This window comes from Ruegeria sp. CDSA077, assembly GCF_059612265.1.
This window is the reverse complement of record NZ_JBXWQG010000020.1, coordinates 1-53,061: the sequence shown is the minus strand read 5'-3', so window position 1 is coordinate 53,061 and position 53,061 is coordinate 1. Positions and strand designations below refer to the sequence as shown.

The following is a 53,061-nucleotide window of genomic DNA, read 5'->3' as shown; positions in this document are numbered from 1 at the left end:
TTATCAAGCGTCGTGTACGGCATATGTGTGGGTTCAAATCGTTCAGATCCGCATCAGCCACTTTGGACGGCATCGAAATCGCCAATATGATCCGGAAGCGGCAATTCTCAAGTGATACGACTTCCGGCTTTCAGCTATTCGCCGAGATCGCAGGATAGGTGTATCCAGTAAGTCGCTGACTTTGACCGTTCCAAATGTTTGCGACACATCCATGTTTCCGAAAGAGCTTCGGGCTGTATATTTTGATTTTATTAATGCCGTGAGGACGGTAATTTGGTCTAAGTCAAGTAAGAAACCACGTAACCGTGAACAATCAAAGGGTTTCGCGTTCAATTGTAATCAGTGATTTTTGTAACAAATTAGTAAAAAATGCGATCGATATTTAAGTAATGTCAAATTTACCTTTTAGGATTGTGTGGGTGTTTTTCGCAAATCGGATAAGCGTGCCGGTCTTCGCGCTATTTTGCCAAAAACTAGAATTCATTCTGCTTCGCATCCCGGATAACGGTCCTCCAAGCGAATCATTTATACTTAAGGTTAAGGGATAAGTTTTATTCGCGTTGGTGTTCGTGCCCGTGAGACGAGTTTAGGAGTAACCAGTATCGACATGGATAGAGAGTTACAACGAATACTAGGAGTTGGCTTCGCCGTTCGGCCAAAGCTGCCTGCCAAACACACCACCACCAGTTAACCAAAGATGCGCCCCCGGCATATCCCAGCGTTGCACCGAATTGTGGCTACGGCCCGACCCCCTCCATTCGGTGCAACGCCAACCAAAGGAGACAATTTGAACCCCACGAATATCGACCGTCGCCAAGGGATGGATTTGGCAAGTGTCGAGATGCCGGCACATTCCAACAACTTACCGCCACCACTCACTCACTTTTGCCACTCACCTACTTGAACCTAATAGGGACGAACATCCGGCGCACGGCAATGGTAGCCGCATTCGTATTTGCCGCAGGCTCATCCGGATGCGGCCCGGCCTTTCTTGAGACCGCCCCTGTCGAACTGGAAGCACCACAGGTAACTGTAATTTGTTAGCTATACACCGCCAGCTAACGATCTGGGGTCGGGCTGTTTGGGCTCCTGAAGGCGTGTCAATTCCTGCAGCTGACCAACTCTGCGTTAATGAGGGACTACGCAAAAAAATGGAATCTAACAATTGCAGGCAATTTCGAGCGTTAGGCCAAAAAGCACAAACAAGCGCGGTTACGTCCGATGGCGCCAGTGAACTCGGCATTTGCAGGAACTGCAGAATTTACCTGACCTCCAGAGAGGACCGTTCCTGTTGGAAATGCGGGGCACAATACCCCAATGAAACCCACGCAAATCGACAATTACCCGCTCTCCAACTTCTTCTCAAAGCGACGCTTGGAAGCGCAGTTCTGACATATCTCCTATCGACCAAGGAGCCGTTCACCGACCGGCTTTTTTCTTTGAATATCCCGCTATGTGCCAAGGTCGCGACCAAAACGAACCAGAAACTCGAAAGACAATAGGATAACCCGATGCCTATAAACTTATTCGGAGCCTTTCGTACTGACACGACAATGACCGACGCCGCTGCTGGCTTCGCTACTTTCGGTTCAACATTCGAGATCAGCGCCTATAGCCAGATTACCATCACGGACGGCTCGGATGGAACCGTCGTCGATGGTGACAACGTCATAAACGAGACTCCAAATGACCCGACCCAGACATATCTGGGCAACGCCATTTTTTGGGATTACACAATTCAAGTCAACGATGGCACTAACACATACCAGATTGGTATCGCTGACTACGATATCAACGGTGACGGGACGAGCAACGGTGTCAATGCCGAGGATGGCTTCTTCATTGCTTTCATTGGCGGATCGATCCCACCACTCAACACAACGCTCACATTTGGGCCCATCCTAGATAACGGCTCTTCCGTCGACGTTGATACACTTGTCCCGTGTTTTTCAGCGGGCACGACACTTGAGACGATCAACGGCCCCCGCCCTATTGAAACTCTCTGTGTCGGTGACGAAGTTGTGACGTTGGACAATGGTCTTCAGCCCATTCGCTGGATTGGGTCCCGGAGTTTGAATTCTGAAGACCTCGCGTTGAAACCGAAGTTGCTACCAATTCGGATTAACGCGGATGCGCTGGGTGACGGGTTGCCCAGTCGCGACCTGCTTGTTTCTCCGCAACATCGAATGCTTGTCCGGTCACCGATTGCGAAGCGGATGTTCGGTGATGAGGAGGTACTAATCCCTGCGCATAAGCTTGTTGCCTTGCCGGGTATTTTCGTTGATGACAGCGCTCAATCGGTCACCTATTTACATGTGTTGTTTGACCATCACGAAATCGTCTTTGCGGAAGGCGCACCGTCGGAAAGCTTGTTTACAGGGCCGATGGCGTTGACGAGTTTCGGTGTGGAGGCATATGAAGAAGTTCTCTTTCTTTTTCCGGAGATTTCCTCCCCAGACTACGCACCTTCTTTAGCGCGTCTCGTTCCACCTAAAGGCAAGCAGGTTCGCAATTTGGTAAGACGCCATGCGCAAAACCAAAAAGCAATGGTGGCCCAGCTGTGATATTGCGTACTCCAATGCATCGGGACCCGATCGGAAACGCGACAGCGCCGCCGCAACTTTTACTTTGTGACCGCTTGCTAAACATTGCAACGTCGTTCTGATTTTTGGTTCAACAATAATGAGGTAGATCAAATGGCAGGGAAGTTTGAAGTCTTCGAAGACAAGGCTGGGGAGTATCGGTTTAGGCTGAAGGCCGGGAATGGCGAAATCATACTGGCCAGTGAGGGCTATGTTCAAAAAAACAGTGCGGAAAACGGTATCACATCTGTGAAGACAAACGCGCCGAATGATGACAGGTACGAACGCAAGGAAACCAAATCCGGTGGGTATATGTTCAACCTTAAAGCCAGCAACGGACAGGTTATCGGGACAAGCGAAAGCTATACCAGCGCATCCGCTCGGGACAACGGTATTGTATCCGTTAAGCGCAATGCTCCTGAAGCACGCGTCGAAGATCTGACCTGAAGAGGGCAGCAGGCGTGGCCTGTGTACGTCAACCATTCGCCACTTGCTGGCCGCCTCGAAATCCGCTTCGTAGTAATCGATACGATATATGGGTGAGGCTATCTACCATGTCTAATTCGGTGATGTTGGAGGCAACAATCCTCTGGTCACCATACCATTCGCTACGCTGCGATGTTTCGATATCGTTGAAAATATTGTCCTGAATACCGTTGTCATTGCGAACGGTTACTTAGCCGCCATATTGGAAACCGTTGGTACCACCAATATTGGTGAGCCGATAGATTCCAAAATCAAAGTCAGGCATTTACCGAGGCTCCAATCTTTCAGTGTTAATTCAAAATGATTTGGTGCTATTTCCTCAGATAGCTGAGCGGAAAACCTCCGGCTTACGGTAAGCGTTGCTCCGATCACACCTGGGCGGAGTAATTCCACGGCAGCAGGGCGGGATCTGTTGCAAACTTTTTGCTGTTGACGAGGTCAGATGCTGCGGATGAATGACTTTCGGTAAAATCAGCCGAAAGTTAGTTCATGATTTCCTTCAAGGGCGCGCAATATCCGACGATGTGATCCTGTTCGCGGTGTTTTTCTATGTCCGATACGGCGTGTCAAACCGGGATCTGGAAGAAATCATAGCCGAGCGCGGTGTTTCAGTGGACCACACCACGTTGAACCGATGGGTAACACGGTATTCTGGTGCAATCGCTGAGGCAGCACGTCACCGCAAAGGGCCATGTTATCGTTCGTGGAGAATGGACGAAACTTACTCCAAAGTTAAAGGCGCGTGGGTTTACCTCTATCGAGCTGTCGAAAAGCACGGCAAAACCCTTGATTTCATGCTTTCACGACGTCGAAACAAGCCAGCCGCCACCAAGTTCTTCGCCAGGATGTTGGAGGTCAATGGATTGCCTAGGAAGATTGTGATCGACAAGAGCGGTGCCAACACCGCCGGCATCAAGGCCATCAACAAAATGCTCAAGGGCTTTGGCTGCCCGATCCAAATTGAGATGGTGAGGCGGAAATACTTGAACAATATTGTTGAACAGGACCACCGTTTCATCAAGAGACGCACTCGACCGATGCTAGGGTTCAAAGCCTTCGCTTCAGCGGCGGCAACGCTCGATGGAATCGAAGTGTCGCACATGATCCGCAAGGGACAACTCACGCCCGGACTCTGCCCATTTCAGCAGTTCGCTGAGCTCGTCACCTGACTCACAAGCGATTGCTGAAACAACTCAACGGGCTCAAATCTTTGCAACAAAACCTTTCCCAACTGTGGATACGTTATCCCCAATGATCATGCTGAACAACAGAACATGACACGGCCTAGTGTGGAAAGGTACCTGTCCGCCTAACGCTATTGAATGCTCCCCAATCTTTTTACCGCATCGTTAAAGCCATCAAGGGACAGGTTCGCCTGCAGTTTCTGACCGGTACGGCTCACCATGAGCACAACGAGTGTTTGTAAACTTCGCAAATCTGCCACTTCTTCGGCATTCAACTGTAGTTCTGCAACGCAACCGATGGAGGCAAGACAGGTCGTGAAGGAGGCGACCGGCAAGTCCGTCTCCCCCACTGACAGCCGGACCCCTTCCCTCAGCAGCAGGCCAAATGGCGTGATGAGGGTGATCTTGGAAGGATCCGTCGTAAACGCAGCCGAAATGATCCGGTTCCCGGTATCGGGCTGAATTAACTCCTGCGAAACCTGACAGAGTCGTCCGATACTCTCGGCCTCGGAAGCAACGTTCTTTTTGCACTGCACCGTCCAGCTGCCATATGTTTCAGTTAGAGAACTGGGTTCCTCCGCCAAGCTTGCTGTCACAACTACGCACAGCCCGACCGCTGCAAACAGAAGCCCGAACCGGTGAGAGTGTGATAGTATACAGCGCATCTGCTCAGAACTCCACCTTGAAACCGAAGCTGCCACTCAGCGTACTTCCCGAATTCCAACCAGACCCTAACTCAGAACCAGCTGTTACCTCACCAAATATCGACGAGCGTGCGCCACTTGCCCCGAGCCATTCGCGCGACGCACCGAGGCCGATGGTACCGCGCCAGGCGCGCGCTTCGTTGATCAAGGGCGAGCCAGCAGAGTTAACCACAGTTGTCGCGTCGAACTTGTGAAAAACATTGGCAGTTGCATAATATCGTTTGTTCACAGAGTCACCTGCACCGGGCCGATACTCCAACGTTCCACCCGCCCGAAGTTCCGATGTGGTGCCGTCTTCAAGATAGACTGCTTCCCCACCTGCGCCGGTAAAGCTGTCGAAGTCTACATCGTAGTACAGGTACTGCATTTCTGGTGTGATCGAAAAAGCACGGCCCAGTTCAAAGGTTTTGCCGATCTCAAGCGATGCCGCATAACCGGACCCTTTGTTGTCCGATACTTGGGAAACGCCGCCGGCGGATATGTTGCTTTTGAATTCAGCATATTGAAACTGCGCATCGGCGTAGATGCCTGAGTCCTCGTACCAGGTCAGGCTTGTACCAATACCAATGGCATCGCTGTCCACATTGCCATTTGCGACCGTTGAGGAACCGGACAGGGACGCAGATCCATAAAAGGCCCAGATACCGCCGACAAGCTTACCACGGTTGTACTCACCAAGGAGTTTGTCGAAGCCCAGTTCGAACCGCGTGGAGTGGAAATCGTAATTGATTTCGGAACCTCCAAAATCCATCTCGGTTGTAGAGAAATCCGGATCAAGATCAGACACGGAGCCGGTGAATTTCATCCAGAGTCCAGCATCTCCGCACAGTGGTTTACCGTGGGTCGACAATTGTCGTTCATCATTGCACAGTGGGTCGCCGCCAGCAAGCCAGGTACGGCCAAGAACCCGGCTATGGTAGCTGTCCAACTCGTTGAGGGCATGCAGGTTTTGCGGATAGACTTCATAGACAACGTTCGCAGGTAGCAATTGGAGTTGCAGGAACCACTGAGACCCAACCCGCTGCAATCCATACACCATGCCGCCGACATCCACAGCCCCGCCTACCAGTTGGAAATCGCCGTCGGATGTTGTGCCCTGAACATCGACAAGCATGATATCATTTCCACTCGCCGCACCGGATGAGATATCTGCGACAAAAATCGTTGTTCCACCCGAGACGACATCACCAGCGATCACCAGCGTGTCAGCGGTATCGCCAGAAAAATCGACATCCAGCTGCAATGCACCGCTGCCAGAATAGTTGCCACTCACCGCAATTGTGTCGCCGGTCACCCTGTCCTGAACATTTATGGCACCAGCATTGCGGATGTTTCCCACGATTTCGATCAGGGCAGCAGCACCGGACTGGTTTTGATAGGTACCACCCGCAAGTGTTTCCAGGTCACCGGTCAGGTTAAAATCACCTGAACTGCTGATGACGCCATTGGTTCCGGCAATCAATCCCATTCCCGATCCGCTGCCAACCGTGAAGTCAGATCCGAAGCCAACTGTGCCATCAAGAACGGTGACAGCTTCCCAGTTGACAACGCTTCCCGAATTCACGGTGACATTCAGGCCTTGCAATGTCAACGCGTCGATGAAGCCGTCCGCAGCATCGGTATCGTCACCGCCATCCAGTACCAGTGTTCCATCAAACTCGGCAGCGGTAACAACGGCCACATCCGAACCGTCTCCGCCCTGAAAACCGGCAACCGTGCCCGAAGACCAAAGAAAGCCGTCATCGCCGGTTCCGGCATCAATGTTGCCCGTTACCGTCCCACCATCCAGTGTAATCGCATCGTTCCCGCCGTCTCCGGAGACCACGCCAAGAGTCCCGGACAGCAATCCGATCGTATCCTCACCCAGACCTCCATGAACCGAGCCCACAGCGCCAGAGGTGTTGATCATGATTGTGTCGGCAGTATCAGCTGCAGCAGAAGCGTCCTGACCATTGCCATCGCCCCGGACAGCGCCGGTCACCGACGCATCACCAGACACGGTGATTGTATCCGAACCACCCGCCCCGTCGACATCGTTGGCGATCACCGTGGCGCCGGAGATCGCGATGCCATCGTCATCAATACAGCCATCCACATCGTTGGCCGCGCTGGCCCCATCCAGTGTCACCGACCCGCCACAGGCGGTAAGCTGCGACGTGACCAGGCTGTTGATCACAACGTCTGCCCCATTGGCAACACCTACGATCTCCCAATTGACGATCGTGGCGCCGTTGACGGTCCCGGTCACACCATCAAAGGTCAGTGCATCGATGAATCCGTCGGCAATATCTGCATCGTCGCCACCGTCCAGAATCTGCGATCCATCATATTCCACCGCCGTTACCGTCGCGATGTCGGACCCGTCGCCGCCTTTGAAACCGGCCAGTGTACCGGAAGACCAGATGAAGCCGTCATCGCCGGTTCCGGCATCAATGTTGCCGGTAACAGTTCCGCCAGCCAGCGTAACCGCATCGGCCCCAGAGCCACCTGTGACAGAACCAACAGTCCCGGAAAGCAGGCCGACGATATCATCGCCCGCCTCGCCTGCTACCGATCCTACTGTGCCGGTTGTATTGATCGTAATGGTATCACCGGCATCGCTGCCGCCACTTGAATCATGGCCCCCGCTGCCGCCGCTGACACTGCCGGTCACGCCCGCATCGCCCAGCACCGAAATCGTATCCGCTCCGCCACCACCCTGGATCGAATTTGAGACGGCCGTCGTGCCCGTGATCGTCAGAATCTCGCTGCCCGAAGATCCCAAGAGGTTTGACAGTACGCTGCCATTGCTCAGCGTAACATCACCGCGGGTGACCTCCAGATCCATTGCTGCATTGTTGTCACCGGGGGCGTCCACTCCGTTCAGCATCAACGTGTCGAAAACCACGACCGAGTCAATCGACTGGGCCCGTTCAAAACCGCGAATGGTTGCAGCCTGAACATTGGTATCGGCATTGATCACACGGAAGCTGTCCGTGCCGGTTCCACCATCGATCACAGTATCCACGTCTCTGGTCGTCAGGCTGATGGTCGCCGTATCGTTTCCGCTTCCGGCAAAGAACTGTCCCTGAAGAGTGCCATCGGTCCAAGTGAAGGTATCGTTTCCAGCTCCCGCGTCGATATCAGAGAGGACAGTTGAACCTGACAAAATGAATTGGTCGTTTCCGGCCAGTCCGTTAACCAAACCTGTTAAAGTGCCGCCATTCATGGTGATGAAGTCTCTGGTTTGCGCGCCGTTGACACTACCCTCAACCGTGCCGCCATTGATCGTAAAAGTGTTGTTCCGCACGTCAGATCCATTGGTGAGGCCCAGAAAGACATTTCCCATAATGAGAGCATCGTCGTTGATAGTAATGACGTCGTTCCCCCTCCCCCCGAAGATTGATCCGCCAACAATTGCGTTATCGCCAACCGTTATTCTCTCTGGGGCACCAGAGTTGCTGCCGCCACTAGAGATGTTTGATACGATCCTTGCGTCGCCCGAAATCATGATTGTATCGGAATCTGTAGCGGTATTGATGCTGCCGACACTCCCGCCGCTCACGGTGACGGAATCGAACCCGTGAGCAGTATAAATTGTTCCGGTGACGGTCCCGCCTGTCATGACAATGGTATCCGTGTGACGCATATGCCCAGGACTGACCCGGACGGTGCTGATTACGATGTCGCCGCTGATCTCCACCCGGTCGTGGCCAGGCCCAGGCAGAACTTGCGCGCCGCCCGGATCATTCGCATCATTGCAGACCATTACATCGTTTCCGTTGGTCCCGTTATTGCTCGACGTGGTGCCGTTGACGAGACACGCAGCATGGGCCGTGTCTGGGGTCGCCAAGAACAGAAGTGATCCCGCGCTGATACCTATCATCAAGGCGAGACGGCTGTTCAATGGGGAGGCATGGGACCAAACTGGCCAGGCACAACTTAAAAGCCAACCAGCAGACGTAGTCACAATGGATGATCGGCACTTGCTGGCGACGTGACAATTAACCATAAACAGTTACCCCTCCCTTCGCGCAGGCAATAATATATCAGATTTCGACCTAGTAGTGAAATATACTTGCCTATTTTTACTGTATTTTATTATATTATGACTAATGTGGCAATTTTTAGCCACATACGTGGCTTATGAACCCCGCCCCAATTTGTTTGGGTCTCAGTGACCGGTTTGAGGGAAAGCGCAAAACAGAAAACCGGGCTGCTCTCAATCTATGATTGCATGAGGATCGGCCTGGTAAGTGCTGAATGTCACTGGGAAATGCCAATGTCATGGTACAACTAGACAGGCATTCATCAGCAAAAGACTTATGCGATTTTGTCCATTGCTCTTGACCGCACACCCCTGGTTGCACTGAAAGAAGAAAGCTTGACGGGGTGGCATTTGGTGGACCCCCGAGCCACGCCATTGGGCTCCGGGCCGAGCGTTTTGAGAATCTCAGTGGAATTGGAGCCCTGCAAAAGGTACACTCGACAATTGTTCTGAAACCGTGTTGGATATTCAAACCCGCTGTCCCCGATAACTCTTGAGCTGTCATGCCCAAAAAACTCTACCTTAGTTTGGTGCTTTCCTTAACGTTCCGTCAATTCGAGTTTAAGAGGCTCGCAGGTTGAGCGTTATCCGAAATACGAAGATTAAAGAGGATGAAGTCTGCTAAGAAATTCCCAATACGGCCTTTCTTATCCCATTTGCGAAGATAAGCATCTGACCCATCGCAATGCTCGCCACGAAATCAAGAAGGGCGCCAACCTACTGAAAAGGCAGATACACAATTTGCGTCTTCTGTCAGAAGGCGACAAGTACGATCTCACGCGAGTGACGCCGATCCCGTTAACTTAGATCCACGAGAATGTGTTGCATGGATCAGGACTGACACGAATATGCCCTTTACCCCAAAACTTCAGACGGCGTGTTCATACGCCGCACGACCGAGAGATGTCATGCGTTTGAGCGCGTTTGATGCTATTTTCTCTTCGGCGATTTGATTGTGAAAATCACGCGCCTGAAGGGCTTTCGTTTTCCGCGAGAGGTCATCGCCTATGCCGTCTGGGTCTACCATCGCTTTGCGCTCAGCACCGCTGATGTTGAAGATCTGCTCGCGGAACGTGGCGTGACGGTCAGCCGGGAAACGATCCGGCAATGGGTCAACCGCTTTGGCGGCCATTTCGCGAATTGCATCAGGCGGGACCGGCCAAGGGCAACCGACAAATGGCATTTGGACGAAGTGGTCATCCCGATCAACGGTCAGAAATGCTGGCTCTGGCGGGCCGTGGATGCGAACGGGATGCCCTTGATATTCTCGTCCAACCACAGCGGAACGCCATGGCAGCCCGGCACTTTCTGAAGCGGCTGATTTCGCAATTCGGCGTGCCCCGTGTTGTGATCACTGATAAGTTGCGAAGCTATTTCAAGCCGATCCGCGATCTTGCGCCGGGTGCGGATCACCCGAGCACACAAAGGGTTGAACAATCGGATCGAAGGATCATACAGACCCACTCGAAAGCGTGAAAAGCTCATGGGACGCTTCAAGTCGCCAAAGCAAGCGCAAAGGTTCCTGGCCGCTCACGACCAGATCAACACCGTCTTTCGACCCCGCCGCTATCAACTCTCCACCGTCTCATACCGTCACGCCAGAACCGATGCTTTCGGCCTCTGGGACGGTTACGCTCTCGAAATGACCGCCTGACAGATGCAGACCAGACCGCCGTCAGCAGCGGGCAAACAAGTTGGCAATGCTGTTGAAGCAGTTCCGGCGGAGCTATTCCGAACCGAGGTCCGACGGGCAAAGGCACAGCCCGGTACCGTGCCTTGCAGGAAGTCTGTCAGGCTTGCCCGTCCAACGCCAAGTGCTGCCCAAACGCAGATGCCCGCAAGATCACCCGCGAAGAGCATAAGGACGCCAGCCAAGTCGCTCGTGATATTGCGAAGACCTCTTTGAGATCCTTGGCTTGGCCGGGGCTGCGCCATTGAAGTTGCAAAGGCTGGCTACAAGGTCTCGTTGATGTCCCCGGCCAATCGCTCAGTTGATCTGGCGGAAGTGCGCATTACTGGAGGCGTGAGATCGGTCGTTTGGGACATGATGTCAGGTTTGTACCCCTAGACTATGTGAAACCCGAACTTTTGTTGCGCAACAAAGCTCACCTCAAAAACGACAAAAAGGTTTAAGGCTTTTCGACCGAATATCCTGGTTTATTCTCAAGCGCTGGCGTGAATCAGATGGAAGTTCACCGAAAAACTTCCGATAATCGCTTGCGAGTCTGCCTAAATGCCAGATACCGAACTGCGCTGCTATATCGCCAATGGTAAGTCCGCGATTCTCGGGCTTTAGCAAGGCAGAGCGGAAGCCGTTGAGTTTGACAGCTTTGTTGTACTCCAACAGGCTCTGCTGGAAATATTCTCGGAATATTATCTCGAGAGATCTCCGAGAAATACCGAGACGATCTGCTACTTCCTGTGGTGCAAAGTCTAAGCCAAGGTTATCCCGGATCTCTCTTTGAACTATGCCAGCAAGACGCGCCCGATGGGTCTGTTTCCCGACCTCTAAAAGAGATGTGGCAACATGAGCATCTGATGCGATGCCAACCAAATGATCAACAAGCGCTCGTTTATAGCTCTCAAAGACACCTGGATAGGCAATCTGATACTCTTTTGTGGCGAATCGTACTAGAAACGCCACGGATTCACGAAGATGTTTGAGAACAACTGGATGCTCAAAGAATTGTGTGGACGTCGCAATCCGCTTGCAGACATCACTCCTTAAGAGAGTGCCCCTAAGAGTATCTTCAATGGCCGATTTGTCTACGCTTGCAACACAGAATCTGGCATTGGCTTGCGCCCTCCATTCGAATGATTTGCCGGGCGGAATGATAAGAATATGATTGCCGGTAAGGGTGATTCTGCCAAATGCAGCCTCCAAATTTCTGTGGGAAAGGAAGGCGAATCCGTAGCGGTCTGAGGGCGATTCTCCCCATTGGTCCATTTCTTGGTTAAAGGTCTCGAAATTTAGGTCGAACTCCGAATCGATGCTGACCGTTTCAAAACGTCCTTTATACAGCCCAGCACTCATTTGCTGACACTGCCGTTTATACCCCGTCAAACAGGCTGCTTGCTCGTCAATGTTGTAAAAGGTGTGCGCCCATCGCTGTGGCAGCTGTGTTTCGCCAATCGAATTTGCTTGCGGTTCCGGCTCGTTTTTCATTTTGTTCCTTCGCTGGATCACAACCTGAACAACTCAATGAAGGCGCCAAGAAGGGCAGATAAAGTGATGGCGAGACGGATGGCGTCTCGCGGGAAGTCCCGGGACTTTGGGCACCTACAGCATCTAGTTTCATAGCGGTCATCAATGCATCCGTTTGATCTTCTTCAGGGAGAAGGTATCAACTTCGGCTCCTGTTATCGTTGCTGAAGGAAACGTTAATGGGGAAAAGAAATGTGCTTTTCTCTTACATCTTTAGGGTATTGCGGTGTTGCTGCATGGATCGCCGAGCCGCGGCATCGCCAACGGTTACTCTGACGCGAGCGACGGTAGATGCCTTACAAATGGTTACATCGCAAATATTTGCTGACGTTTCAGGTAAGCCATTTGCTGGACAGATTCAGGCTCCGAGTTCGGCGAAAAGCTGAAAGGCGTCACGCCCCTCGTGAGAGATTTGGCCTTTCCTGATCAAGTGAGCTGTCTTAATGGCTCTGAAGATGTTGCACCGTTGGATCAGCTCAGTGCGTCGTCTACATTTGAAAGGCTCCCCTCGCGAAGCTCCATCATGCGGCGACCGATGTCGACCGCGAAGACAACGATGCACCCGGCAACCGGTCTTCAAAGTGCAAGAAAAACTTGATCCGAGCTGTGCGATTAGACAACACCTTCAGAGCCATCAAAGAAACGCCGTTGGTTTGTCACTGCAGGGATTCCAGATAGGCCAGCAGGTCTGAGATTTGCTCCGGTTTCTTTATTCCGGGGAAGGACATTTTCGTACCCGGCAGGTACTTCTTGGGAGACGCCAGGAACCCGGATAAGTGTTCTTCATCCCAAACAAATCCGGCCTCCCCCATCGCCGTTGAGTATTTGTAGCCCTCAACGGTGCCAGCTTCTCGGCCCCAAATGCCAAACATCGTTGGGCCTACCTTTTTCTTACCTTCGTTAACTGCATGACAAGCGGCACATTTTTTGAAAACTTTTTCGCCTTCCGCGGCGACGCTTTGAGCACCCGCCAGCACTATAGTAATGGCCACAAGAATACCTCTCATGAGATCGCTCCTTCCTTTTGATTACAGATGGTTGAGAGTTCAGGCTTGGACCGAAACTGTAGTCGGTCTTGTTTTTCGTAACAGGCTGCGCATTTCCCGAATGCCAGCCCAGAAAAGAAAACAGATCTTCAGAAATTCAGCCGCGACGTAGAGCAGATGCAATGAGCTGTCCTCGACTGTTTGACCCGTGATGATCAATAGCGTTCGCGCGTTCAGCAAAGGTAAGAGCCAAAGCCTTTGAAACCCGAACACGCAAAGCGCGGTAATTAATGGCAACGACGGTTTCCACCGGGACGACAGAAGAAGAACTACAATCAACAGCGCACAAAACGCTTCGAATACGCCAATCCACAGGAACTGCATCCGCCCAACATCTAAGGCGACCGGCAATGTCAATGACGGGGCTTGGAACTTGGCTGGAGCCGCTATCAAATTTCCGCTAATTGCAGCGCCCATCCAAACAGCGATAGTCGCAATGAGTGCAATGCGCGCAGCCCCAAAAAGAGGCTCGGCATTGGCCTGTCGGTCTTTGGAGACGGGGATATTGGCAAGTTGTATCACGCTCATGATCACGCCCTCACTAGACAGGATGCCTGGTTGACGCAGGCGTCGCGACACCCTTGACCGTGGGTTTGGACACCGCTCGCCAATAGCCGTAGCCCATGATCCCGGCACCGGCGAATGCGTTGCCCAAGGTGACATACGTCAAATTGTGGGCGGCTCCGGCCAGAGTGATGCTGTCGGGATGATCTGAGAGCAGCGCCAGTGAAAACACAGTCATGTTCGCAACACTGTGTTCAAACCCGGCGGCGATAAATGCATACAGGCACCAGAAGATGACGATGCATTTGGTAACATCGTCTTTCGCGCGCGCCGAACACCACAAGGCGAGACAAACCAGCCAATTGCACAGGATCGCTTTGGCGAACAGCTCCAACTCGGTGCCGTGCATCTTCTTGGCGGCTACCTTGTAAAGCAAAGCGTCTTCTCCTGCTCCCAGGATAGAACCGGGTGACCAAAGTCGCGATTTCATCCGCTGTGATGTCAAACATATGTGGCCGAATTGGCATGGTACGAGTCATCGGATCTACCTTAACGATACGCCTCACTATCTGCGTGCTATAATAGGCATTGTCAATACCTATTATAGCGTGATTAGCACGACCAGCAGTGATCAGCGGCCTGACAAATAGCTGGACCTTCTGGCCTCAGACTCTGCGTAAGCTGCACTGCGCAGAGGGAAAACCTCATCTTCCGGCGCCTCAATTCCGAGCGGCATATGGGCCGGGTCAAACACCCCTTTAGCGCTTTCTGCACGATCATCCGGCATTTCAATCTGAATTGTCCCAAGTTCAATCTCGGCATGGGCGCCGTCCCACGGGACAGTGGGATCAGAGACATTATCCGCGTTATTTGAGACCACCAGATTCAATGTCCAGCTGACCGGAGAATCCCCTAGCTTTTGCAGAAGCCGGTCGTACAGAAAATCATCAGGAAGCGTTTTTATTTCTTCTTCAGACAATCCAATCCGCCCACCCTTCGGCTTCAGCATGATCCGCGCGGCCATCGACCGATCACTGACCAAGATGCGGTACGCATGGCCCGAGTGATACTCTTCCTGGGAATAACACCTGCAGGGTGCGACTGATTTCAGGTACGCCTGATGGGGAATTGTGTTTGGGTTGGCATCATTAAACATTTGAACAAGTTCTGGGTTTGGTGCCCCGGTTGCCGGATCAGGAACGCGTGCGGCCAGAAAGGCCCGAAACTGTTCAGGTGAGTTTGCAAAGAATACAGGATTTGAAATCAGCGCCATCACCCAGGACTCGGCACCTTGCCCGACTTTCAACCCAATGCCGCGCACTGTCGGGCTTTTATCACTGATCCCAGGCTTTCCACCGCCAACAGAAAATCGCGCGACGACCGGTTGTTCGCTTAACAGCATCGGAATCTGCGCATCAGTTTTCTCGATTGAGGGAATAAAGCGCCCTCTCGCTGCAAACCCCTTGGCATGAGAGGCGCGATAGCCTTCATGACGGCCGAATGTACCGTTCAATGCGTCAATCAGTTTTGCCGCCGGTGTCATTGCTGTCTCCTTCTGGAACTATCATTCAGCAAGTGAAACCACCCAAGCAGACTTCCTTCCGCAGCGCTCTGGCGCACAAGGTGATTTATTTGGAAGTCTGCCAGGCGAGTGGGTTCACTCTGAACCGTTACTCTTTTTCGGAAAGTCGCTGACCAACACCGTGCGCATAGATCAGCGAACGCGCCTCCAGCATCGGATCATTGGAGGGAGCGAAACCTTCACTCAGGATCAGCGGATCGAAGTTGACCTCATCACATTGCCCCTCCGCCTCAGCCATCGCTGCCTCAGCAGTAAACCGGGCGGCAACGATTTCGGTGTGTTCCCCGGTCCATTGGGTAGAAGGGTCATCAACCACATCGTCAGGGTTCGCCAACGTGATCACCATGTCCCATGACACAGCACCGTTGGCGATATTGGCCTGCATGTTCTCTAGGAAGAAGTCGGGGTGAGGGCTCACCACGATCCCTACTTCACCGGATGGCCGAAAAGCGAACCGCATGGGAGTTTCTTCGCCTGCTTCATTTACAAGAACGAATGAGTTCACGCTGAAGTATTTGGTGCCTTCATAGGGGCGAAGCGTCTTATCCAATGCGCCATGGTATTCGCTATATCTTTTCAACGATGGATTGGCCGCCGCAAAGGCTTTTGTCGCATCACCACCCGCAGCTTTGGCACGCAGAAGTTCGATGAACGCTTCGCTAGTCGGAACGGGGAAGAAGTGTTCGGTGTTCATTGCAAACACGTGAAGATCATCGCCGGGCGTGGTAATCTGCATGGACAATCCAAGCAGGCCATACTTGTCATCCGCCGGATTTGCCTTGCCGCCCTTGTGAGATACCCGGGCAATCACAGACGATGTTTCGGTAAACAACGGACTGTTGGAATATTCTTTGATTGACGCATCTACAGGCGCAAGTGTGCCTTCAACACAGAACCCTTTGGTGTGGTTTCGACGCTTGCCCTCGGTCACACCAAAAAGCTGTTCGAAGGCCGCGAAACCGTCTTCAAAATCGAAACCATCTTCAGCAACCACTGGCAACGCCGCAACTGAGAAACATAAAGTCATAAGGCTGGATCTAATCATTGCCTTCTCCTCCGGTCATATTTACTACCTACCTAATATTTAGGTTCCTAATTATTTGCAAGTAAAACTTCGTATGCTAGTGAAGAGTTACCCTCCAAAGGAAGACGTGACGTTGGCCAAAACCAAAACTCCGAAGAACTCGCTGGATGTCCGACTGGACAATCAGCTGTGCTTTGCCGTTTATGCTGCTTCTCACAAGATTGAGCAGTATTACCAAACACTCCTGAACGCTCAGGGGCTTACATATACCCAATATCTTGTCCTGATGGCATTGTCTGAAGAAGACGGCGTTTCGATTTCACATCTAGCAAGGCGTCTGGACGTCTCAGGCGCGACAATGACGCCGATATTGAAGCGCCTGGAAAAAAAGGAGCTGCTGCGGCGGGAAGTGCAAGACGGGAATGAGCGCCAAAAGATTGTGACCTTGACCGAAACCGGGCGCAGCATCTGGATCAAGAGTTGTGGGATATCTTCTGAAGTCTTTTCCCAGATCGGATTAACAAAACGCGAAGCAGATGAGATTATTCGAATCTGCAAAAAGATAGCTGGTAAGTAGTCGCCGCAACACGCGCGAAAAACTGCTCGCTTACAAGCGCCTTAAGTTGCACAAGGGTAGGCTAGGCCAAAAATTCTGGCTTGGAGCTCTTACAGAGCGGCGTTTAAGTGGTTCTGCGGTGACAAACTGGAACGGCTAAAATCTTCCCTGTCAGGGGACCGGGTTCACGGGATAATCATAGCGTGCTAAATCCGGGCGAACAACTTGGCAATCCCGCGATGTGCCTGATGCAGCTACTGGCCGGCTCGCGACTGCCTGAATCGAACATTCTGAAAGTGTCTCGAATGGCAAACTGTAACCGAAGCATTTAGAGATGAGATTATGAAGCTGAGATATCAGTCACCACCGCAACGAGGCCTTAGTCACCAATGCTGGTGTGAATCATCCGAGACGTATCTATGATCGGATACTCACCCGATCTCGGACACAAAATCATGCGGATAGGCTGTTTCGACCAGACGTTTGCGGATGACTGGGTCAATGTCAGTGCCGGTTGCAGAGAATATCCCGGTCTGCTCGATACACCAACGCAGCGGTTTTCCTTCGGAAACCCGTTTCCAGATGATTGGCGTCGCATAAGGCATCAGACGCGGGCGCGTGGCGACGCCCATTGTTAGCCCCTGAATCAGATTGACCTGCTGGCGATGAGCCGGGAACATGATCGTGCTTGAGATGAAACTATCTTCGCTGTTTGCGCTTTCGATCAGGTAAATCCGATTTCCCTGATAGGCGACCAAACCCAGATGCCGCGTCCTTTGACGGACAGAACCATCCTTGCTGTAGGCGCGCTCAAACGTATGGCTGACGACCTTGCCTTTATCCTCTCGCAACCAGATCAGGGTGCGGATGATGTCTCCACCCCAAGTTGGAGTTTGAAAATGCCCATGATAGAATCCAAGATATCGACGCAGATCCCTGGCCTGGTCTTCGAATATGAAATCAAGTGAATAACGTGATCGGTGAATACTGCCTGGATTCAGAGTCTCCAATACGGCAGAAAACTTATCCTCTTCCAGCAACAATGACTCGACGTTTACTCTGAAGTACTGGGCAATTCGGCGCAGGTTGTGAGCGGAGGGCATGCCTCCGCCGTTGAGGTACCGGTTGAACTGTTGGCGGTTGAACCCGATTTCGCGGCAGACCTGAGCAATGCTGACGCGCTCGGAACAAAGGCGACGCAAGTTATTTGAAAAGAACTCTGACATCAGGCACCTAAAACTTCTCTACTTTACACTACAATGGTTACAGATGATTACAAGTACGTATATCCAAGAAATATGTATGTAAGCCGTTTTGTGATGAAAGTTCGCAAGGAACAATCCGCGGCGAACGGGGACAACAATGCTGAAACCACCATTTACTGATATCGTGATAAAAAAATCCCCGTCGGGATTTTATGAGAACTACAGCCTTCCGATCGCAATAGGCAGTAAATGCATTATGGTAGCGTTGGTCCTTTGGGCGCTGCTGTGGCCCAAATCTGCTAATAGCATATTGAACAGCTTCAAATGGCAACTGCTTGAAAGCTTTAATGCATTCTATATCATCCTCTTCGGGGTATTTGCCGTCTTCCTTATCGTCATTGCGATTGTCCCCTCTACCGGTAAGCGCGTTATGGGCGTTCCCGGAGAGAAGCCGGAATTTTCAAACTTTTCGTGGTTTGCGATGATGTTCGGTGCCGGTTTGGGCGTGGGACTTATGGTTTTTGCTACAGCTGAGCCCCTGGGGTTGTGGGGCTCGAACCCGGAAATTCTGGCCCAAAATGTCGGGGCGAACACCGAAGAGGCTATCCGTTCAACCTATGTCTTCACTTTTGCACATTATGGCTTTCATACTTGGGGTGTCTTTGTGGTTGCCGGTCTGGCGATGGCTTACTGCTCGTACACGCGTGGTCTGCCCCTAACGATCCGAAGCGCGCTGACGCCCCTGATCGGTCGTTATGCAAATGGGATTTTTGGGCATGTGATCGACACGCTAGGTGTGGTTGCCACCATTCTAGCCGTTTCGGTCACCATCGGTTTTGGTGTCAGCCAATTTATCAACGGACTTTACGCGATCACCGGAATGGAATGGATCATGAACCTGGGCGGTGAAGCCCCGACACCTAGCAGTGCCGGTCTGATTGCAGGGCTTGTGCTGATCATGGTGTTGTCGATTCTGTCTGCCGTGTCTGGTGTCGGGAAAGGCGTGAAGTATCTGTCGAACCTAAACCTGGTACTCTCGCTGATCCTGCTGCTTACCTTCGTTGTTTTCGGCTCGTTCTTTTTTGCCATGACAACCTACGGAGTTGCACTGTTCGATTACATCGTCGAGTTCGCCTCGCTGTCCTTTAACGCCTATTTTCCGATGAACGAAGCTGAGTTTGCAGCAGCACTGCCAGCGGCGGCACAGCCGTATTCGGCTGAGCTGTTCTCAGGTGCTACTAATGCCTGGGGTAGTTACGATGGTTTTATTTCGGGGCTGACCGGGGATGCGGCAGCGTTGGATGAGACGACGCTGGCAGCTGTTTATGAGGCTGGTAACAATGGTCGACAGTTCACATGGCAAGCTGGATGGACGACCTTTTACTGGGCATGGATGGTAGCTTATGCACCATTCGTGGGTCTATTCCTGGCGCGCATCTCGAAGGGCCGCACTATTCGTGAGTTTGTCATTGGTTGTGTTGTTGCGCCTTCATTGGTGTGCTTTGCTTGGATGACAATTCTGGGTGCAACTGCAATTGATCTTGAACTCAGCGGTGTTGCCGAAGGTGCCATTTCTGGCGCGTCTAACACGAACAAGCTATTTGTCACCTTGTCCTACATTCTGGATGGCTGGCTGTTGTCCGCGCTGAACGTAATGTGCGTTGTCCTTGTTCTGACGTTCCTTGTTACGTCCGCAGACTCCGGTATTTTGGTCATGAACACGATCATGTCCGGAGGAGATCAGGAGACCGGCGTCAAACACCGCATCGTTTGGGGTGTTATTCTAACCGCTGTGCTGGGCACTTTGTTGCTGGCCGCAGGCGAAACCAACCCAATGGAGGCTATTCGAAACGCAATGATTATCGGAGCACTACCGTTTGCTGTCATCTTAGGATTGATGATGATTGCGATGATCAAAGCAATGTATCGCGACTATCTGCGCGAAAAACATCAGCCATCCGGACTTGGAACTGAACCTGCGGAATGAACTAGCGGTGACGAGCAATAATGAAGTTGCTCGTCACCCCTACACTTCTTCGTCTCCTTATAAGCAGTTCGTTCAAGAGTTCCCGTGCATGGTTAAACTCACCGGCGACTCCAGGCGGGCCGGGATAAATTGATCCGGACCCGCCCGCAGTGACCAAAGGGAAAATTTGGTGATGCACGACAGCCTAAAGTATCGGCCGCCGCGTTTTATGATCCAGCCATGGCATTGCCTTTTCCAAAGCAGCGGCAACGTGAAACGCACGCGGGTCATCGAAAGCGCGCGCAACGATCTGAACTCCGACCGGCCTGCCGTTTGCACCGATACCTGCCGGCACAGCCAAAACGGGTAAACGTGACAACATGTTAAAAACGGCCTGTGTGTTGAGGTCATAGTCACTGTCGAATTCGCGATCACCAATTTGGATCCGATCCCAGGGTTTTTGCTGTGCCAGCATGTCGTAACTGGCAAACGTAGGGCAGATGAATGCGTAGTACTCATCTTCCAGCATAGGACCAAATCTGCTGTAGATATCCGCCGCGACATCATATGCAGTCAGGAATTCATCTGCCGTGGTTTTTTTTGCCAGATCCGCGATATAGGCGGTGTAATCGCAAACCAGATCGGGGTGAGCCTCAACTTCGCGTAGTAGAGCCGCACCCATCAGGTGGTTCAGGTAGTTCTTACAACTCTCACGCACCTCTCGTCCCCACCCAAGATCGACTTCTTCCAAAACAGCTCCTGCATCTGACAGGGAGTCCAGCACCTTGCGGGTCTGATTGGCGACGTCCTCGGTGACAACTTCGTTGCTCACATCAAAACTATAGGCAATGCGTTTGCCTTTCAGGTCGTCAAAATCAAACGGGATCGTCATATCCTCTCGCACTGTGGCGATGTCCTGCGGATGATGGCCGGAGATGATGTTCTGCATCAACGCGCAATCGGCTGTCGTCCGGGACATTGCGCCAACATGGCAATAAGCATCCAGATTGAACGGCGCCACATCGGGCACCCGTCCATAAGGCGGTTTGAAACCAACAATACCACAGGCTCCCGCCGGGCCACGTATTGAACCGCCGATGTCTGAGCCAGTGGCCAAAGTTGTGGTGCCTGCGGCAAGTGCTGCTCCGGATCCACCGGACGATCCGGATGTGGTGTAATCAAGATCCCAGGGATTACGTGACACACCATGAAGGCGCGATTCAGTGGTCCAGGCACAGCAAAATTCCGGTGTGGCAGTTCTGGCGTGGAAAATTGCACCTGCCGCCTGCAAACGCTCAGCTACGGGATGGGTTTCGTTCGCGAAATAGTCTTTGTAGATCAGAGATCCCTGGGTGTTGCGTTGTCCTTTGACGGACATTTCATCCTTGATGGCAACGCTTATGCCCTCCAGTGGCCGCGCATCCTCGGGACGACACACATAAATATCTTCTGCGGAGCGGGCGGCTTTCATGGCTTCATCGTGATACATGTCGGTAAAAGCATTAATCTTGGGCTCGACCTGCTCAGCGCGGGCAAGCTGCGCCTTCAGGACATCAACAGGCGACAGTTCCCCAGACTTGTATCGGGTGATTTGATCGCGGGCAGACAAGTAGCAAAGTTCAAGATATGAAGGGGACATTGTTGTTTCCTTTGACGTTCAGGCGGTGCGATTCCAGTGCATATGGACACGCAAAAATTTGAAGCTGGCTGAGGTAAGTTACGCTTCGAAGGTTATTTTGCCTCCGCAGATTGTTACCGCGGCGCGGGAGGTACCCAATTGGCTTGCCGACAAGGCCTCGATGTCGTGATCCATCACAACCACATCGGCCATCATTCCTGGTCGTAGCGTACCCTTGCGATGCTCATTAAATTCGACCCATGCATTGTCGCGGGTGTACGATGCCAGTGAATCGCGCAGGCTTTGGCGTTGGTCTGGCCCCTGTGAAGACGGATCAACGCCGGTCACCGCTCCTTGAATGGTTTGCATAACGTCCACCGGGACAACTGGCCAATCTGTTGAAAAGATGACTTTGGCACCTGTGTGGCGGATGGTCCTCCACGGGCACGCATTCCTGATCTGGAAGTCATGAAGAAGATCACCAGCTTCATACGGTGTGAAAAAGCCCGCACGTGGAGAATGCAGAGGTTGGAATGAGGCCACGACACCAAGCTGCGCCAGACGTGGAATGTCTTCGGAAGCGATCGTTTCTATATGCTCGATCCGGTGTCGGCTGTCGCGAACGCCATTGATCTTCTGTGCGGCCTCAAATGCATCCAGAGTGGCACGCACACCTGCATCTCCAATCGCGTGAACAGAGATTTGCAACCCCATGGCATCAGCGCGAATACAGGCTTGTTTGAAATGCTCATCCGAAAACAGCGGTGCACTACAGCTGTCTGTTCCGGGATAGGGCTGCAACATGAAAGCCGTGCCATTATCAATAACGCCGTCGATGAACATTTTGACCCGCGAGGACCACAGCATTTCACTGGCATATGTATCGCGCATTTGAGCGGCTTCATTCAGGCGCTCCAGCGGGTCGGTGTGTTTAAGGTGCATAGGAATTTCGGTGCGACACAAGAGCGTGCCTTCCGCTTCCAATTCCGCCAGCAGTTCCAGTTGATAGAAATTACCGTCCATGTTGTGCAGGCCCGTGATCCCATAGGACGCACAGTGCTCAAGCCCTTTGGCAATGACGGCTTTGTCAATGGCGCGTTCTCTGGCCGTGGGCGTGGGAATTGGATCGGCACCGGTCACGCTTCCAACCATTTCGCGCCCGCCAAGGGGGGTATGGGCAATCACCGGACCCATTGCCGCCGCTTCGCGCAATTCGCCCGACGCAGTGCCATCCTTGGCCATGACAACCTCAGATCCTTCGTCAACGATTTTTCCGTGCAGCAAGCCTGCCAGTTCAAGGGCTTTGGTATTTGCCCAGGCCGTGTGACAATCAGAGGCAACCGCCACAAAGGGCCGATCCGGCATCACTGCATCTAGGTCTTGCCGTGTGGTCGGCCGGTGACCAAAGGCGTGATAGTCGATTGAATTCGCATAAAGCAGAACATCATCCGGGCGTGATACTGCAAACTCGCGCACAGCCGCAGAAATCGCCTGAAGCCCAAAGACTCCGTACAGGTTCAGGTAGCTCAACTCAGCTGCACCCTGGAACAAATGGACATGACTGTCGATGAAGCCGGGCAGAACAGTATTGCCCTGAGCATCGATGACCCGGGCTGATCCCGAAATATCCCGGATCTCGGCATTTGTACCAACAGCTGTGATAACACCGCCTTTGATTGCCAAAGCCTCGGCGTCTGGCCCGTCAAATGTCACAACTTTACCGTTGAGAATGACCAAATCCGTCATGGATCGCTCCTAAATAGATAGCTTTTTCGCATCATGCGCGTCGGCTGCCCCTGAAGGCTGGCCTCGAAGATCTGGATTCAACATGCTGTTGAACCCGCATGAGACTGTTCCGGAAGATCGTGATGAGACGCTGCAATCAGTGCGCGGGTGTAAGGTTGCTCTGCATTGTGAAAAAGCTGATCGGTCGGACCGGTTTCAACAAGTTGCCCCTTCAGCATTACGATCATGCGGTCAGCCGCATGGCGTACGACACTCATGTTGTGCGTGATGAGCAATATCGACAGGCCCATTTGTTCTTGCAGGGCATTCAGCAGATTCACGACTTCGCCCTGAACCGACACATCCAGCCCTGCTGTCGGTTCGTCTGCGACAATCAGTTTAGGAGACAAGGCCAGCGCCCTTGCTATGCCCGCGCGGCGCGCTTGCCCACCCGACATTTCATGCGGAAATCTGTGCGCAAATGAGGCGTCCAGCCCCACTTGCGTCAACAGCTCAACAGCGCGTGCTGGTGTTGCCTCAGACTTGCGGCCATGAACGACAAGAGGTTCAACAATTTGCTTTGCGATCGGAACTCGCGGTGACAACGATCCCGCCGGATCCTGAAACATCATCGCGACATGTTCACGCGCTTTGCCCCAGGCGGCAGCATCCGCACCAGACATATCGTCCCCACACAGAGTGATCCGCCCTTCGTCAGGTTTCACCAGTCCCATTATGCTGCGGGCAACGGTCGTCTTTCCTGATCCGCTTTCCCCGATCAGGGCGAGGGTTTCGCCTCTGTGAATGTCAAAGCTGACGTTTTGAACCGCCCGAATTTCTTCCGACCACCCGCCCAGCTTTGCCGGAATAAATCCACTACGATAAAAGTTTACCGATAGGCTTTCCACACTGAGCACAGGTTGATGATGCAGATCGATCCGATCACTTGGCCCGGCAACAATAGGTATATCGCCCTCTAAAGCATCAGCCATGGTTGGCAGGCGTCGCGTTGGGGTGTCTATCTGTGCGGGATCACAGCGAAGCAATGCTTTGGTGTAATCGTCCTGTGGATTGGAAAACACATCCCTGACTGATCCGGACTCACGAATTTCCCCGGATTTCATGACCAGCACATCATCACAAAGAGAAGCGACAACACCAAGATGATGGGTCACGAAAACAACAGCGCAGCCCGTTTCGTTTTGCAGTCGGCGCAACAGGTCAAGTATTTCGACCTCCAATGTCGGATCAAGTGCCGTTGTTGGTTCATCAGCAAGCACCAGGTCTGGCCCTAACATCAGTGCCATCGCAATTGAAACGCGCTGGCGCTGACCGCCGGACAACTCGTGAGGGTACATGTTCATGCGTGTCGCTGGGTCAGGCAGGCTGACCCAGTCCAAGGCATCAATCGCACGTTGCCACTTTTCGCGTTTCGACCATGGTTCGCGGTACAGCAAATCGGTCATTTGTTGACCAATGGTCAGCGCCGGCGCAAGCGACGTCATAGGGTCCTGAGACACATAGGAAATACGGGTTCCGCGCAAGCTGCGCAGCTGATCAGGCTGCAGACGCAACAAGTCTGTTCCGTCGAACCAAACCTCTCCGGAATTCAATGTGGCCGCATCGGGTAACAGCCGCGTCAAAGCCCACAGCAGGGTCGACTTCCCTGAACCACTTTCCCCGACGATGCCCAGTGTCTGGCCTTTCTGAAGAGAGAACGAAGCCCATTTCACAGCCTGAATAGGACCAAAGCGTATGGCCAGATCGCAAACATCAAGAAGTTTGTCGTGCTTCATTTCCCCCTCCTGACAAGTTTGGGGTCAAAGGCGTCACGCAGAGCTTCACCCAGAAATGTAAAGCCTAGGGTGGCTACCACCAGGGGGATTCCCCCTGCGACCACCAGCCATGGGGTATGCCCCATAAAATCAAACCCATCCTGCAACATCAGGCCCCAGCTGGAAGACGGTGGTTTGACCCCCACTCCAAGGAAGCTCAACCCGGCCTCGGCCGCGATGAAGGTCGGAATATCCATTGAGGCAATAATCAGTATGGGTCCGATTACATTGGGTAGAATATGGCGCACTACGATGCGGGTGCGGCTTGCGCCCATCGCACGCAGGGCCTCGACATATTCGGCGTTTGAGTGCGCCATGACAGAAGAGCGCATGACCCGCGCATAATAGGGCACGGAAGTGACCACCAGCAGGCCGATCAAGACCAGCATTCCGCCGCCAAATATCGGGCCAATGGCAAGCGCAAGAATGATTACAGGATAGGCACGTACAGTATCAAATCCCAAAGTCAGGACATAATCCGCCCAACGGGGACCCATCGCAGCTATCATTCCAAGAATACCCCCCAGCACGACGGACATACCGGTCGAGATCAACGCCACGCTCAAAGCGATACGGCCGCCGTACAAGGCCCGGGACAGCACATCACGCCCCAGTTGATCCGTTCCCAACCAGTGAGCCGCACTTGGATCCTGAAGCTTCGCAGGTATGTCCATTGCATTGGGCCCATATGGGGCAATCCAGGGTGCGAAAATTGCGGACAAAATCAGCGTGATAGCCAACAGCAGCCCGAATAGGCCCATTGGATCGCGCAGCAATTTTCGAAAGCCACCCGCTTGAGGGGTCAACTTCGCTGCAGGAGGCTCGATTGCGGTCATTCCCGAGATTCCTTGAAGCGTGGGTCAATGATGGCGTTCAGAATGTCCGCCGTAGTGGTTGCGGCAATCAACAATGCGCTTGAGGCCAAAACAGCGCCTAACGAAACAGGATAGTTGCGTAAAATAACGGCGTCATACATCAACTTGCCAATGCCCGGCCGGGCAAAAACGATTTCGGCAAAGACTGCACTTCCAAGCATGTAGCCGACGCCGATACCCAGGACCGTTATTGTTGGTGCCACAGCCACGCACAAAGCGTAGCGATAGACAATCCGCGTTTCCTTTAGCCCAAAAGAACGTGCGTTCCGGATATAGTTTGCCGTCAGAACCTCGATCATGGAGGCCCGTACCAGGCGTGCGAGATATCCGACCCAGCCGATGCCCACCGCAATGGCGGGCATAATAAGATGGTGAATCGTTGATCCGATGGAACCCTCACCTGCCCCAATCGCGGGTAGCCAGCCCAATCGGGCAGAAAACAGCAACATTCCGTAGATGGCAATAATAACCGAAGGGACGGCAATAACACTTACGGAAAGGATGCCTATCAAGCGGTCGAACACCCCATTGCGACGCACAGCAGCGATACATCCCAGAGGGATTCCAAGGCTCGCAGCCAGCAGCATGGACGCAGCAACAAGCTGAATAGTATGCGGTAAATGCGCCAGCAGAATTTCGCTGACAGGGCGGCGTGTTCGAATGTCTGTCCCCAGGTCACCGTGCAGGATAGCGTTCAGATAATTCACGATCTGAACCGGCATAGGTTTGTCCAGGCCAAGCTTTTCGGCAAACGCCGCCTTGATCTCAGGTGTGGCACGTGGGCCAAGCATGGCACTGGCCGGATCACCCGGGGCAAGTTGCACCAGCACGTAAAGCGTTGAAATGGCGAGGATGAGAACCACCACCCCAAGGCAACTGCGCCGCAGGATATATCCGAGCATCGTGATGTCTCCGAAAAGGCATGGGCTTGGCGGCCCGGTATGGAGCCGCCAAGATAGAAATGCTTAGTTTACAGCTTTCTTGAAGCCGGCAAACACCGGGCGTCCATCGGGCAACGTTGCCGGAATGACCGTATCGCGCCACAGGATTGTTAACGGCTCATTTGTCAGGAAGACAAAATCGCCGGAGTCCTGCATCATGTCCTGCAACTTCACATAAAGTGCTCCGCGCTCTGCTTCATCGACAGTTTGGCGCGCCTCCGCCACCATGGCATCGTAGTCAGGATTGCTCAGCCCTTCCCAATTCCAGATACCGACCTGATCGGACGTGAAGTACTGCATGGCGTAAATGCCCTCCGGGTTGCCGGTCCAGGACTTCAGATGAAGTTGCAGATCAGCAGCGCGTGTTTCGTCAACGCTCCAGAATGTGCCTTCGTCCTGAGCGTTAAGCTCTACGATCAACCCGATCTCTGCAAGATTGGCCTGAATAATCTGGGCAATAGTCGAGCGGTTGGCGGTGTTGACATAATCGAGCCGTAAAACGGTGCCTTCGGCGCCCGCCTCAGAAATCAATGCCTGAGCTGCCTCAACATTGCGTTGGATTGGGGCGGCTGTACGGTGACCCAATAGCCCTGGGGCGACCATACCCGATGCCTGATTGGCGCTCCCGTTTGATACAGCCGATAGAATGGTTGGCACATCCACAGCCAGCTGAATGGCGTGGCGGACACGCTGATCGGAAAGCCCTTCGTAGGTTTCTGAAACTCCCATCCAAAGCGGATCCAACGATGGTCGCAGTTCTGTTTTGCCATCTTCAGAAAGTGTGGTGGACCAGCTGTCATATTCTAACGCTGAGGCGGCATAGGTGAAATCAATCTCTCCAGCATCAAACGCAACCCGTGCAGCGTTGTCATCTGCAATTGCAATGATTGAAACTTCTTCAAAATCAGCAGGCTCGCCGTTCCAGTCCGGGTCTTTTTCCAGAATGAAAGCTTCTCCCGGTTCGTGAGATTTGAACTTGTAAGCGCCAGCCGTCGCGACCGGAGTCGCTTCAAAATAGCCGTCAGAGGCCTCGGCCGCTGCTTTGGAAATGATGGCGCCGGATGTGTAAGTTAGGGTTGCGGTCCAAAATGACGGAGATGGCGCACTAAGATGAATGATGCCTGTGTATTTCCCAGTCACCTCGACGTCCGTCATCAATGAAAACTCTGCTGAGACACCGGACTCCAGATCTGGATCGTTATGGCGTTCAAAAGAGTACTCAACATCTTCGGCGGTCAGCTCTCCGTATCCACCCGACCACATGATACCGGGCTTCAATTCAAAAGCGATGTTTTGCGGATCGGACAAGTCAACCGACTTAGCTGCATCAAGTTCAATCTGCCAGCTGTCGCCTGGTGCGTATTTCCCCAATCGTGGGTAAATATTGTCAATCAATAGCTGCTCTGAACTGGAGCCCCAATAGGCCGGATCCAGATACCCGGGATCAGCCGGTACAGCGATGCGCAGATTGTCAGCTGCCGCTGCTCCGGAAAGCGCCAAGCCAAACATCAAGGCGAGAGGGGTCGTTGACACGTTCTGTTTTGGGATTTTGTTGGTTTTAGGTGTCATTTTCTTCTCCGTCTGTTGGATCTTTTTTGTCAGTGTAGAGACAGATGAAAAAAAGGCGCGACCAATTGTGGTCAAAAATATATGCTAGCTGCATCACAATGGCATAAAGTAGCATAAATATGGTGCAGACTCATCTTCCACAAAACCTGCGGTTGCTATGCAGCTATGGGCAGTCCGTTTCAGATATATGCCGTCGAATCGGGATTAACCGTCAGCAGTTCAACAAATACCTAACTGGGCAAACGCAACCTTCGCTTGCCACACTCCGGCGTATTTGTGACTTCTTTGGTGTGGATGAGGCAGAGGTCTTGCAAGATCACATGTCCTTTTCGAAAATGGTACGGCTGCGCCCCCCCGTTTTACCCAGTTCTTCTGACCCAGTTACCGCCCAGCTTGAAAAAGTCATCCGTCGGGATCGCCAAAATTCGGGCGTTCTGAAACGACATGCCGGGTATTACCACATCTATATGAGCCCCGATCCTGCAAGAAACTATCTTTTGAAAAGCGTTGGACACATGTTTCAATTGGGCAATGAATGGTTCACCAAAGAACTCGAACGGTATGGGGAGAATGAATTTGCTGTTCCGTCGCCTTTAAAGCACTCAGGGCTGTTGTTCGAAGCGCACAACCGCATTTTCATAACCTCTCGTGAACAGGGTCGCGGATATGGGATGTGGTCAACGATATTGATAGCTTCGGACTACAATGAGCCATCCTTTTTGCCAGGTCTAATTCAGGGCATAGAACCCGAGGGAGGCCATCTGGTCTACGGAGCGCGTGTTGTTTGGGAGTATCTTGGGAAGTCACCAAACTTGCGCAAAGTAGTGCAGAGTTGTGGCACACTAAGAGGGGACCAGCCAGAAGTTCCCGAATTCGTGCGCAATTCTCTCTTCAACATGGAAGAAGGGAAACAAGTGACGCTGACCGTGGCCTTTTAGGGTCTTCAGTATTTCCCAACTACCACTGCCAGAATCTAGGTCATGTTAGCAAATGGCGAAACCACAGACGGATCGGCGTGAGGTCGCTAAAACCCAGATAACTCACCACCGCTATGTCGTAGCGGGTTGCGACACATCGGGCATTCTTGAGTTTGTTGAAACAGCGTTCGACCAGATTTCGCAAGCGATAGAGTGAACGATCTACGGTTTCAGAGGTGTAGACGCCCCCGTTGGCCTCGATGTGCCATTGTGGATTTGCAAACAACCTGATTGGAGGCGTCTATGGAAAAGATTGGCCTGGATTTGGCGAAGAACATTTTCCAGGTGCACGGAGCAGATCACACGGGTCACGCAATTTTGCGGAAGCGATTTCGCAGAGGTCAGGTCCTTGAGTACTTTGCCAAGCTGCCGAAATGCGTGGTGGCGATGGAAGCCTGTGCCAGTGCACATTATTGGGGCCGGGAGATTGGCTGGTGTTGTCACGTTAACCCCCAGTCCACAAACAAGTGCTGATGTTCAGATTTCAAGCTGCTTAGGTGGCGACATTCTAGGTGTCAAAGGCCTCGAGACAGTGATGCCGAATTGTTAAGGCGGAGCGGGGGCGCTGAAGCAATTACGGATGGCTGAGTGGGTCGCCACGAACCTTTGCAATCCTCCTGAAGAGCGATAGCCTTGCATCGTCCTTTCCCGCTTTCGGAATGGAAGATGACTATTTTCAGCTCGATTGTTCAAGCCCTTGTGCGACCAATGATCCAACCTCGGCGCGACCTCTTGCTTGGCGGCACCATATGAACGTAGTTTGTCCGTGATGATCCGCTTTAGAATGAAACCAAAGCGCTCTATCAGGCGGTGCAACAGCTGTTTTGCCGCCCGTTTGTCCCGTTTCGATTGGAGGATTTCGTCCAGCACGACGCCATGCTGATCGACCGCGCGCCAGAGCCAATACTTGCGACCTGAGATTCTCACGGCAACTTCATCCAGGTGCCAGACATCACCTGGACGTTTCTGTCTCTGCCGCAGGTTTCGAGCTACCGCCAGCCCGAATTTGATGACCCAACGCCGGACAGTTTCGTAAGACGCATCGATCCCACGCTGCAGAAGCATCTCTTCAACTTCACACAGACTCAGATTGAAGCGAAACGTAAAGCCACACCGCGTGGGCGATTATCTGAGGCGGAAAGCGGTGGCGCTTGAAGCTGATTGACGATGACTTCATCGATGTCTGCTACGTCCAATTTCGGGCATGAGCAACCGAACAACGGCTAACGTGACAACACCCTCTGAATCGCTCATTTCAGCGCAAGAATTTCGCACGACGCTCCGTGCATTTGTCGACAAATACGGCGCCACAAATGTTCTGTATTCTCTAGCCGACAAACCCGATGACGCGGTAGTCCAAGACACATTGTCGCGCGCACCGCCCTTCGTTCGTCAACTCAAACTGATTGAGGCCGATGTTGTGACGACCGCACGCGCAGCCAGTGACTATCCGCGCTGCTCGGCGGATCGAACAAAATGGGTTGCCGACGGTCTCATTTTTGAATTGACAACGTCATGTTCATTGAAGAATGGCGCGACGACCAAAAGCTTGTGCCAATTAAATGGCTCCAACCCGCGAAAGCTCTTAGGCGCACAGATGGGAATCATGTGCGAGGCCGAGGCGCAAATCACAGATGCCGAGAAAGATACAGTCTATACGGCTTTGCCAAGTTGTTTGCCAGCGGTTACAGGCGCGATCAGGCGGTTAACTCGAGGGCATAGCCATTCCAAAGATCGTGAGCATCCGATCGGGCGTGGCGGTAGGAAACGGAGGAGAGGCGATAGCGGCGGGGTCGGAATATGGTGTTAATCTGGTCGTGAGCGGCAAGAAACCTTTGCGCCTGCCCTGGAGATTCGAAACGACCCATCAGCTTTTCACGCTTTCGAGTGGGTCTGTGTGATCCTTCGATCCTGTTATTCAACCCTTTGTGTGCTCGGTGATCCGCACCCGGCGCAAGATCGCGGATGGGCTTGAAATAGCTTCGCAACTTATCCGTGATCACGACACGGGGTTCGCCGAATTGCGAAATCAACCGCTTCAGAAAGCGTCAGGCTGCCTTAGCACTCCGCCGTGGTTGGACGAGAATATCAAGCGTATCTCCGTTCGCATCCACCGCCCGCCAGAGCCAGCATTTCCGACCGTTGATCGGAATGACCACTTCGTCCAAATGCCATTTGTCGGCTGCGGCCGGCCGGTCTCGCCTGATGCAATTTGCGAAATGGCCGCCAAAGCGGTTGACCCATTGCCGGATCGTTTCCCGACTGACCATCACACCGCGTTCCGCGAGCAGATCTTCAACATCGGCAGCGCTGAGCGCAAACCGGTGGTAGACCCAGACCGCATAGGCGATGATCTCACGCGGAAAACGAAAGCCCTTCAGGCGAGGCATCTTGGACGGCATCTTCATGCGTGAGACCTATTTAGATCACAACGCGCAAACAAGTTGGCAATGCCGGTACACCGGTTCGAAGATGAGTGAAGGCTTCGGTGAAGCTCGTGATCCGGTCAACTTCGAGCAACATGCCAGTGATGCGCACATCAGGAAGGCGGCGGTAGAGATCGAAGACGAGCTGATCCGCCTCAGCAGGAACATCCGCTGTCAGTCGGTCGAGATTGAGAGTTCCGTTTTCGATTGAACCCCCCGGTATGGCACAGTGTCTGGTTGCTTTGACCAGCCTGTTCAGCCCGTCCGTCATCCGCATCTTGCGATCTTCCAGCCATTCCATCGGCTCAAAGGGAACGCTCAGGCGGGGTGTATCTTGCACGGCAACCAGCGGGACCAAGGCCTGTTTGAGATCGCCGTATCGCTGCGATTGAGGCAACCAGATATCACCTGATCGAAAGGCATCACGCATGTGAGAAAGGACGGCTACTTCCCACAATTTGCGATCCCCGGCATCCTGAACCTGAAGGTGGCGAAGCCATTTTGAATTGCGCCGCAAGAATGTCGTTGGGAGATTTGGAAGGCTCTTGCCATCCCCAATAAGCTGAGCAGCTTCAATCAACGGGCCACGTATGTGTACCCTGGGTCAACGAACGTAGGTGCCGAATATCGGTCGCGCTCCGTGGAAGTGTTTTTCATGCGGTGCATGTTGGAATGATATAGGCGCTGATGTCAGACAGAAAATAAATGGCAGGGCAGGGAAATGGGCCAGTAGGCGCAGATAACGCGCCCCCCCAGCTTGGACTGTAATACCCAATTTGATGCTCTTTTGTGGGTTGTCATGCCAAACGGCTATCGCAGCAATCGCGCGAAGGAATTTGATTAGAACGCTTCTATCGGTGAATTTGTGGGTAACCCACAAAGGAGGAAACCATGAAAGCGTTCCAAAAGATTGCTGTAACCCTACGAAATTCCGCACTAATTTTCGGCGTTGTGACTGGTATGGCTGTCGCAGACACATACCCGTCAAAGCCCGTTGAAATGATAATCGGCTTCAAACCGGGCGGATTCTCCGATGCAATGGCCCGCAAATTGTCAGAGCCGTTGACCGAAATCTTGGGCCAACCAATAGTTCATACCTATAAAGGAGGCGCTGGCGGCAGCATCGCGGCGACCGCAGTCAAAGACACTCCCGCTGATGGGTATTCCGTCGTGGTTGCCACTAGCCTCACTTTTGGTTTCAACCCGCTCCAGGGCAAAGTGACGTATACCAAAGATGACTTTGAATATCTGTTGACGATGGCTCGGTTTGACACGGCATTCGTGTCGATGGCAGACAAGCCATGGACCGATTTTAATTCGATGATCGAACATGCAAAATCGACTGGTATGCCTTTGCGTTTCGGCTCACTCGGGCCTGCAGATCGCCTTCAGATTGAAGCGGTTCAAAAGGCCACTGGCATTGTGATCATCCCACTGCCAGTCAAGGGTGGTGCAAACATGATGCAACAAATCCTAGGTGGTCATGTCGATTTCGGCCTAAGCGGCGGCCCGCATATTCAATATGTCAAATCCGGAGAAATGATTGCCCTGGCCGCGTCTGGATCAGAGCCTCTGAACGCATCACCAGAAGCACCGACAATGTCGAGTCTCGGGTACCCTGCCGTGAGCTACAATTCGGTCATCGCAGCACCGAAAGGTCTGCCTGAGGATGTGAAGGCTAAACTGGAAAGTGCCTTGCTGGAAGCGGCAAATTCTGAAGGTTTCCAAGAGTTGGTAACCGGTCGTTTCGTTGGCATACCGCCCATGAACGGCGCACAGACTGCGCAATCCATTGAAGAGATCACCGAGGCGATGCAGGCCGTGATCTCTGCTTCGGGGAGCTGACCAAAACCCGATAAACCGCCGCACGGGCCAGTTCAAACGGATAACACCATGCAGAACCGACGTATAATGTCCCTGTTCCTGATTGCCTCGAGCCTCTTTGGGCTCTGGGTGACAAAATCAGAGCTTCGCAGCGATGGACAAACCCTTGCGACCAGTCAAGCGATGTTACCAGAACTGGCCTTGTGTCTCATTCTAGGCCTGTCTCTTCTAAACTTTGTTCGGGGTCTCCTGGAGGACAGGACACCCACCAAAGTTGGAACGATCGGTGCCGAAACGGACGTGGTCATCGCAGCTCCCCAAATTGTTGCAATTCTGTTCGTTTGCGGTCTGATGATTGCCTTTAGCCTTGTGTTTCCGGTGATCGGATACATTCCCGCATCCGTTTTGCTACTTGTGACGCTGATGGTGTCCGCTGGCGGGCGCAACAAAATGGCCATCGCGCTGGTTTCGGTGCTTGTGGCTGTCGTGCTCTTTCTTGGGCTGCGCTATGGCCTTGGTATTCACAGCAACGCATTCCCCGAATTTTTGGCACTGAAGGGCTGAACCCATGGATGCACTACTTGCAGGTATTCTGAGTGCGTTTTCGGTGGGTCCGATTATTGCGATCCTGATCGGGGTTTCAATTGGGATTTTCATGGGGGCCATTCCCGGGCTGACAGCGGCGATGGCCATTGCACTGTTGTCGCCGATCACTTTCGGGATGGATCCTCTCACGGCCATTGCCTTTCTCATTGGCATCTACAAAGGCGGTACTTTTGGCGGATCGATCTCGGCAATCCTGCTAAATATCCCCGGATCACCCGAGGCCACCGCGACGGCGTTTGATGGATATCCACTGGCAAAAAAAGGTCAGGTCAAACGGGCGTTGCAAATGGCGCTGTTTGCCTCGGTCGGCGGGGCGATCCTTGCGGATTTCCTGTTGTATGTCGTTGCGGCGCCATTTTCGCGGATTGCGCTTAATTTTGGCCCGGCAGAGCTGACATTTGTCGTGCTCTTTGCGTTCACATTTGTTGCCGGCCTGACCGGACGTTCGATGACCCGCGGCCTGATCGCCTGTGCGATTGGAATTCTGTGCGCAATGGTCGGGCTGGACCCAATGACCGCCAGCCCGCGTTTGAATTTCGGCTTCATCGAGTTGCAAGATGGCCTGCCACTTTTGCCGATTGCGATTGGGATGTTGGGCGTGGCCGAGGTCATCATTGCGATCGAACGCAGCCTTGAGCGCCGTCGTGTCAATCGCAACGCGACTGCAGAAGTAGTGAGTCAATCCAGTGGGCCGAATTTGGGCCTCAAGGAGTTCTTTCGCTACTGGAAAACAATTGTACGCTCTAGTTTGATTGGGACCGGCGTGGGCGCGCTGCCCGGCATCGGCGGATCCATGGCCGCGTTTGTCGGCTACGGCACCGCCAAGAAATTTTCAAAAACTCCCGAGGAATTCGGCACTGGATCCATTGACGGGATCGCAGGGCCTGAAGCGGCGAATAGTGCGGTGGTCGGTGGCAGTTTTGTACCGCTCTTGACCCTTGGCATTCCCGGCAATGTCACAACCGCCTTGTTGATCGGCACGTTTCTTGTGCACGGGATCGAGCCGGGCCCGCATGTCTTTAAGACCCAACCGGTGCTGATCTATGGCATCTTCACGATCCTATTTGTGGCCAACTTCTTTAACCTGATTGTTGGTCTGCTGGGCAGTGGTCTATATAGTCACATCGTCAAAGCGCCCGAATACATTAGCTATTCTGTGATCGCTTTGACTTGCCTAACCGGGGTCTATGCGTCAGGGACCAGCGTGTTTAACCTTTATGTGATGATCATTTTTGCTGTGGTCGGCTACTTCATGAAGAAGTTCGATTATTCCTTCGTGGCCTTCCTGATCGGATTTGTTCTGGCGCCAGAATTTGAACTGTCTTTCCGCTCCTTTATTCTGGTGGCTCAAGGCAACCCGCTTGGTCTGCTGTTGCAGCGCCCCATTGCGTTGTTGTTCTGTGTGATGACGATTGGCGCTGTTGTACGCATCGGTTGGGCCAAACATAAAAATGCCCAACGTGCGAAACGCGCGGCTTAAACTTCCCATCGCTTGATAAGAGGCCCCTGGTGTTCCAACCAGGGGGCCTTTTGCGTTCACTGATAGGGTTTCGGGTTTCTTCGCATTCAAAGTTGCGGATCAATTCTGAAACACCTTAGTCAGATTTGCGCGAACGTACCAGATAACGCCACAAGAGCGGCGCGATCAACGACACCTCTAGGATGCGCACCAAGTGAAACAACATGACAAAGGGCACGTCAACATCCTGATCCGTTGCAACAAGGCTCATCTCCATAAGTCCGGCAGGTGCAAATGCCAGAACGATGTCCAGAAATTCAACGGGAACATATGGGTTTAAAGCATAAGCAGTCGCAAAGGTCATCGAAATGACCAATACAGATGAGATAGCCGCCAGCACCAGTAGCCGCCCAGCACTGAACCAGGTTGAACCGACAAAGCCACAGCCGATTGTGATTCCGAAAACAATCTGGCTAAGCTGGAGCCACAGTTTTGATGGCTCGAAGGAGCCAAGCACGCCAGTCTGACCAACAAGCACAGTCAGAATGAAAGGGCCAAGAAATACCTTAGCCGGTAGGCGCAAGACGCGCCCCAAACCCCATCCCAAGGTTGCCAAGAATGCCATTTCCGGCACGCCTATCACGTGGATTTCTGACAGGCTTATTTGCTGTCGGGCGTAGTTGTCCCCTCCAGTCAGCCAAATCGAAGCAAAGGGAATTGCCAAGACAACAAGGAAAATCCTGGCAGATTGCATGAATGCCACGATTTGCGGGCTGCCGCCAGCCTGATCGGCAATCAATGCGAATTCGGTCACGCCGCCAGGTGCTCCACCAAAAAACGCGGTGACGCGGTCAAGCCCGCCAAGTTTGTTCAGCACCAAGAAACTCACGGCGCACAAGGCGACGTTAAACACCAGCTGTGCTGATAGGCCAACAATCCAGCCGGACTCGGGTGTGAGCATTTCCAATGTGACCTCGGCGCCAAGATAAACTCCGACAATCGCCCCCACGACTTTTAGGGCGTTGCGGGGAAACCAAAGAGGGCTGCCGCTGAGGGCTGCAAATCCCGTGAAAGACATGGCCCCAAGCATCAAGGCCAGCGGCAAAGCAAACAGGTTGAACACGTAAGCACCGCCCATGCCAATTAGGCAAGCCAGCACAAACCCAAGCAACTGCTGCTTTCTACTCGTCAGAAACTCCATCCTTTAGAACACTTAATGTGCACAGCAGGCCGATTAGCACCATTTTTGGAACCCGCAGAAGTTATGCTGGAGAGGACGTCATTCAGAAAAGAGTGCGCCAGGATTCAATATGTTTTTGGGATCAATCGCGGTTTTAATTTGGTGCAGCAAGGCCAGTTTTGTCGGATCACCATAGCGATGCAGATCCGCTATCCGAGACCGCCCAATACCATGCTCGGCACTGATCGCCCCACCGCAAGCATGAGTGACATCATTAATCAACCGGCGTACTGCCTGAATGGCAGCGTCGTTTTCAGCGCGGAATGTTTCCCGGCTAATGCCTTCGGGTGGAAAAACATTCACATGGATGTTGCCGTCGCCAATATGACCATAGCAGTTAACCCGCAGGCCATCATTCAACTTTGCGATACCTGCACAGCATCCGTCGACAAACGCAGGGATTTTGCTTAAAGGCACCGAAGTATCGGAGCTGACAATCGCGCCTTCCATCTTATTGTATTCAAAGGCCAGTTCACGCAACTCCCATAGTGCATCGGCCTGCGCCTGGGATTCTGCAAGAATGGCGTCCGCTAACCCCCCATCTTCAAAGACTTCACCCAACACCTCTTCAAGTGCGGTGCGGGTCCCTATGGGACCCTCAACCTGAACCAGAGCATACCATTCATGGGCCTCTGAAAAAGGCGCACGAGATTGAGGGAAATGTTTCAATGCCAAAGAGAGGCCAAGGTGTGACATCAGTTCCAGCCCGGTCACTACCTCACCCAAGGCGTCGCGGATCTGATGAAGCATCGTCAACGCGGTCTCGGGGGACGCCACGGCACCCAATACCGTGACACTTTCGGCGGGCTTGGGTGATAGTTTCAGACAGGCTGCGGTAATAATGCCCAGCGTGCCTTCTGATCCGACCAAAAGTTGGCGCAGATCATAGCCCGTGTTGTTTTTGCGCAAAGGGTGCAGCACGTTCAGAATTGCGCCATCCGGCATGACCGCTTCGATGCCCAGGCACATATCACGGGCATTGCCATATCGCAGCACCTGGATGCCACCTGCGTTGCTGGCAAGATTGCCTCCGATGGTGCAGCTGCCTTCCGAAGCGAGTGACAGTCCAAACCGTCGCCCGACATTGTCTGCCGCCGCCTGAACATCTGCCAGGACGACCCCCGCTTCGGCGACGATGGCGTCATCTGCCGGATCGACGCTGCGGATATTATTCATGCGCTCCAGTGACAAGACAACCACTGGGCGATCCGAGGTGTTGATGTGGCCCGCTGATCCGCCAGTGCCGCCGCCAAAGGGCACCACACCAATTGCTTCGGCATTACAGACCTGCAAAATTTCCGACACTTCCTGCGTTGAATCGGGACGCAATATCAGCTCGGCGCGTCCATGATAGACACCGCGTGGATCATCGAAATACCGATCCGCATCTTGTGCGGCCATCCAACCTTTGGGGCCGACAATGTTGCACAGTTTCTCCAGAGACTGGTTCAGATTGGTCATTCGGTCATCCTATTGGTTGGAGCGCTGATCCGCCATGAAGTCATTTTCTAACCCCGGAAAGGGTCGAATTTGAACCAGACAGGAATGGGCCGATGGGCCTTGACCAAGGGCCGAAGTTCCAACATCGGGGGTCAGTACATTTGGATTCCCGCCGCGGCAACGGCCGTTCTCGTCTGGGTCAAACCAAGCCCCTGTATTGATGCGCAATACGCCATGGCGCATATCAGGATTGACGACCACACTGGCCAACAACGCGCCACGGGCGTTACACAGTTCGACTTGCATCCCGTCGATCAATCCAAGCCGTGTCGCATCCACAGGTGCGATGTGCACTGGTTCCAGCCCGTTGGCCTTGTCCTGTTGAGAGTGTTTTCCTTGGTCCAGCTGAGAATGGAGTTTGTTCTGAGGTTGCACGCAAACCAAATGCAGCCAGCTGTCATCACGCCGATTGCCCAGCCATTCCTCTGGGGCTTGCCAGCAGGCAAAACCCGGACAATCTGCTTCTCCAAACCCGGCGACGACTTTTGAAAACAATTCGATCCTTCCGGAAGGTGTCGCAAGCGGATGCGCCTCAGGATCGGCGACAAAATCCTCAAGCATGATGGTAGGGCGGTCGGGCATCTCCACCTTAACCCAACCTTGCGATTGCAGGGTTTCGAGTCCAGGCAAAGATATCCCGACCTCTGACAAGCGCTGCTGAGAGCTTTGATAAATCCAGCGTTGCCAATCCTCGGCTGTGCGTCCTTCGGTAAAGCTTTGACGAACCCCCATTTGGCCCGCAATGCCCGACAGAATATCATAGTCGTTGCGGGCTTCACCAGCCGGGGGGACCGCTTGCTCCATGGCAACCACATATGGGTCGCGCGGCGAAAGCGCGAGATCGGTGCGTTCCAGATGGTTGGTGCAGGGCAGAACGATGTCAGAATGGGCCGCAGTAGCGGTCCAACACCAGTCATGCGTGATGATCGTATCAGGCATTTGCCAAGCGCGCACCAGCCTGTTCAGATCCTGATGATGGTGGAACGGATTGCCGCCCGCCCAGTACACCAGCTTGGTCTCAGGATAATGTCTTGTTTCCCCGTTGAAGCGGTAGGCTTCATTTGGGTGCAATAGCATATCTGCGACGCGCGCGACCGGAATGAACTCTTTGATCGGGTTTTCACCTTGTGGCAGCGACGCATAGGGCAGGCGCTGATACCGTGCGCCAATCCCGTTGCTGGCGCTATAGCCAAAGGCAAAGCCGGTTCCTGGCTGGCCTATCTGTCCCAACATCGCGGCCACGGTGATTGCGGCCCAATAGGGCTGTTCTCCAAACTTCTGACGAGTCAGTGACCAACTGACGGAAATCATTGTGCGTTTTTGAGCCATTTTTTGAGCCAAGGCACGAATATCGTCGGCAGGAATGCCGCAAATCCCGGCCGCCCAGTCCGGCGTTTTCGCAATCCCATCGCTGTCACCTCGCAAATAGCAAAAGACCTGATCTGCGCCGGTGGTGTATCGGTCCAGGAACCGATGATCGACCGTATCACAACGCAACAGCTCATGTCCGATGGCCAAGAGCAGTGCCGTATCTGTACAGGGGTGGATCGCAAGCCAATGCGGGTTGGCCTCAACCGGAATTGCGCTGCGATCCGGTCCGATATTGACGATCTCGACTCCGGCGCGAGCCGCTTCCAACAGACCGGCCTTCTGGACGTGGCGACCCACACCGCCGTTGTCGATCTGCCCGTTCTTCAGAGGGACGCCGCCAAAGGCAACCAGCAGTTCGGCATGTTCGGCGACGGAGTCCCAGCTGGTGGTCGAGTTGACGAATTTCTTGTAGTCGCCAAGAATATGGGGGACCGCGACCTCGGCGGCGGCAAAACTATACGTGCCTACCGATTTCGTGTACCCCCCAATGCAATTCAGAAACCTGTGTATCTGGCTTTGCGCATGATGGAAGCGGCCCGCCGATGCCCAGCCATAAGACCCTCCGTAGATCGCTTGATTGCCAAAAGTTGTACGGACCCGATCCAGTTCAGCCGCGACCAGTTTTTCAGCCTGCTCCCAGCTCACCCGGACAAAGGGCTCTTTGCCGCGCAAGTCCGGGCGGGTGCCGGGGCCTTCTGTCAGCCAGCTTTCGCGCACCATCGGATGCAAGATGCGTTTATCATCCTGCATCGCCGACACGATACCCTGACCTATTTGCGATGGATCAGGGTCTTTTTCGAATGGCAGCAAGGCTGTGACCTGCCCGTCCTCAACTTGGACCCGATAGGTCCCCCAATGCGTGCTGGTCAGAGGCAAGTGTTGATAGGACATAGCGGACCCCAGATGTGATCACCCGTTAAGGTGGTTCAGTGTTTCCTTCAGGCGGCTTGTTTCGCCGGATGCGACCAGATCAAGCAAACGACCGACATCTTCGCTTCCCAATTGCCGCATCATTTTTGTAGGACCATTGGCAAAGGTAAACGCCTTCTCAGCCCCAGTGTCGATGTCATCAGCCGAGGCGACGCCTTCATTTAGTTCATCAAGCACCGCATAGAAAATCGCGCCGCGTAGCCGGTCAGAGATGGCCGCCGCTTGCGCTGGATCCTGCTCTAATGCTTCGGCGTCGATCTCCCACAGGGCTTTTGTCTCACCCACCCGCACAAACTGTGGCGCGGCAACATAGAAATCACCCAAATGTGCCAGATTTTGTACGGCGGACAGGTTGATGTTGGGTTTCACAATGTTCATCACTGCAAACGGGCCGATCGCCACGCCAAGTACATCTTTCGCCACTGCGTCGATCTGAGCGTGGGTGCCCAAACCAGCCTCGAGACAACGTACCGCTTCGTTGGTGTAGGGGCAGAAGAACCTGTTCAGAGCAAAGCCGCTCTGGTCCATGCACTGAATGGCGATCTTGCGACATTGCGCCAAAAAGGGCAGCACAACATCAATTGCGATATCTGCCGTCTGAGCGCCACGAATGACTTCGACCACAGGATTAATCTCGGCCGGACTAAAGTAGTGCAAGCCACAAAACCGATCCTTGTGGACAAGCGCTTGGGCGATGTCGCTAACCTTGAGCGCACTGGTGTTTGTGGCCAGAATGCAGGTCTGTGACACAATCGCTTCAAGTGCACCAAACACCTCGCGCTTGACAGCCAAATCCTCGAAAACCGCTTCAATCACAAGGTCTGACGCTGCGAGACTCGCCAGATCGCGTGACAGGGTCAGGCGGTTCGTGATGGTGGCCACCTCATCTTCGGCCAGGCGGCCCTTGGCTACTTGACGTGCGACGTATTTGGCCAGATTGGCAGCGGCTCGGGTTAGCGCCTCGTCGGAACTGTCAGACAGAGTTACATCAAAGCCACCCATGGCGGCGGTGATGGCAATGCCCGCCCCCATGGTGCCCGCGCCCAGTACGCCGATTTTTTGTGTATCCATGATCATGCTGCCTCTGGGTTTTCGATAATCACCGCGATGCCCTGACCGCCACCGATGCACATGGTGGCAAGCCCGTACCGCCCGCCAATGCGACGCAATTCATAGATCAGTTTGATCAGGATGACGGCACCGGATGCGCCCACAGGGTGACCCAGCGCGATGGCACCGCCATTGGGGTTGGTGATTTCCGCCGGGAACCCCAGCTCTTGTGCCACGCCACAGGCTTGTGCGGCAAAGGCTTCGTTGCTTTCGATCACCGAAAGATCCGCGATGGTCAGCCCCGCGATTTCCAGCGCTTTGTTGGTGGCTGGGATGGGCCCGAGCCCCATGACTTCGGGGGCGACGCCGCCCACCGAGGCCGCGCGAATGATCGCAAGTGGCGCATTGGGGGCGGCTGCGGCCGCCTCTTGAGATGAAAGGATCAACGCCGCGGCACCATCATTGATGCCCGAGGCGTTGCCGGCTGTCACGCTGCCGTCTTTGCGGAATGCGGGGCGCAATTTTGTCATGTCAGCGGCGGTCACATCGGCGCGCACATGTTCATCGGTGTCAAAGGTGACCACGCCGTTGCGCGATTTCAGTGCAACCGGCAGAATCTGTTCCTTGAAACGCCCGTTGGCAATGGCCAAAGCCGCACGGCGGTGACTTTCAACCGCCAGCGCATCTTGTGTGTTGCGGTCAATATCCATGCGATCTGCGATGTTTTCCGCCGTGACGCCCATGTGCCCGTTGCCAAACGGATCTGTCAGCGCGCCGGTCATCATGTCGATGGCTTTTACGTCACCCATTTTGGCGCCGAACCGGGCGGCATTCAGCGAATGGCCCACACGGCTCATGCTTTCCGCGCCACCTGCCAGGGCCACCTGAGCATTGCCCAGCGTGATCTGTTCAGCGGCCGAGACCACTGCCTGCAGACCGCTGCCGCACAATCGGTTCAGGGTCAGCGCCGGAGAGATGTCCGGCACGCCAGCGCCGATGGCAGCCACGCGGCTGATATACATGTCGCGGGGTTCGGTGTGGATGACGTTTCCAAAGACAGTTTGTTCAACCTGCTCTGGCGCAACCCCTGCACGGGTGATGGCCTCTTGGGCGACCTGAGTTGCAAGATCACAAGGCGGGATGCCCGCAAGCGATCCGCCAAAGCTGCCAATGGCCGTGCGCACACCCGACAGGATGGCGATATTCATGGGAGAGGGTTTTTGCGTCATATTTGTGTCCAAAGGCTGGTCGAAGGGGATATCAGCGCGACAGCCAAGTCGAGTAAGTGTTGGGTCCAAAAATCACCGGCATGTGATAGCTGCCGCGTGCATCGGGCATCTCAAAGCGCAGCACGATCTGGCGGATATGACCAGCGGTCGGTGCGAAGCCGGGCTGTGCCGCCCAATAGGCCGCCGTTTCCATCACAAGTTCGTAGGTGGCGGTGGTGTCGATCTGTTCCGCCGGAATGTCCTGACGCAGACGGCCGCCCACATCAGTCTCTGAGGCAAAGACCAACGCGGGGCCCGCGTCGGTCAGTTTGCTGAGCGTGATCCCGATGCCACCCGCGTGGGTGCCATCGGTGCCGTTAAGCATATGAGAGGACAGAACTGCCATTATTCGATCGACGCCTTATCGCGTTTGTCGGCGGTGGCGGCCACAATCGGGCTGATCACGCCGCGACATTTGACGTTGACGCAGGCGGTCTTGCCGCTGGCAACTGCCCGCTGGATCGCGCCGGACAGTTCTGCGCGTTTGGTGACCAGCTCGCCATGTCCGCCAAGGCCTTCGAACATCGAATGGAACGGGATGTCGCGGAAATCCGTGGCATAATGCTGACCATTGGCGAACAGCTTTTCCTGCTGCTGGCTGATGCAGTCCAGACCGTTGTTGTTGTCGATCACCACAACGATGGGCAGGTTTTCCTGGAAACAGGCCTCGATCGACAGGCCGCCGGACAAGAAGGCACCGTCACCCGATACAACAACCACGGTTTTGTCGGGATGCACATTCTTGGCCGACAGACCAAAGGATACGCCCACACCCAGCAGGCTGTAGTTGCCAGGATGCATGATGCCGCCCAGCTTCAGTCCGCGCTTGGCGGCGATGTTGGTAGCAATTTCGTTCCAGAAGTGGGTGTTGCCGCCATCAAAGACCAGCCAGTCACCGTCTTTCATTTCGGCCTGAACATCTACGCCCAGCTGTAGCGGGTGCATCTTGCGCCCTTCGGCCAGATCGGTGGCGGTTTCGGCCGCGATGTGATCGCTCCATTCGTTCACCCAGTCGATACGGCGCTGTACCTGCTGATCGAACCAGTCATCCCATGTCTTGTCGAGACCGGCCAGCGCATCCAGGAAAGCGCCAGGATCAGACAGCAGCGGCATGTCGGCACCGTGGTTGTAATCCAGTTCTTCGTGGCTGCCGTTCACGCAAATCAGCTTGGTTCCGGGCTGAATGAAGGGCGGATTGCCAAAGTTCATCTGGTTGTCCAGGCGGCAGCCCACCATTACCACAACATCCGCTTCGTGGATTGCAGGCTTTGAAGGGTGATATTGGTGGAAATCCGCAAGGCCCATGTAGCACTCGGAATTTTCGCCTAGGTTCTTGGTGTGATAGGGCACATTGTATACCGGAATGCGCAGTTTGTTTGCCGCCGCTTCCAGTTTGCCTTCGGTCTTGGACCACCACACACCGTGACCACCGATGATCAGCGGGCGTTCGGCGTTTTTAATGGTTTCCAGCACCGACGACAGCGCTGTGGGGTCGGGCCATGCGCGCGGCACAGGTTGTGCGGTGCGGTCAAAGGGACGTTCGTCAAGGCCGGCATCTTCGGGGAAGGATGAGAACATGATGTCGACCGGCAGCGCTAGGTGAACCGGGCCGGGATAGCCGGTGGTAGCGGCCTTCCATGCGCGGTCAACAAATTCGCTGATCCGGTTGCCGTCGACGATCTGTTGTGAATACTTGGTCAGAGGTGCGGCGATGGCCACATCGTCGATCTCCTTGAAACCGCCAGACCCCTGACGTTTGAGTGTCGAGGAACCCGTTACAAAGATCACAGGGCTGCGTTCACCCCATGCTTCAAGCATCGCTGGAACAGCATTGGCAAACCCTTCAGGGCCAACCAGACAAAGGGTTGGTTTTCGGGTGACGCGGGCATGACCATCAGCCAGATGACCGGCTACCTGCTCGTGCGGCGTGTTGATAACTGGCATCTGACATTCCATGAAGCCCTCAAGCGCGGGATTGCAAAAACCACCCGCCAGCGTAAAGGCATGGTCGATCCCTTTTTCTTTGAATGCGCGCGCCAACAGGGCGCCGCCTCGCATCATACGTTTGGATTCCATGTTCATCTGAACCTCCGGCAAAACTTTGAATTCATTGTGGGCCCGCCGTAAGACAACTTGTCCGAACTGACCCGAATTTGAGGAACTTTGCGGAGGAAAAGGCGTTTGCACAAATCCTATTGAGTGATAGTCGTAATAGCGGTTTGTTATGACGGGTAGTGCATGCAAAGTACTTTGTAATTTCACTTTGGTTGGGTGCGCTGCTACTTTCTCGGAACGATACGGAGCTCTCAATGAAACTCATCCAGTTACGATATTTCTGCTCGATCGTTGAAAGCGGGGGATTTATTGCGGCTTCGCGTGAATTGTTTATCGCTCAACCTGCCTTGAGTCGTCAAATTGTTGACCTTGAGGCCGAGGTCGGGGCCGAACTGCTGATTAGAGGGCCAAGAGGGACACAGGTTACAGAAGCTGGCCGGCGGTTTTTTGGTCACGCGAAATCAATACTTGAACACGTGGAGCAGGCCAAGAACGATGCGAACAGCGTTGCTGGTAAATTGTCCGGTGATATCATGATCGCATTGCCCTTGGGGATGGCGGGCATGTTGGCCGCACCGATCATACAAACGGTTGAGCGGCTTTACCCTGACATCAACATCTCGCTCATGGATGGTTTGGGGTTTGAGGCCGGACAGTTACTGGAATCGGGTAAAGCGGATTTCGGTGTGCTACCTAACGTTGGTCGGCTGCAGGATGTCGTCTTTCATCCTATTGTCCGCGAGGAGTTGTTTCTGTTTTCCAAAAGGCAAAACGGAGAGCCAGACAATTCTGATTTGCCTCTGGTCGAACTGGCTGACATTGATCTTGTGATGCCCAACAGACGGGTTCATGTGCGACGCACTCTAGAGGACGCGATGCAGGAAACGGGCAAGCAGCTCAAGGTGCGCTATGAACAACAATCACTGCTCACCATTCGGAGCATGGTTGCAGCAGGCGTTGGTGCGGCCGTCCTGAACTGGCCCTCGATGGCCGACATTCTTGCGATGGGTGAGGTGGATGCCCGACGCATTGTTGAGCCCAGGCTTTCGCGTAACGTGTCGTTGGTGGTGCCCAAGATCAGACCTCTGACGCGGGTGTCGCAGGCGGTTTATGATGTAGTACGTGACGTTTTGATATCTGAAGTGCGCAAAGGGAACTGGAAGGGTGAGGTCATAGCGCCGAAGAGAATGTGACGTGTTCTTCCTGATGTAATAACGAAATCAGATCACCTTGATCGCCACAAAAAATTAGTCCGCCCGTTCGCTTCTACTTAGGGTCCAACCAACTTTTATGACGGCCCTTTGGTCGACCAGCAGATTGGCGGACAGACATGGCGAACCTTCAGGTACCAACATCCGGTTGGATGGATGACGAACTGCAGATGTTGTCTGACGCCTGCGCGCAATTCTATAAACAGGAATGCGAACCCCATTATCAAGAGTGGGAACAGCAAAGCTCGTTCCCACGCTCTCTATGGGAAAAAGCCGGTGAAATGGGACTGTTAGGGGCGGAAGTGCCCGAAGAGTTTGGCGGTCCAGGTGGTAGCTTTGCCCATGACGCGGTGATAGCCTATCAGGGAAATCTGGCCGGAATTGACGGCTGGGGCGGCGGTCTGCACAACTCGATCGTGATCCCTTATATCATCCACTACGGCTCGGACGAGCAAAAGAGATCGATGTTGCCGCGTATGGTGTCCGGCGAATTAATCGGTGCCATTGCAATGACGGAACCGGGCGCTGGGTCGGATTTGCAAAACATCAAAACCGTGGCCCGCAAGGACGGTAATCACTATTCGATATCAGGATCCAAGACCTTTATCACCAACGGGCAACTGGCCAACCTGATTGTCATTGCCGCAAAGACCGACCCAACCGCAGGTGGCCGCGGCATCTCGTTGTTTGCTGTGGAAGCCGATCAGGTTGAGGGTTTTCGTCGGGGTCGCAACCTCGACAAACTGGGGATGAAATCCAACGACACCTCCGAGTTGTTCTTTGATGACATGCGGGTGCCTGCCTCAGCGTTGATCGGTCCTGAAGAGGGCAAAGGTTTTGCCCAGATGATGGAGCAACTGCCGCAGGAGCGGTTGCTGATCGGCGTTTATGCCGTGGCGCGGATGGAACGTGCGCTGCGCCTGACACTGGATTACGTCAACGAACGCAAAGCCTTTGGCAAAAAAATCTCGGATTTTCAGAACACGCAGTTTGTGCTGGCGGAATGCGCGTCCGAGTTCACCATCGCCAAGGTGTTCCTCGATCACTGCATCGCCGAACATCTCGAGCGACGCCTGACCACCGAAAAGGTCTCGATGGCAAAATACTGGCTGACAGAGCTGCAGGCCAAGATCATCGACCAGTGTCTGCAGCTTTTTGGCGGGTACGGGTTGATGGCGGAATATCCGCTAGAGCGCATGTACCGCGACAATCGGATCGAACGGATCTACGCGGGCACCACGGAAATCATGAAACTGGTGGTCGCGCGCGGCCTGTTAAAGGACTGATGAACATGCAGGATACAGATGCAATTTTGCACGTTGTGGTCGCTGGCAACATCGCAACGCTTACGCTAAATCGCCCCGAAGCGCGTAATAGCCTGTCCATAGATATGTTGCAGGCACTTGGGGGCGCGATTGCTGATTGCAGCACCCGGCGCGACGTCAAAGTCATCGTTCTGGCCGCCAATGGCCCGTCATTTTGTGCGGGTCATGACCTGAAAGAGATGGCAGCTGCGCGAAGTGATCCAGATGGCGGCAAGGCGTTCTATCGCAAAACGATGGAGATGTGCTCGGCCACGATGCAGGCCATTGTCAGCTGTCCCAAGCCGGTCATTGCCGCGGTGCATGGCATTGCTACGGCCGCTGGGTGTCAGCTGGTGGCGAGCTGCGATCTGGCCATCGCGGCCGAGGGCACACAGTTTGCTACGCCGGGGGTGAATATCGGTCTTTTCTGTTCAACCCCCATGGTTGCGTTGTCGCGCAATGTCGGGCGCAAGCAGGCAATGAAGATGTTGCTCACGGGGCAGATGACGGATGCGCAGACGGCTCAAAGCTGGGGATTGATCAGCGACATTGTTCCCGCAGATCGAGTGCTGGAAGACGCGCAGGCACTTGCCGTTGTGATCGCGGGCAAATCCGGCCGAACCCTGCGCATCGGCAAAGAGGCGTTCTATGCACAGGCTGAAATGCCACTGGGTGATGCCTATGAGTATGCCACCAATGTCATGGTCGAAAACATGATGATTGAGGATGCCAAAGAGGGGATCCAGGCGTTTATCGAAAAACGCCCCCCCGCGTGGCAACCTCTTTGATCTTTGGGCTGTGAACGCCTGACTTTCCACAATTAACCCAAGAGGATACCCCAATGTCCGAACTTTCGATTGATTTGAACTGGTCCCGCAACACCCCTGATCTTGCTCCTGGCAAGATCGATAATGCCCATGACATCACGTATAACTCGTTTTATACGCTGCCCTGCGATGCGGCCCCGGATTGGGGCGGCGATGCAACGGCCACGAACCCCGAACAGGCGCTGGCCGCATCCCTGTCCAGTTGCCACATGATGACGTTTCTTGCGCTTTCGGCTAAGGCTGGCTGGCCCGTGGCCACATATGCCGACCGCGCCGAGGCGTTTCTGGGCAAGACAGACAAGGGCATGATGGCCGTTACCGAATTGAAACTGTCACCGCGCATTTCGTTTGATACGGGCTTTGCCATCGCGTCGGACAAGATCGAACAAATGCATGAACGTGCGCATCGCTATTGTTTTGTTGCAAATTCGGTTTCGGCAAAAATGACGATCAACCCGGTTGTCTGACCTGTTCAGGTGCGAATTGGGCCGCCAGCAACCGCGGCTAATGCCCAATTTGCAGGTCTGAAAAACCCTCTTCCCCGGCAAAGCCTGATACTTTGCCTACCTGTGCTCCTGTCCGACATCTTTTAGGTCCGACAGGGGCACTTTTTTCCTTGGATATCTGATATGGTACTTAATCTAGGCAGCATGGCGACCCAGCTTGGTGCATCTTTTCGCACAATGGGCCATGGGGTTCTGGTCTCGATTATCGTGGCGGTCGCCGCCCGGTTTTTGGCGGAGCATTATGGGGCGCCTGCGATGCTGATGGCGTTGCTGCTCGGGATTGCCCTTCATTTTCTGGTCGAGGAAACAAACAGCGCCTGCGCAGATGGGGTCGCCTTTGCCAGCCACACGATCCTGCCGTTGGGCGTGGCGCTTTTGGGTGCGCGCATCAGCGTCGAATTGCTGATGGGGTTTCAGGATTTTCCTGATGACACGCCGGATCTGGAGCTTATCAAGGAAAACGGATCAGATGTGCTTGCCAACGGAGGTTAAACCATTGTGGCCCCCGACGGAACATGCATGATCGACCCGGTTCTGAACGAAGAAGTCGTTATCGTTGCGCAAATTGATGCGGCTCATGTGCGGGAAGAAAGACAAAACCTTGATCAGGCAGGCCACTACGCCAGGCCAGATGTCCTGAGCCTTGACGTCGACCGTAAACGACAGGCAAGTGTCACTTTTCATGACTGAATCTTACTCTACTTGTTCAGCTATTTGGGACCGAAGTGCACCTTGGGAGCGATCATGACCTCCAGATCTTCAGAAGTGCGCGGCGTCATCTTGATGGCCATCGCAATGCTCGGTGTCCCCATGGTGGATGGGATCGCGAAATACCTCAGCACCCAATACTCGCCCCTGTTCATCGGGTGGGCGCGATATGCTGTTGCGTGTCTCATCGTCATCCCACTGGCCTACCGGACACACGGGATGCAAATGTTCCCGGACACACAGCGGTCCGCGCATCTTGTCCGCACCGCATTCCTCGTGACTGCCATGACGCTGTACTTTCTTGCCATCGCCCGGATCCCCATATCGCTTGCAGTCAGCGCGTATTTTGTCGGCCCCGTTGTGGCTGTTGCACTGTCGGTTCTGTTCCTGAAAGAGGAAATGAGCTGGCGCAAGAGCCTTAGTCTTGTGCTTGGATTTGTCGGTTCGCTTGTCGTTTTGCAACCTTCTGGGGATGTCGAGATTGGCCTCATCATGGCCTTCGGCGCAGGCCTATTCTTTGCTCTCTATCTGATTGCGACACGGCAGGCGTCTCAAAACAGTGACCCTATAAAAACACTGGCATTTCAGTGTGTCATTGGCACCGTCTTGCTGAGCCCACAGGCAGCTTTCACTTTTGAGATACCGCAACTGGATCTCCTTTGGTTGTTTGCCGGTCTTGGCGTGATCTCTGCTATTGGGCATCTGATGACAATTCTGGCCTTCCGGTTGGCCGACGCTTCCACCTTGTCGCCTCTCGTTTACCTGGAACTGGTCGGGAGCGCGATTATCGGGTTCATGATTTTCTCCGAGATACCAACACTGACAACGATTGCAGGTGCGGCCCTGATCATAATCTCTGGATTGGTTCTTCTTCGACGATCAGCAACTAAAGACACAAAGGGCCACAGGAAATGACCCAAGCACTCGAAATAATAAACTGCGCTGAATTGGATGAGGCCCGGCTTGCAAAGCTGCGCGCCCTTCGTGTGACACAAGAGCAGGTCGAATTTGGTGGAACCTTTCCGGACAGTCTGGAGACCATCCTTTCGAATGCTGATGGAGCAGTGCAGGGGTTCTGCTTTCTGGATAAGGGCGAACCAATGGGCATTGTTGTTCTCAAGCACGCCCCCGCAACAGCAGATTGGGTGCCTGGCGACGCTGTGTCGCTACATGGTTTCAAAATTGACAAAAACTGGCAGGGCAAAGGGTATGGGCGCGCGGCATTCCGTCTTGCGGTTGAGGCTACAGCGCGCAGCTGGCCTGAGGCGACGCAATTGGTTCTGGCCGTCGATGCGGACAACGTTGCGGCTCTCGCTATCTATCGGGGGTATGGTATGACTGACAGCGGACCGATGTATTCAGGACGCATTGGGAAAGAGCATCGTCTGTCGAAAGCACTTCGCTGACTGTGCATAGAGGTCTACCAAGTCGAGACATAGCCAATCGAAATCATTCCTAGCAAATGAGGCGCACTGAAATGGCATTTTCATTCTCAGATGATTTCAATCCACAACCTTTGCTGAGCGAAGGTGGTCTGACCTTGGAACCTCTCATTGAAGGGGATCGACAAGAGCTGACGCAAGCGGCCAGTGACCCCTTGATCTGGCAAGGGCATCCTGTACGCGATAGGCATGAAGAGCGGGTGTTTACGCCCTACTTTGATATGTTGCTCAACACCAACGCAGCACTCACTATTCGCGATAGAGAGAGACGCATTATTGGCTGCACGGTCTACTACACAGACACCAATGCGCCTTGGCGCTGTGTTCACGCATGAGGCAGATATTGATCTCGCAGGGGCTTCGGCCCGGTGGCGATGCTATTGCCTTACGCAAGAAAGCTGGAACACCAACGATGCGACATACACCAAAACATAGCATGCTGGCCCCGGCGCTGGAGAATGCTTGTGTTGGCTTTTTGGGAAACACTGAGTGTTGCAGTGACCGCTTTGTAGGAGCCGGGACCCATTCGCTAGATCGTCCCAGAAGCTGCCAAGAAGTATCTGGAGATAACGTGCCAATCGAGCAATTGATATCGCCATTGCGAACCCTCTGAAATGTTGCAATCGTGAACTTCGTGATGGATGCTGGGGGAAAGCGCTTGGAAATAATGTGTTTAAACGGGTGGGGTGGAAAGCTGCATGAGCAGCTGTTGCCATACATCGAAACAACCGCTCCAGACGTCCTTTGCCTGCAAGAGGTCGTGCACAGCCCTGCATCTGATAAAGACTGGTTAACGTACCGCGATGGCGATCACATTCTGCCCCAGCGGGCCAATTTTTTCCGAGATGTCTCCAGAGCTTTGCCTGACCACACGGCGGTCTTTTGTCCGGCAGCACAGGGCGTCCTTTGGGATGATGATCAATCCATTCCGTCTCAATGGGGCCTTGCTACCTTTATTCATAAATCGGTTCCGATTATTGGTCAGGTTCAGGGCTTTGTTCACAAGTGTTATTCGCCCGTTGGGTACGGCCACCATCCCAGATCACGCAGCGCCCATGGTGTCCGAATTTATGACTACGAGGCTGATCGACCCGTCAGCATAACGCACATGCACGGCCTGCGCGATCTAAACGGAAAAATGGACACGCCAGAGCGTAACGAACAAGCACAACGGCTCCTGAGTATGTCACGGCAGGTTTCCGAACCAGAGGATTTGGTGGTCATTTGCGGTGACTTCAATGTCAAACCGGATAGCGAAACGCTACGGATATTGGGGGATGCAGGATTGAACGAACTCGTAACAGGACGCGGGTTCACCAGCACACGCAATTCGCAGTATAAAAAGCCCGGTCGGTTTGCTGACTACATGCTGGTCAGCGAACCGGAAGCAGTCAAAGGGTTTGATGTGGTCCATGATCCAGAGGTATCTGATCATTGCCCGCTGATACTTAACGTTTAGACAAGCCATTAAGGTATCGTTGGTGAACCTGCCACAGCCCGCCAAGAAAAACGCCTATGAATGGCTGGATTGACGACACGCGCTGCGCCGCAACAAAGAATGTGTCGCGACCGCGAACTAATGCTGCGTCAGCAAAGCGCGAAAATCGAATGTCGGCAGAGTCCGCTCAATGGTTGTCTCTCAAAACGGATGTGTCGCAAACTCTGGGGTCTAGTTGACGAGCATGCATTATCTGAGGTTTTTACTGGTCGAATAATTTTCGAA

The 53,061-nt window shown here is 53.7% G+C and carries 40 protein-coding genes and 9 pseudogenes; 23 read left to right on the top strand and 26 right to left on the bottom strand.

Annotated elements, in window-relative coordinates:
• Window positions 1-1,553: 1,553 nt before the first annotated feature.
• The 3 genes and pseudogenes from AC2FLE_RS20760 to AC2FLE_RS20750 all read left to right on the top strand — a co-directional run bounded on the left by AC2FLE_RS20760 (window position 1,554) and on the right by AC2FLE_RS20750 (window position 4,237).
• Window positions 1,554-2,564 (top strand): Hint domain-containing protein, encoded by a 1,011-nt coding sequence (locus AC2FLE_RS20760; protein WP_496699457.1) that lies wholly within the window; start codon window positions 1,554-1,556, stop codon window positions 2,562-2,564.
• A 132-nt stretch (window positions 2,565-2,696) separates the two neighbouring features.
• Complete coding sequence (locus tag AC2FLE_RS20755) at window positions 2,697-3,029, top strand: YegP family protein (RefSeq protein ID WP_496699455.1); 333 nt, start codon at window positions 2,697-2,699, stop codon at window positions 3,027-3,029.
• Window positions 3,030-3,557: 528 nt separating this feature from the next.
• Window positions 3,558-4,237: pseudogene (locus AC2FLE_RS20750) on the top strand (IS6 family transposase).
• A gap of 146 nt (window positions 4,238-4,383) precedes the next feature.
• Here AC2FLE_RS20750 and AC2FLE_RS20745 read toward each other — a convergent pair.
• Window positions 4,384-4,836: an invasion associated locus B family protein gene (locus AC2FLE_RS20745; protein ID WP_496699454.1), complete on the bottom strand. Its 453-nt coding sequence runs from the start codon at window positions 4,834-4,836 to the stop codon at window positions 4,384-4,386.
• A gap of 85 nt (window positions 4,837-4,921) precedes the next feature.
• Window positions 4,922-8,788: an autotransporter outer membrane beta-barrel domain-containing protein gene (locus AC2FLE_RS20740; protein WP_496699452.1), complete on the bottom strand. Its 3,867-nt coding sequence runs from the start codon at window positions 8,786-8,788 to the stop codon at window positions 4,922-4,924.
• A 1,150-nt stretch (window positions 8,789-9,938) separates the two neighbouring features.
• On the opposite strand from AC2FLE_RS20740, the pseudogene AC2FLE_RS20735 reads away from it, so the two are divergent.
• From AC2FLE_RS20735 to AC2FLE_RS20725, 3 pseudogenes are all read left to right on the top strand, one after another.
• Window positions 9,939-10,184: pseudogene (locus AC2FLE_RS20735) on the top strand (IS6 family transposase); the annotation flags it as partial.
• Window positions 10,176-10,637: pseudogene (locus tag AC2FLE_RS20730) on the top strand (IS6 family transposase). The pseudogenes AC2FLE_RS20735 and AC2FLE_RS20730, both read left to right, overlap by 9 nt.
• Before the next feature lie 52 nt (window positions 10,638-10,689).
• Window positions 10,690-10,882, top strand: a pseudogene (locus tag AC2FLE_RS20725) (IS5/IS1182 family transposase); the annotation flags it as partial.
• A gap of 211 nt (window positions 10,883-11,093) precedes the next feature.
• Here AC2FLE_RS20725 and AC2FLE_RS20720 read toward each other — a convergent pair.
• The 6 genes from AC2FLE_RS20720 to AC2FLE_RS20695 form a co-directional block, all read right to left on the bottom strand.
• Window positions 11,094-12,149, bottom strand: a complete 1,056-nt coding sequence (locus AC2FLE_RS20720) for a helix-turn-helix domain-containing protein (protein WP_496699450.1) — start codon at window positions 12,147-12,149, stop codon at window positions 11,094-11,096.
• 695 nt (window positions 12,150-12,844) lie between these two features.
• Window positions 12,845-13,195, bottom strand: coding sequence for a c-type cytochrome (locus AC2FLE_RS20715; protein ID WP_496699448.1), 351 nt, complete (start codon window positions 13,193-13,195; stop codon window positions 12,845-12,847).
• A 39-nt stretch (window positions 13,196-13,234) separates the two neighbouring features.
• Window positions 13,235-13,762, bottom strand: a complete 528-nt coding sequence (locus AC2FLE_RS20710; protein ID WP_496699446.1) for a hypothetical protein — start codon at window positions 13,760-13,762, stop codon at window positions 13,235-13,237.
• Window positions 13,763-13,775: 13 nt separating this feature from the next.
• On the bottom strand, window positions 13,776-14,174 hold the full coding sequence (locus AC2FLE_RS20705) for a formate/nitrite transporter family protein (protein ID WP_496699445.1): 399 nt from the start codon (window positions 14,172-14,174) through the stop codon (window positions 13,776-13,778).
• A gap of 195 nt (window positions 14,175-14,369) precedes the next feature.
• Entirely contained in the window at window positions 14,370-15,281 is a 912-nt protein-coding gene (locus AC2FLE_RS20700) for a catalase (RefSeq protein ID WP_496699443.1), read from the bottom strand.
• Between the two features lie 127 nt (window positions 15,282-15,408).
• Window positions 15,409-16,365, bottom strand: a complete 957-nt coding sequence (locus AC2FLE_RS20695) for a catalase (protein ID WP_496699441.1) — start codon at window positions 16,363-16,365, stop codon at window positions 15,409-15,411.
• Window positions 16,366-16,477: 112 nt separating this feature from the next.
• Between AC2FLE_RS20695 and AC2FLE_RS20690 the strand changes: the two genes are divergently transcribed.
• Window positions 16,478-16,921 (top strand): MarR family winged helix-turn-helix transcriptional regulator, encoded by a 444-nt coding sequence (locus AC2FLE_RS20690; protein ID WP_496699439.1) that lies wholly within the window; start codon window positions 16,478-16,480, stop codon window positions 16,919-16,921.
• A 410-nt stretch (window positions 16,922-17,331) separates the two neighbouring features.
• Here AC2FLE_RS20690 and AC2FLE_RS20685 read toward each other — a convergent pair whose 3' ends face one another.
• Window positions 17,332-18,126, bottom strand: a complete 795-nt coding sequence (locus AC2FLE_RS20685) for a helix-turn-helix transcriptional regulator (RefSeq protein ID WP_496699437.1) — start codon at window positions 18,124-18,126, stop codon at window positions 17,332-17,334.
• A 136-nt stretch (window positions 18,127-18,262) separates the two neighbouring features.
• On the opposite strand from AC2FLE_RS20685, the gene AC2FLE_RS20680 reads away from it, so the two are divergent.
• Window positions 18,263-20,092, top strand: coding sequence for a BCCT family transporter (locus AC2FLE_RS20680; protein ID WP_496699436.1), 1,830 nt, complete (start codon window positions 18,263-18,265; stop codon window positions 20,090-20,092).
• 184 nt (window positions 20,093-20,276) lie between these two features.
• Here the strand turns inward: AC2FLE_RS20680 and AC2FLE_RS20675 are convergent, their stop codons facing one another.
• The 6 genes from AC2FLE_RS20675 to AC2FLE_RS20650 form a co-directional block, all read right to left on the bottom strand.
• Complete coding sequence (locus AC2FLE_RS20675; protein WP_496699434.1) at window positions 20,277-21,710, bottom strand: amidase; 1,434 nt, start codon at window positions 21,708-21,710, stop codon at window positions 20,277-20,279.
• Window positions 21,711-21,788: 78 nt separating this feature from the next.
• Window positions 21,789-23,435, bottom strand: a complete 1,647-nt coding sequence (locus AC2FLE_RS20670) for an amidohydrolase (protein ID WP_496699433.1) — start codon at window positions 23,433-23,435, stop codon at window positions 21,789-21,791.
• 77 nt (window positions 23,436-23,512) lie between these two features.
• Window positions 23,513-25,210 (bottom strand): dipeptide ABC transporter ATP-binding protein, encoded by a 1,698-nt coding sequence (locus AC2FLE_RS20665; protein WP_496699431.1) that lies wholly within the window; start codon window positions 25,208-25,210, stop codon window positions 23,513-23,515.
• Window positions 25,207-26,085 (bottom strand): ABC transporter permease, encoded by an 879-nt coding sequence (locus AC2FLE_RS20660; RefSeq protein ID WP_496699429.1) that lies wholly within the window; start codon window positions 26,083-26,085, stop codon window positions 25,207-25,209. The genes AC2FLE_RS20665 and AC2FLE_RS20660 overlap by 4 nt, the downstream gene beginning before the upstream one ends.
• Window positions 26,082-27,026 (bottom strand): ABC transporter permease, encoded by a 945-nt coding sequence (locus AC2FLE_RS20655; protein ID WP_496699428.1) that lies wholly within the window; start codon window positions 27,024-27,026, stop codon window positions 26,082-26,084. Before AC2FLE_RS20655 ends, AC2FLE_RS20660 begins: the two co-directional genes overlap by 4 nt.
• Before the next feature lie 63 nt (window positions 27,027-27,089).
• Entirely contained in the window at window positions 27,090-28,634 is a 1,545-nt protein-coding gene (locus AC2FLE_RS20650) for an ABC transporter substrate-binding protein (RefSeq protein ID WP_496699427.1), read from the bottom strand.
• Window positions 28,635-28,753: 119 nt separating this feature from the next.
• Between AC2FLE_RS20650 and AC2FLE_RS20645 the strand changes: the two genes are divergently transcribed.
• On the top strand, window positions 28,754-29,572 hold the full coding sequence (locus tag AC2FLE_RS20645) for a helix-turn-helix domain-containing protein (protein ID WP_496699426.1): 819 nt from the start codon (window positions 28,754-28,756) through the stop codon (window positions 29,570-29,572).
• A gap of 40 nt (window positions 29,573-29,612) precedes the next feature.
• Here the strand turns inward: AC2FLE_RS20645 and AC2FLE_RS20640 are convergent.
• Window positions 29,613-29,777: pseudogene (locus tag AC2FLE_RS20640) on the bottom strand (IS5/IS1182 family transposase); the annotation flags it as partial.
• A gap of 77 nt (window positions 29,778-29,854) precedes the next feature.
• Here AC2FLE_RS20640 and AC2FLE_RS20635 point away from each other — a divergent pair.
• A pseudogene (locus AC2FLE_RS20635) lies at window positions 29,855-30,055 on the top strand (IS110 family transposase); the annotation flags it as partial.
• A 114-nt stretch (window positions 30,056-30,169) separates the two neighbouring features.
• Here the strand turns inward: AC2FLE_RS20635 and AC2FLE_RS20630 are convergent.
• From AC2FLE_RS20630 to AC2FLE_RS20620, 3 pseudogenes are all read right to left on the bottom strand, one after another.
• A pseudogene (locus AC2FLE_RS20630) lies at window positions 30,170-30,752 on the bottom strand (IS6 family transposase); the annotation flags it as partial.
• 556 nt (window positions 30,753-31,308) lie between these two features.
• Window positions 31,309-32,019: pseudogene (locus AC2FLE_RS20625) on the bottom strand (IS6 family transposase).
• Between the two features lie 46 nt (window positions 32,020-32,065).
• A pseudogene (locus AC2FLE_RS20620) lies at window positions 32,066-32,620 on the bottom strand (Tn3 family transposase); the annotation flags it as partial.
• Between the two features lie 308 nt (window positions 32,621-32,928).
• Here AC2FLE_RS20620 and AC2FLE_RS20615 point away from each other — a divergent pair.
• The 3 genes from AC2FLE_RS20615 to AC2FLE_RS20605 are packed head-to-tail and all read left to right on the top strand — an operon-like array spanning window position 32,929 to window position 35,947.
• Entirely contained in the window at window positions 32,929-33,882 is a 954-nt protein-coding gene (locus AC2FLE_RS20615) for a tripartite tricarboxylate transporter substrate binding protein (protein WP_496699424.1), read from the top strand.
• A 48-nt stretch (window positions 33,883-33,930) separates the two neighbouring features.
• Complete coding sequence (locus tag AC2FLE_RS20610) at window positions 33,931-34,425, top strand: tripartite tricarboxylate transporter TctB family protein (RefSeq protein WP_496699422.1); 495 nt, start codon at window positions 33,931-33,933, stop codon at window positions 34,423-34,425.
• Between the two features lie 4 nt (window positions 34,426-34,429).
• Complete coding sequence (locus AC2FLE_RS20605; RefSeq protein WP_496699420.1) at window positions 34,430-35,947, top strand: tripartite tricarboxylate transporter permease; 1,518 nt, start codon at window positions 34,430-34,432, stop codon at window positions 35,945-35,947.
• A gap of 115 nt (window positions 35,948-36,062) precedes the next feature.
• Here AC2FLE_RS20605 and AC2FLE_RS20600 read toward each other — a convergent pair whose 3' ends face one another.
• The 7 genes from AC2FLE_RS20600 to AC2FLE_RS20570 all read right to left on the bottom strand — a co-directional run bounded on the left by AC2FLE_RS20600 (window position 36,063) and on the right by AC2FLE_RS20570 (window position 45,367).
• A complete protein-coding gene (locus AC2FLE_RS20600; protein ID WP_496699418.1) occupies window positions 36,063-37,127 on the bottom strand; it encodes an AbrB family transcriptional regulator in 1,065 nt (354 codons plus the stop codon).
• 78 nt (window positions 37,128-37,205) lie between these two features.
• Window positions 37,206-38,627 (bottom strand): FAD-binding oxidoreductase, encoded by a 1,422-nt coding sequence (locus AC2FLE_RS20595; RefSeq protein ID WP_496699416.1) that lies wholly within the window; start codon window positions 38,625-38,627, stop codon window positions 37,206-37,208.
• A gap of 9 nt (window positions 38,628-38,636) precedes the next feature.
• Window positions 38,637-40,928, bottom strand: coding sequence for a molybdopterin-dependent oxidoreductase (locus AC2FLE_RS20590; protein WP_496699414.1), 2,292 nt, complete (start codon window positions 40,926-40,928; stop codon window positions 38,637-38,639).
• Window positions 40,929-40,946: 18 nt separating this feature from the next.
• Window positions 40,947-42,038, bottom strand: a complete 1,092-nt coding sequence (locus AC2FLE_RS20585) for a 3-hydroxyacyl-CoA dehydrogenase family protein (protein WP_496699412.1) — start codon at window positions 42,036-42,038, stop codon at window positions 40,947-40,949.
• A 2-nt stretch (window positions 42,039-42,040) separates the two neighbouring features.
• Window positions 42,041-43,246 carry a beta-ketothiolase BktB gene (gene bktB, locus AC2FLE_RS20580; protein ID WP_496699410.1) on the bottom strand — a complete coding sequence of 402 codons (1,206 nt, stop codon included), beginning with the start codon at window positions 43,244-43,246 and terminating at the stop codon, window positions 42,041-42,043.
• Window positions 43,247-43,277: 31 nt separating this feature from the next.
• The gene (locus AC2FLE_RS20575; RefSeq protein WP_496699408.1) at window positions 43,278-43,631 is read right to left on the bottom strand and encodes a hydroxyisourate hydrolase; all 354 of its coding nucleotides are present in this window, start codon (window positions 43,629-43,631) and stop codon (window positions 43,278-43,280) included.
• Window positions 43,631-45,367 carry a thiamine pyrophosphate-binding protein gene (locus AC2FLE_RS20570; protein ID WP_496699407.1) on the bottom strand — a complete coding sequence of 579 codons (1,737 nt, stop codon included), beginning with the start codon at window positions 45,365-45,367 and terminating at the stop codon, window positions 43,631-43,633. The genes AC2FLE_RS20575 and AC2FLE_RS20570 overlap by 1 nt, the downstream gene beginning before the upstream one ends.
• Window positions 45,368-45,594: 227 nt before the next feature.
• On the opposite strand from AC2FLE_RS20570, the gene AC2FLE_RS20565 reads away from it, so the two are divergent.
• The 10 genes from AC2FLE_RS20565 (at window position 45,595) to AC2FLE_RS20520 (ending at window position 52,797) form a co-directional block, all read left to right on the top strand.
• The gene (locus AC2FLE_RS20565) at window positions 45,595-46,533 is read left to right on the top strand and encodes a LysR substrate-binding domain-containing protein (protein ID WP_496699405.1); all 939 of its coding nucleotides are present in this window, start codon (window positions 45,595-45,597) and stop codon (window positions 46,531-46,533) included.
• 137 nt (window positions 46,534-46,670) lie between these two features.
• On the top strand, window positions 46,671-47,837 hold the full coding sequence (locus AC2FLE_RS20560; protein ID WP_496699403.1) for an acyl-CoA dehydrogenase family protein: 1,167 nt from the start codon (window positions 46,671-46,673) through the stop codon (window positions 47,835-47,837).
• Between the two features lie 5 nt (window positions 47,838-47,842).
• A complete protein-coding gene (locus AC2FLE_RS20555) occupies window positions 47,843-48,643 on the top strand; it encodes an enoyl-CoA hydratase (RefSeq protein ID WP_496699401.1) in 801 nt (266 codons plus the stop codon).
• Window positions 48,644-48,696: 53 nt separating this feature from the next.
• On the top strand, window positions 48,697-49,149 hold the full coding sequence (locus AC2FLE_RS20550; protein ID WP_496699400.1) for an OsmC family protein: 453 nt from the start codon (window positions 48,697-48,699) through the stop codon (window positions 49,147-49,149).
• A gap of 162 nt (window positions 49,150-49,311) precedes the next feature.
• Window positions 49,312-49,680, top strand: a complete 369-nt coding sequence (locus AC2FLE_RS20545) for a putative sulfate exporter family transporter (protein WP_496699399.1) — start codon at window positions 49,312-49,314, stop codon at window positions 49,678-49,680.
• A gap of 27 nt (window positions 49,681-49,707) precedes the next feature.
• On the top strand, window positions 49,708-49,878 hold the full coding sequence (locus AC2FLE_RS20540; RefSeq protein WP_496699397.1) for a hypothetical protein: 171 nt from the start codon (window positions 49,708-49,710) through the stop codon (window positions 49,876-49,878).
• A 54-nt stretch (window positions 49,879-49,932) separates the two neighbouring features.
• On the top strand, window positions 49,933-50,811 hold the full coding sequence (locus tag AC2FLE_RS20535; protein WP_496699396.1) for a DMT family transporter: 879 nt from the start codon (window positions 49,933-49,935) through the stop codon (window positions 50,809-50,811).
• Complete coding sequence (locus AC2FLE_RS20530) at window positions 50,808-51,302, top strand: GNAT family N-acetyltransferase (RefSeq protein WP_496699394.1); 495 nt, start codon at window positions 50,808-50,810, stop codon at window positions 51,300-51,302. The genes AC2FLE_RS20535 and AC2FLE_RS20530 overlap by 4 nt, the downstream gene beginning before the upstream one ends.
• 71 nt (window positions 51,303-51,373) lie before the next feature.
• A complete protein-coding gene (locus AC2FLE_RS20525) occupies window positions 51,374-51,673 on the top strand; it encodes a GNAT family protein (RefSeq protein WP_496699392.1) in 300 nt (99 codons plus the stop codon).
• A gap of 290 nt (window positions 51,674-51,963) precedes the next feature.
• Window positions 51,964-52,797, top strand: a complete 834-nt coding sequence (locus tag AC2FLE_RS20520) for an endonuclease/exonuclease/phosphatase family protein (protein ID WP_496699390.1) — start codon at window positions 51,964-51,966, stop codon at window positions 52,795-52,797.
• Window positions 52,798-53,061 lie beyond the last annotated feature (264 nt).

What these genes read in the sequence shown, in the direction of transcription:
- AC2FLE_RS20760 (WP_496699457.1), top strand. Translation starts at nt 1,554, where the DNA reads ATGACCGACGCCGCTGCTGGCTTCGCTACTTTCGGTTCAACATTCGAG.
- AC2FLE_RS20755 (WP_496699455.1), top strand. Translation starts at nt 2,697, where the DNA reads ATGGCAGGGAAGTTTGAAGTCTTCGAAGACAAGGCTGGGGAGTATCGG.
- AC2FLE_RS20720 (WP_496699450.1), bottom strand. Translation starts at nt 12,149, where the DNA reads ATGAAAAACGAGCCGGAACCGCAAGCAAATTCGATTGGCGAAACACAG.
- AC2FLE_RS20715 (WP_496699448.1), bottom strand. Translation starts at nt 13,195, where the DNA reads ATGAGAGGTATTCTTGTGGCCATTACTATAGTGCTGGCGGGTGCTCAA.
- AC2FLE_RS20710 (WP_496699446.1), bottom strand. Translation starts at nt 13,762, where the DNA reads ATGAGCGTGATACAACTTGCCAATATCCCCGTCTCCAAAGACCGACAG.
- AC2FLE_RS20700 (WP_496699443.1), bottom strand. Translation starts at nt 15,281, where the DNA reads ATGACACCGGCGGCAAAACTGATTGACGCATTGAACGGTACATTCGGC.
- AC2FLE_RS20695 (WP_496699441.1), bottom strand. Translation starts at nt 16,365, where the DNA reads ATGATTAGATCCAGCCTTATGACTTTATGTTTCTCAGTTGCGGCGTTG.
- AC2FLE_RS20685 (WP_496699437.1), bottom strand. Translation starts at nt 18,126, where the DNA reads ATGTCAGAGTTCTTTTCAAATAACTTGCGTCGCCTTTGTTCCGAGCGC.
- AC2FLE_RS20680 (WP_496699436.1), top strand. Translation starts at nt 18,263, where the DNA reads ATGCTGAAACCACCATTTACTGATATCGTGATAAAAAAATCCCCGTCG.
- AC2FLE_RS20675 (WP_496699434.1), bottom strand. Translation starts at nt 21,710, where the DNA reads ATGTCCCCTTCATATCTTGAACTTTGCTACTTGTCTGCCCGCGATCAA.
- AC2FLE_RS20670 (WP_496699433.1), bottom strand. Translation starts at nt 23,435, where the DNA reads ATGACGGATTTGGTCATTCTCAACGGTAAAGTTGTGACATTTGACGGG.
- AC2FLE_RS20665 (WP_496699431.1), bottom strand. Translation starts at nt 25,210, where the DNA reads ATGAAGCACGACAAACTTCTTGATGTTTGCGATCTGGCCATACGCTTT.
- AC2FLE_RS20660 (WP_496699429.1), bottom strand. Translation starts at nt 26,085, where the DNA reads ATGACCGCAATCGAGCCTCCTGCAGCGAAGTTGACCCCTCAAGCGGGT.
- AC2FLE_RS20655 (WP_496699428.1), bottom strand. Translation starts at nt 27,026, where the DNA reads ATGCTCGGATATATCCTGCGGCGCAGTTGCCTTGGGGTGGTGGTTCTC.
- AC2FLE_RS20650 (WP_496699427.1), bottom strand. Translation starts at nt 28,634, where the DNA reads ATGACACCTAAAACCAACAAAATCCCAAAACAGAACGTGTCAACGACC.
- AC2FLE_RS20645 (WP_496699426.1), top strand. Translation starts at nt 28,754, where the DNA reads ATGGTGCAGACTCATCTTCCACAAAACCTGCGGTTGCTATGCAGCTAT.
- AC2FLE_RS20615 (WP_496699424.1), top strand. Translation starts at nt 32,929, where the DNA reads ATGAAAGCGTTCCAAAAGATTGCTGTAACCCTACGAAATTCCGCACTA.
- AC2FLE_RS20610 (WP_496699422.1), top strand. Translation starts at nt 33,931, where the DNA reads ATGCAGAACCGACGTATAATGTCCCTGTTCCTGATTGCCTCGAGCCTC.
- AC2FLE_RS20605 (WP_496699420.1), top strand. Translation starts at nt 34,430, where the DNA reads ATGGATGCACTACTTGCAGGTATTCTGAGTGCGTTTTCGGTGGGTCCG.
- AC2FLE_RS20600 (WP_496699418.1), bottom strand. Translation starts at nt 37,127, where the DNA reads ATGGAGTTTCTGACGAGTAGAAAGCAGCAGTTGCTTGGGTTTGTGCTG.
- AC2FLE_RS20595 (WP_496699416.1), bottom strand. Translation starts at nt 38,627, where the DNA reads ATGACCAATCTGAACCAGTCTCTGGAGAAACTGTGCAACATTGTCGGC.
- AC2FLE_RS20590 (WP_496699414.1), bottom strand. Translation starts at nt 40,928, where the DNA reads ATGTCCTATCAACACTTGCCTCTGACCAGCACGCATTGGGGGACCTAT.
- AC2FLE_RS20585 (WP_496699412.1), bottom strand. Translation starts at nt 42,038, where the DNA reads ATGGATACACAAAAAATCGGCGTACTGGGCGCGGGCACCATGGGGGCG.
- bktB (WP_496699410.1), bottom strand. Translation starts at nt 43,246, where the DNA reads ATGACGCAAAAACCCTCTCCCATGAATATCGCCATCCTGTCGGGTGTG.
- AC2FLE_RS20575 (WP_496699408.1), bottom strand. Translation starts at nt 43,631, where the DNA reads ATGGCAGTTCTGTCCTCTCATATGCTTAACGGCACCGATGGCACCCAC.
- AC2FLE_RS20570 (WP_496699407.1), bottom strand. Translation starts at nt 45,367, where the DNA reads ATGAACATGGAATCCAAACGTATGATGCGAGGCGGCGCCCTGTTGGCG.
- AC2FLE_RS20565 (WP_496699405.1), top strand. Translation starts at nt 45,595, where the DNA reads ATGAAACTCATCCAGTTACGATATTTCTGCTCGATCGTTGAAAGCGGG.
- AC2FLE_RS20560 (WP_496699403.1), top strand. Translation starts at nt 46,671, where the DNA reads ATGGCGAACCTTCAGGTACCAACATCCGGTTGGATGGATGACGAACTG.
- AC2FLE_RS20555 (WP_496699401.1), top strand. Translation starts at nt 47,843, where the DNA reads ATGCAGGATACAGATGCAATTTTGCACGTTGTGGTCGCTGGCAACATC.
- AC2FLE_RS20550 (WP_496699400.1), top strand. Translation starts at nt 48,697, where the DNA reads ATGTCCGAACTTTCGATTGATTTGAACTGGTCCCGCAACACCCCTGAT.
- AC2FLE_RS20545 (WP_496699399.1), top strand. Translation starts at nt 49,312, where the DNA reads ATGGTACTTAATCTAGGCAGCATGGCGACCCAGCTTGGTGCATCTTTT.
- AC2FLE_RS20540 (WP_496699397.1), top strand. Translation starts at nt 49,708, where the DNA reads ATGATCGACCCGGTTCTGAACGAAGAAGTCGTTATCGTTGCGCAAATT.
- AC2FLE_RS20535 (WP_496699396.1), top strand. Translation starts at nt 49,933, where the DNA reads ATGACCTCCAGATCTTCAGAAGTGCGCGGCGTCATCTTGATGGCCATC.
- AC2FLE_RS20530 (WP_496699394.1), top strand. Translation starts at nt 50,808, where the DNA reads ATGACCCAAGCACTCGAAATAATAAACTGCGCTGAATTGGATGAGGCC.
- AC2FLE_RS20525 (WP_496699392.1), top strand. Translation starts at nt 51,374, where the DNA reads ATGGCATTTTCATTCTCAGATGATTTCAATCCACAACCTTTGCTGAGC.